The following is a 57,671-nucleotide window of genomic DNA, read 5'->3' as shown; positions in this document are numbered from 1 at the left end:
CGCCACGCCGTTCTTGGCCGGCAGCCACCAGGCGTGCAGTTTCAGGCCATCGGCGGTGGTCAGGGTGATGTCGCGGTATTCAAGCCCGGCTTTTTGCGGGGTAAACGGCAGACCGGGATCGGGATAGAACAGCAAAGAGCTGCAACCGCCGAGGGTCAGGAGAAGGTAAAGGATGCCGAGGATTCTCATCCGTTGAAACCCCGTATAAATGAGTTGAATCACGAACCTGTGGGAGCGGGCTTGCTCGCGAAAGCGCTGTAACAGTCGACATCAATGTTGAATGTCAGATTGCTTTCGCGAGCAAGCCCGCTCCCACACTGGATCTTGCTGCCCTTAGAGGATATTCGAGTAATCCGCCTCGATCCGGTCCAGGCTCAGGTGATTCAGGAAGTTGGAGAAACACATCCAGGCCGACAGCGCGTTCATGTCGCGAAACTGCGCCGGCAAGTACTTTGGCGGTTCCACCAGCCCCTCATCCACCAACTGACGCAAGGTGCGCATGTCTTCCAGGGTGGTCTTGCCACAAAACAGCAACGGGATCTGCTCAAGTTTGCCTTTACGCACGGCCAACTGAATGTAGTTGTAAACCATGATAAAGCCCTTGAGGTAGGACAAGTCTTTGGTAAATGGCAGCCCATTGGGCACCGAACCACGGAAAACCCGGCTGGCATTGCTGTAACTTTCAGCCATCTCGAAGCCTTGCTCGCGGAAGAATTCGAAGATCTGCAAGAAGTCCGCGCCTTCCTCGGCCATGTGAATGGCACGGGTACGGTTGGTCAGCTTGCGCAATCGGCTTGGGTAGGAGGCAAAGGTGATGATTTCCATCAGAATCGCCAGACCTTCCTGGGTCACGGTTGACGACGGCGGCCCCTTGGACAGGAAGGTGCAGATTGGCTGGTTCAGGCCGTTGAGGGTGGTGCCTACGTGCACCAGCCCTTCGTGAACTTCCAGGGCCCGTACATCACGATCATTGAACATCGCGTCCGTGCGGATCTTGATGTAATCGGCACCGGCCGCCGCATCCGCGACGATCCCGTCGGACTCGAACACCCGAATGGTTTCCTCGGCCTCACCGAACACTTTGTTCAAGCGGGTTTGCAGCAGATGTACTGCATCTTTGGCGGTGAGGATCTTCGGTTCGTCCTTGAGATCCCCACGACCATCGATGTTGTTCAGGTAATCGGACATCATCAGGCCAAGGTCGGCCAGGGTCGGGTCGCCGGCGTGGAAGGCGTCGGACGCCGCGCCGTACAACTCCTGGGAAATCAGCCCGAAATCCTCGGTGCCACGCGCTTCAAGCATGCGCACCACCATGCGGTATTCCTTGCACATGCGCCGCATGATCTGCCCGACCGGGTTGAACTGACCGAGCTGGCGGGTGATGTCGCGCTCAATGTTCTGGAACTCCAGCTTCACCTTGCTCGAATCAAAGGACAGTGGCCGGTTCAGGTAATAGTCGCGGTCCACGGCCGGCATTTCCTTGCCCTTGGCCTTCAGGAATCCTTTGCGGACGTTCTCGTCCCACTTGACCGCATCGAGAACGCGGATCGGCGTCTGTGCCAGCACAATGCGATCGGACAAGGTGCGTATCGTCTGCTGGTAATCGTCCACCCGAAACTCCTGTTTAAAGCCTTTAGTAAGACTGGCCCTTGTGGGAGCGACCCTGCTCGCGATGGCGGCATGTCAGGCAACACAGATGTTGAATGCCAGATAGCTATCGCGAGCAAGCTTGCTCCCACAGGGATGCTGCTGATCGTTACACCGACGCGAGGACCAAATGCATGTACCGGTTGAGGATACCGAGCATGTCTTCCTCGCCCAGCGGCTCTGCGTCGTTGAGCAGGCCCTGATATTCCATCCGTCCGATTATAGCCGTCAACACTTTGGCATCCTGCTGTGGCTCCCGTGAACCCAATACCTGGAAAAGCTGGCAGGTGCCCTGCAGGAGAATTTTCTGGTGCGAGCGCACCAACAGCGCCAGGCGCGGGTTGAGCAAGGCTTCCTGGCGGAAGGCCTGTTCGGCCATCAAATGCTCGCGACGGTTGATCAACTGCCGGCTGACGTAGTCCGCCGTCAGCCGCGCAATGTCGTCCGCCAACTGCGAGCGCGACTCCGGGCTGCCATCACCGCTGACCACCAGCTCACGCAGCAGACCTTCATTGTTGGCCCACAGCTTGGCCATGAACGCCGCGCTGCGCTCGACGTATTGGGCGAAGGTATCGGTGAGCAGGTCATCGATGTCCTTGAAGTAATACGTGGTGGCCGACAACGGCACGCAGGCCTCGGCCGCCACGGCACGGTGGCGTACGGCCCGCACGCCATCGCGCACGACAATGCGCATCGCCGCGTCGAGAATTTCCTGTCGGCGCTGCTCGCTGCCCTGTCGGCTGGCCTTGCGGCCTTGGTACTGAACACTTTCAGCGACCGCAGTGGCGATACCCGCTGCACCTTCTTCAGCAATTGCGCGATTCACGACAGGTATTCCTCTCTTACTTCAAAAGTAACCAATTGATACGTTTGTACCAGACAGGCAATAAAAAGCCGCCTGAATTAGGCGGCTTATTTATCGAAACACTTACGCTTGCGGCCGCATGTGCGGGAACAGGATCACGTCGCGGATCGACGGTGAATTGGTCAGCAGCATCACCAGACGGTCGATGCCGATCCCTTCACCCGCCGTTGGCGGCATGCCGTACTCCAACGCGCGAACGAAGTCGGCGTCGTAGTGCATGGCTTCGTCGTCGCCGGCGTCCTTGTCGGCCACCTGCGCCATGAAGCGCTCAGCCTGATCTTCCGCGTCGTTCAACTCGGAGTAAGCGTTGGCGATTTCACGGCCACCGATGAACAGCTCGAAACGGTCGGTGACGTTCGGGTTGTCATCGTTGCGACGGGCCAGCGGCGACACTTCGAACGGATACTGGGTGATGAAGTGCGGCTGTTCCAGCTTGTGCTCGACCAACTCTTCGAAAATCATCACTTGCAGCTTGCCCAGGCCTTCGAAGCCCAGCACCTTGGCGCCGGCTTTCTTGGCGATGGCGCGGGCCTTGTCGATGTCGTTCAGATCATCGGCGGTCAGCTCAGGGTTGTACTTGAGGATCGAGTCGAACACCGACAGGCGCACGAACGGCTCGCCGAAGTGGAACACCTTGTCGCCGTACGGCACGTCGGTGCTGCCCAGAACCAGCTGCGCCAGCTCGCGGAACAGTTCTTCGGTCAGGTCCATGTTGTCTTCGTAGTCGGCGTAGGCCTGGTAGAACTCCAACATGGTGAATTCAGGGTTGTGACGAGTCGAAACACCTTCGTTACGGAAGTTGCGGTTGATCTCGAACACCTTTTCAAACCCACCCACAACAAGCCGCTTGAGGTACAACTCAGGCGCGATACGCAAGAACATTTCCATGTCCAACGCGTTGTGGTGAGTCTCGAACGGCTTGGCCGCCGCACCGCCAGGAATGGTTTGCAGCATCGGCGTTTCGACTTCCAGGAAGTCACGCTGCATCAGGAAGCTGCGGATGTGGGCGATGACTTGCGAACGCACGCGGAAGGTCTGGCGCACGTCTTCGTTGACGATCAGGTCGACGTAGCGCTGGCGATAGCGCTGCTCGGTGTCGGTCAGGCCATGGTGCTTGTCCGGCAGTGGGCGCAACGACTTGGTCAGCAGGCGCACTTCGGTCATTTCAACGTACAGGTCGCCCTTGCCGGAGCGGGCCAGGGTGCCCACAGCGGCAATGATGTCGCCCATGTCCCAGGTTTTCACTGCGGCCAGGGTTTCTTCGGACAGGGTTTTACGGTTGACGTAAACCTGGATGCGACCGGTCATGTCCTGGATCACCATGAACGAGCCACGGTTGAGCATGATGCGACCGGCAACCTTGACCGGGATTGCAGCCTCTGCGAGCTCTTCCTTGGTCTTGTCCGCGTACTGCTTCTGCAAGTCATCGCAGTAGTTTTCGCGACGGAAGTCGTTCGGGAAGGCATTGCCCTTGGCGCGCTCGGCAGCCAGCTTTTCCTTGCGCAGGGCGATCAGGGAGTTTTCTTCCTGTTGCAGGGCTTGCGGGTCGAGTTCTAGGTCGCTCATGTCTTTAAAAATTCCATCACAGGTTCGTTGCCCCCGCCGATGACGGGGGACTTAAGGTCTTGACTGGTGGTTTACAGGCCCTGTTTAAGGCTGGCCACCAGGTATTCGTCGATGTCGCCGTCGAGCACCTTGTCGCAGTCGCTGCGTTCGATGTTAGTGCGCAAATCCTTGATTCGCGACGCATCAAGTACATAGGAGCGGATCTGGTGACCCCAGCCAATGTCGGACTTGGTGTCTTCCAGGGCTTGCGAGGCGGCATTGCGTTTCTGCACTTCCTGCTCGTACAAGCGCGCCCGCAACATTTTCATCGCGGTGTCTTTGTTGGCGTGCTGGGAGCGTTCGTTCTGGCAACTGACCACGGTGTTGGTCGGTACGTGAGTAATACGTACGGCCGAGTCGGTGGTGTTTACGTGCTGACCACCGGCACCGGAGGAACGGTAGGTGTCGATGCGCAGGTCCGACGGGTTGATGTCGATTTCGATGTTGTCATCGATTTCCGGCGACACGAACACAGCCGAGAACGAGGTGTGGCGACGGTTGCCCGAGTCATACGGGCTCTTGCGCACCAGGCGGTGTACGCCGATTTCGGTACGCAACCAGCCAAAGGCGTATTCGCCCTTGATGTGCACCGTCGCGCCCTTGATCCCGGCGACTTCACCGGCGGACAGTTCCATGATCGTGGCATCGAAACCGCGTTTGTCCGCCCAGCGCAGGTACATGCGCAGCAGGATGTTGGCCCAGTCCTGAGCCTCGGTACCGCCAGAGCCGGCCTGGATATCCAGGTAAGCGTTGTTGGCGTCCATCTCACCGCTGAACATGCGACGGAATTCGAGTTTTTCCAAGGCCTCGCGCAGACGCTCGACTTCGGCAGCGACGTCATCGACGGCAGCCTGGTCTTCTTCTTCGGCGGACATCAGCAGCAGGTCTTTGGCGTCGGCCAGGCCGGTGTGCATTTCGTCGAGGGTTTCGACGATCTGAGCCAGCAGGGACCGCTCGCGGCCCAGTTCCTGAGCGTACGACGGGTTGTTCCAGACATTCGGATCTTCAAGCTCGCGATTGACTTCAGTCAGACGCTCATGCTTTTGATCGTAGTCAAAGATACCCCCGAATAGTTTCGGAGCGCTCGGACAGGTCCTTGATACTGTTAAGGATCGGGTTGATTTCCATGGCGGGCAGCACTCGTTGGCGAACTTTTGAAAGCCGGCGAGTATAACGTAATCAGACTGTCACGGCAGCCCGCCTGGCGGCTTTAGCAACGAATGAACCCATTGGCTCATTCGACCCTCACCTGATTGCGCCCATTGTTCTTGGCCAGGTACAGGCCCTTGTCTGCCGCCGAGATCAATTGCCGGCAATCACTGCCCGGCTGCGGGGTCATGGTCGAGAGCCCGATGCTGATGGTCAGGCTCGCGCCCTCGGCCGGGTAGACGTGCGGAATGTTCAGCGCGGCCACGGTCTGACGGAGCTTTTCCGCCACCAGCCGTGCTCCGCCCGGCGAGGTGTTGGGCAGCACCAGGACAAACTCCTCGCCGCCGTAACGCGCGGGCAGGTCCGACGGTCGGCTGCTCGCGTCGCGGATCGTGTCGGCGACCTTGCGCAGGGCTTCATCGCCCGCCAGATGGCCGAAGCTGTCGTTATAGGATTTGAAGTAGTCAACATCGATCATCAGCAACGACAGCTGTATCTGATCGCGCTGCGCCCTTCGCCACTCCAGCTCCAGGTACTCGTCGAAATGCCGGCGGTTCGAAAGCCCGGTCAGGCCGTCGGAGTTCATCAGCCGTTGCAGCACCAGGTTGGTGTCGAGCAACTGCTGCTGGCTGACACGCAGCGCCCGGTAAGCTGCATCGCGCTGCAACAGGGTCATGTAGGAACGGGAGTGATAGCGAATGCGGGCCACCAGCTCGATGTTGTCCGGCAGCTTGACCAGGTAATCGTTGGCACCCGCCGCGAATGCCGCGCTCTTGATCAGCGGGTCTTCCTTGGTCGACAGGACAATAATCGGAATGTCCTTGGTGGCCGGGTGATTGCGGTACTCGCGCACCAGCGTCAGACCGTCCAGCCCCGGCATGACCAGGTCCTGGAGGATCACCGTCGGCTTGATGCGAACAGCCTGGGCAACCGCCTGATGGGGGTCGGCACAGAAATGGAAGTCGATGTTTTCCTCGTTCGACAACCCGCGGCGAACCGCCTCACCGATCATTGCCTGGTCATCGACCAACAGCACCATCGCGGCATTTTCATCGGTTTTGAAATCGTCGAGCTGTAAATCATTCATGTGCGGTCACCTGAATTTCTACCTGAGCCAGGACAGCGGATGATGAGCGTCATTTGGCGAATATCTCCAGCAATCGTGGCGCAATCTTGTCCAGTGGGCGAATTTCCACTGCCGCGTCGATGGCCGCAGCCGCTTTCGGCATGCCGTACACCGCACTGCTGTGCTGATCCTGCGCAATGGTCAAATACCCTTGCTGGCGCATCAGTTTCAATCCCTGTGCACCATCGCGGCCCATGCCCGTCAGCAGTACGCCGACCGCATCGCCATTCCAGTAAGTGGCCACACTTTCGAAAAACACGTCGATCGAGGGCCGATAAATCTCGTTGACCGGCTCGGCGGTATACGCCAGCGTGCCATTTCTCAACAGACGTATATGGTGATTGGTGCCTGCAAGCAACACCGTGCCGCTTTGCGGTGGCTCGCCCTCCTGGGCCAAACGCACCTTGAGGCCACAGGCACTGCTGAGCCATTCGGCCATGCCGGCGGCAAACACCTGATCGACGTGCTGGACCAGCACAATCGCCGCCGAAAAATCGCGGGGCAGGCCCTTGAGCAAAACCTCAAGCGCCGCCGGGCCGCCCGCAGACGAACCGATGGCCACCAGGCTGTGCCGCTGGCCCATGCTGCGCAGGGCCGCAGGCGCCGAGCGCACGCGATTACCGCGCTCACCGATCAGCCAGCCAATATTAAGGATTTTGCGCAGCAACGGCGCCGCCGCGTCCTTCGGGTCCCCTGCGCCAAGTGCCGGGGTGTCGACCACATCGAGTGCGCCGTGGCCCATGGCCTCGAACACCCGGTGGACATTCTGTTCACGGTCGACGGTCACAATGACGATGGCACACGGGGTATCGGCCATGATCCGCCGGGTCGCCTCCACGCCGTCCATCACCGGCATGATCAGGTCCATCAGAATCAGGTCCGGGGTCAGTTCGGCGCAACGCTGCACCGCCTCAAGGCCATTGCTCGCCACCCACACCACCTGATGCGCCGGCTCAAACGCCAAGGCTCGGCGCAGGGCCTCGACGGCCATGGGCATGTCGTTGACGATAGCGATCTTCATGCCCGCGCTCCTCCTATGAGCTCAACCACTGCATCAAGCAGGGCGTCGTCATGAAAACTGGCTTTGGCTAGATAATAGTCGGCTCCGGCGTCCAGTCCACGGCGTCGATCTTCTTCGCGGTCCTTGTAGGAGACCACCATCACCGGCAGCGATTGCAAACGGTTGTCGCGACGCAGCAAGGTCACCAGTTCGATACCGTCCATGCGCGGCATGTCGATGTCGGTGATCAGCAGGTCGAAGTTCTCGGCGCGCAGGGCGTTCCAGCCGTCCATGCCGTCCACGGCCACCGCCACATCGTAGCCGCGATTGAGCAACAGCTTGCGCTGCAATTCGCGCACCGTCAGCGAGTCGTCGACCACCAGAATCCGCTTGCGGGCCACGTGCGCGGCCTGCTGGCTCTGGCGGGAAATACGCTCAAGACGCCCGGTATTGAGCAGTTTATCCACCGAACGCAGCATGTCTTCGACATCGACGATCAGCACCACAGAGCCGTCATCGAGCAAGGCCCCGGCGGAAATGTCCTGCACCTTGCCCAGACGCTCATCCAGCGGCAACACTACCAGCGTGCGCTCGCCGACAAAGCGCTCGACCGCCACGCCATACACCGCATCGCGCTCGCGAATGACCACCACTTTGAGGGTCGCTTGCGGGGCCTGGTTCGCCGGGCGCTGCAACAACTGGCTGGCCGCCACCAGGCCGACATGCCGGCCTTCGTGCCAAAAATGCTGACGGCCCTCGACCTGAACGATGTCGTCAGGCTCCAGGTCGCACATGCGTTCGATGTGAGCCAGCGGAAACGCGTAGGCCTCCTCGCCGACCTCGACCACCAGGCTGCGCACCACCGACAGCGTCAGCGGCACTTCGAGATGGAAACGACTGCCCTCGCCCGCCGTCTGCTCCAGCACCACCGCCCCGCGCAACTGGCGGACCATATGCTGAACCGCGTCCAGGCCGACGCCACGTCCGGACACTTCGGTGACCTTGTCACGCAGGCTGAACCCGGGCAGGAACAGAAAGGTCAGCAACTCTTCTTCGCTCAGTTGCGCCGCCGTCTCGGCGGGCGACAACTGACGCTCGACGATGCTGCGACGCACCTGCTCCAGGTCAACGCCGTTGCCGTCATCGCTGAGCTCCAGCACCAGTAGCCCGGCCTGGTGCGAGGCTCGCAGGCGGATCAGGCCTTCGGCGGGTTTACCGGCCAGCAGGCGCTGTTCGGGCATTTCGATGCCGTGGTCGACTGCGTTGCGCAGCAAGTGAGTCAGCGGTGCTTCGAGCTTTTCCAGCACGTCGCGGTCGACCTGAGTCTTTTCGCCCTCGACCTCCAGCCGTACCTGCTTGCCCAGGCTGCGGCCCAGGTCGCGGACCATGCGCACCTGCCCGGCCAGCACATCGGCAAAGGGCCGCATGCGACAGGCCAGCGCGGTGTCATACAGCACCTGTGCGCGTTGACTGGCATGCCAGCCAAACTCGTCGAGCTCGGCGGTTTTCTCCGCCAGCACCTGCTGGGACTCGGCCAGCAAGCGTCGGGCATCGTTCAGGGATTCCTGGGCCTCAAGGCTCAACGCGTGCTCCTTGAGGTGCACGTTAAGGTTTTCCAGGGCCCGCAGGCTGTTGCTCTGTATACGCTTGAGGCGTTGCAGGGTCGCGAGGTACGGTTTGAGTCGCTGGGTTTCGACCAGCGACTTGCTCGACAGGTCGAGCAGGCTGTTCAAGCGTTCGGCGGTCACCCGCAACACCCGCTCGCCCCCCTCGGTGACCCGCCTGGCTTTACCCGGTGCGTCAATAACGCTGGCCGGTTCGGCATCCGCAGGCAGGGTATCGTGCTCAATCGCTGGTGCGCCGAGTTGCAACTCGGCCATCACCGGGGCAACCGTTTCGATGATCGACGCTGCAACCACCACGGCCGACGGATCGAGCAACTGCGCCATCAACGCGACGTAGGCCTCAATGGCCCCCGCATCGACCTCGGTGCCGGGGGTCGCAATACGCATCAGCAAGTCGGTGCCTTGCAGCAAGGCATCGATGTGTTCGGCTTGCAGGCCCAGGCGACCTTCCTGGGCACTGACCAGGCAGTCTTCCATCACATGAGCGACGCTGACCCCGGCGTCCACGCCGACAATCCGCGCGGCGCCCTTGAGCGAGTGCGCGGCGCGCATGCAGGCCTCAAGGTGATCGGCCTGAGTCGGGTCGCGCTCCAGCGCCAGCAAGCCTGCACTCAGCACTTGGGTCTGGGCCTCGGCCTCCAGGCTGAACAGCTCCAGCAACGATGCGTCGCGCATTTGATCGGGGGTCATGTCAGGCTCCGGGTCACGGCGGACAGCAATTGCTCTTCATCCAGCCAGCGCAGGCTGCGCCCCTTGAACGGCAACACGCCACGGGTGTATTTGGCACTGGCCTGCGTGCCGGAGAGGGATGCAGCGTTAAGGATGCGCTCGTCAATGGCATGAATCCCGTCGACCTCATCCACCGGCACCACCACCGGACCACCGTGGGCGGCGATAATCAGCATGCGCGGCATCACGCGCGAGCCCGTGGCAACGCTGTCGGTCGCCTCAAGCCCAAGCAGTTCGACCAGCGACAGGCACGCCACCAGCGCACCCCGCACGTTCGCAACACCCAGCAACGCGCGCGAACGCTGGTGCGGCAAGGAGTGGACCGGTTGCAACGGCGCGACTTCCACCAGGGTTCGCGTGGCCAGTCCCAGCCATTCCTCGCCCAGGCGAAACATCAGCAGTGAGCGGGTCGCCACATCGGTTTCGACAGCGGCCGACACCTGGACGCGGTCGTCCTGCTGCAAGGCATAGCGGTCGAGCAAACGCGTGGCAGCAGCGGAATACACCGCACAGTTGCGGCAATGAATGTGTTCGATCAGCAGCGGGCACGACTTGTCACCGTGGATGCCGATGCGGTTCCAGCAGTCGTCAATCGCCTGGGCATCGTCATGGGTGACGTTCAACGAAACAGAACCGATCATCGTTTGCCCTCACTGTCAGCGGTGCGTTCACTGCGGGCGGCGCGTTCCTGCAAGCGACGGGCTCCCGCGGCATCGCCCTGGGACGCCAGCAACGCCGCCAGGTGCATCAGGGCTTCCGGGTGCTGGGGCTCCAGATACAGGGCTTTGCGATAAAAACCTTGGGCTTCGAGGGCGCTGCCCGCGACATCGCTGAGCAGGCCCAACCAGTAAAATACCTGGGCCACCGGCTCGTGGCTGCTCAGGTACTGCTCACACGCGATGCGTGCTTCGGCACTTTTACCTTCGTCGGCCAACGCGGCAATGCTCGCGAGCAGGGTCGCCGCATCGCTGGCAGGCACTGGCGCACGGTTCAGCGCGGGCACGGGAGCGAGTGTGGAAAAGGGCCGGTTGCGCACGGGCGGCGTCACGCTGCGCACCGGTTGGCGTACCGGCAGGGGTGGCGCCACGAAACGCTGCAGCGGTTCGGGCTCAGGCTCGCTATGGCGGCTGAAGGCAAACGACTGGGGTATACCGATCGAGCGCATGCCCAAGCGTCCCAGCAAACTGCCCTCGGCCGGGCCGATAAACAGCACGCCGTCGACATGGGTCAGGCGCTTGAGCACTTCGAAGACCTGCTGCTGGGTCGGCTGGTCGAAATAGATCAACAGGTTGCGGCAGAAGACAAAGTCATAGGCGGGCTCGTTGGCCAGCAGTGTTGGGTCCAGCAGATTGCCGACCTGCAAACGCACCTGCTCGCGCACCCGTTCGCTGAGACGCTCGCCGTCTTCTTCAGCGCTGAAGTGACGCTCGCGAAAGTTCGTCACTTGCCCGCGAAAGGAGTTCTTGCCGTACAGCGCACGCTTGGCGCGCGCAACCGACAGCGGGCTGACGTCCAGCCCGTCGACCTTGAACTGATGCGGCGCGAGCCCGGCATCGAACAGGGCCATGGCGATGGAGTACGGCTCTTCGCCGGTGGAACATGGCAGGCTGAGGATTCGCAGGGCGCGCATGCCGTTGATTTCAGCCAGGCGCTTGCTCGCCAGTTTCGCCAGGGTGGCGAACGATTCCGGGTAACGGAAAAACCAGGTTTCCGGGACGATCACCGCTTCGATCAATGCCTGTTGTTCGTCGCGCGAGCCTTGCAGGAGATGCCAGTACTCATCGGTGCTCATCGCACGCTGGGCGGTGCTGCGCTGGCGGACCGCCCGCTCGATGATCGCCGGGCCTACGGACGCCACGTCCAGGCCGATACGCTCCTTGAGAAAATCGAAAAACCGCTGATCGCTGCTCATGACTGCGCCTCCAGCGCCGTCAGGTCCAGCGGCGGCGTCGGGAACAACAGCGCTTGAACCTGGGCGTCGAGCAAGTCCGCCACCCGCACCCATTGCAGCAACCCCTGCGCGTCTTCGCGCACCGGCCCCAGGTACGGCGCCTGACGGTTGTCCAGGCCATAAGGCTGAAAATCCTCCGGGGCGCAGCGCAGGGTATCGGTCGCCTGCTCAAGAATCAGCCCCAGTTGCTGTGCGGTCCGGGCGTCATCCGGTCGGTAATGCACCAGCACCAGCCGGGTACTGGTGCGCGCCTGTGCCGGTTGCCCGAAGGTCAGCGCACTGAGGTCGATCACCGGCACCACCGCGCCGCGATAGGCAAACACCCCTGCCACCCAGGCTGGCGCCCTGGGGATGGGTTTCAATGGCAGGCGCGGCAGCACTTCGACCACCTCGGTGGCTTGCAGTGCATAGCGTTCTTCGCCGATACGGAACACCAGGAACAGTGCCTGTTTCGACGCTGGCTCCACGCCGCGTTTGGCCGACAGTTCACTCATCAGACTTTGAATCGCGAGACGCCGCTACGCAGCCCCACGGCCACCTGGCTCAGTTCATCAATAGCAAAGCTGGCCTGGCGCAGGGACTCGACAGTCTGGCTGCTGGCATCACCCAACTGCACCAGCGCGTGGTTGATCTGCTCGGCACCGGTGGCCTGGGCCTGCATGCCTTCGTTGACCATCAACACCCGCGGCGCCAGCGCCTGAACCTGGTGGATGATCTGCGACAGCTGCTCGCCGACCTGCTGCACTTCGGACATGCCACGGCGCACTTCTTCAGAGAACTTGTCCATGCCCATGACCCCGGCCGATACCGCCGACTGGATCTCGCGGACCATCTGTTCGATGTCGTACGTAGCCACGGCAGTCTGGTCCGCCAGACGCCGCACTTCGGTAGCAACCACGGCAAAACCGCGACCGTACTCACCGGCCTTCTCGGCCTCGATGGCGGCATTCAGCGACAGCAGGTTGGTCTGGTCAGCGACCTTGACGATGGTCACTACCACCTGGTTGATGTTGCCGGCCTTCTCATTGAGGATCGCCAGTTTGGCGTTGACCAGATCGGCCGCGCCCATCACCGAGTGCATGGTGTCTTCCATGCGAGCCAGGCCTTGCTGCCCGGAACCGGCCAGCACCGAGGCCTGGTCGGCGGCGGTGGAGACTTCGGTCATGGTGCGCACCAGATCGCGGGACGTCGCGGCGATTTCCCGCGAGGTCGCGCCGATTTCGGTGGTGGTGGCGGCGGTTTCGGTGGCGGTCGCCTGCTGCTGCTTGGACGTGGCGGCGATTTCAGTCACCGAGGTGGTGACCTGCACCGACGAGCGCTGGGCCTGGGACACCAGCGACGTCAGCTCGGTCATCATGTCGTTGAAGCCGGTTTCCACGGCACCGAACTCGTCCTTGCGCTCAAGGTTCAGGCGACTACTGAGGTCACCCGTGCGCATGACTTCAAGGATCTGCACGATGCGATTCATCGGCGCCATGATGGCGCGCATCAGCAACAACCCACAGAGGCTCGCGACAATGATCGCGACCAGCAGCGAAATGCCCATGCTGATCTTGGCTGCGGTGACCGCATCACCAATGGCCAGCGTGGAGTTTTCTGCCTGAGCGCGGTTACGCTCGATCACTCCATTCAACTGCTTGCGACCATTGACCCAGGCCGGCGCGAGCTTTTGTTCCAGCGCCACACGTGCTTGCTCGTACTCTTTGCGCTGATAGAGGTCGATGACGTTCTTCAGCTCACTATTGAAGGCCTGGTGACGCACCTCGAACTCGTCGAAGGAGGCTTTATCCGCCGGGTCGAAAATAGTGCCTTGATAGTTGGCTATTTCCTGGCCCAAGCGCTCTTCAAAACTCTTGTACAGCTCCAGATCGGCGCTGGTCATCTCGCGATGCCCTGACAGGCCGACGATCTGCTGGGTCATGACATAACTGTCGACCCAGGCACTGCGGATCATCGAGCTGAAATACACTCCCGGAACCGCGTCGGTGCGGACCGTTTCTTCACTGGATTCGATCTTCAACAGCCGGGAAAACGACACCACGACCATCAACAGCATGATCGCGATAATCACCGCAAAGCTCGCCAAAATGCGTTGGCGTAACGTCCAGTTCTTCACAGTCAGTCCTCGGGGCCATTCAAATGGAGGGGAGTATAGCCGAGGGCCGTGTTTCATTTATAAGACGGATGCTCACAGCCCCACCTTGATCGCAAAAAAACATGACGGGCTCTGGAATGGGACTTTCCGCTAGATGGGGTGAGGGTTGCCAGTGTTGATTTGGCAGAAATGGACCGTGGATTGGTCATTGGGGGATAGGGTGCTGCTGAAACGCTTCGCGAGCAGGCTCGCTCCCACATTTTCCCGGCGCAGCACCCAGAGGCCAGGTTCGCAGCAAATCCCTGCTCGCGAAGGCGGCGTGGCAACTTACATCGAAGCCTGACGCACCTGTTTTTCCAGCTCCAGCTTCAATCCCGGTTCCAGCTTGAGCTGGCGCGCCAGTTCGTCGAGGTAGGACTTTTCCATGAAGTTCTCTTCGTCCACCAGCATGACGCTGGCGATGTACATTTCGGCGGCCATTTCCGGGGTGCTGGCGGCGCGGGCGACATCGGCCGGGTCCAGCGGTTTGTTCAGTTCGGCGTGCAGCCAGCGTTGCAGTTCCTGATCGTTGTCGAGCTTGATGAATTCGCCCTCGATCAACGCACGCTCGCGCTCATCAACATGACCGTCCGCCTTGGCCGCCGCCACCAGTGCCTTGAGGATGGCCTGGCTGTGTTGCTCGGCCTGTGCGGGCGGCAAGCGGTCGAGGGTCTGCGGCGCGGTTTGTGGGGCCGTGCCCTGCTGGGCCTGCCAGTTGCCATAAGCCTTGTAAGCCAGAACGCCCAACGCGGCGAGGCCGCCGTAAGTCAGTGCCTTGCCGCCAAACTGCCGGGCTTTCTTGTTGCCCAGCAGCAGGCCCATTGCCCCGGCAGCCAGCGCCCCACCACCGGCGCCGGAGAGTAAATTGCCGAGCCCACCAGAACTGCCGCCCAGCAAACTGCCCAGTGCACTTTTGGGCGAGCCGGAGCCCTTGTGCTGAGCACCGCTCGCCTTGTTTTGCAACAGATCCTGACCGGACTTGAGGAGTTGATCGAGCAAACCACGGGTGTTCATTTTCTGCCTCCAGACAAGGGTTTTAACCAGACTCATAAGGCCATCAGCCTAGTTCGAAAGTGCCCCGCCCTCGCCCGCAAGAGTGCTTCCAGATGTTGCTCACCTGTTGCCAACCGATCAGCACTCAGGCTTTGCCATCGATAAAAACGATATACACTCGGGCAAATCTATAAAAACAGCCCACCGGGTATTTTCACCATGATGACCTTGCGTCAGATCCGGCACTTCATTGCCGTGGCCGAAACCGGCTCGATTTCGGCCGCAGCCCAAGCGGTGTTCATTTCTCAATCCACGTTGACCCTGGCGATCCAGCAACTTGAGCAGGAGATCGGCGTCAACCTGTTCAACCGCCACGCCAAAGGCATGACCCTGACCCACCAGGGGCACCAGTTCCTGCGTCAGGCGCACCTGATTCTGGCCACCGTCGACAACGCCAAGCGCAGCCTGCAACAGAGCACCGACCAAGTCGCCGGCCAACTGATCGTCGGCGTGACCAGCCTGGTGGCCGGTTACTACCTGGCGGATCTGCTCACCCGCTTCCAGCGCGCTTACCCCAACGTCGACATCCGCGTGATGGAAGACGAGCGTCCGTACATCGAGCACTTGCTGGTCAGCGGCGAAATCGATGTCGGGGTGTTGATTCTGTCCAATCTCGAAGACCGCCACGCCTTGCAGACCGAGGTCCTCACCCACTCGCCCCATCGCCTGTGGCTGCCGGCCCAGCATCCGCTGCTGGAACACGACAGCATCAACCTCGCCGATGTCGCCCGCGAGCCGCTGATTCAATTGAATGTCGACGAGATGGACCGCAATGCCCAGCGCATGTGGTCAGCAGCCTCCCTGCAACCGCGCATCACCTTACGCACCGCCTCCACCGAAGCGGTGCGCAGCCTGGTGGCGGCCGGACTTGGGGTGTCGATCCAGCCGGACATGACTTACCGCCCGTGGTCGCTGGAAGGCGACATCATCGAGGCGCGCCCCCTCGCCGATCTGAGCCAGACCCTCGACGTGGGCCTTGCATGGCGCCGTGGTACCGCCCGCCCGGCGCTGGTCGACCCGTTCCTGACGGTTGCCCGGGAACAACCCCACGCCGGGCGCAAGCCATCTATTTAATCGAACGCCGCTTTCAGTATTTGGTATTTGTCGTCCTCAGCCCAGGCCTCTAGTCTCTACTTCAATAAGACAAGGTCGGGCCCCCAGTCACCGGGAGCACCATGGCCATACAAGAAAAGAGACCTCGAAAAATGACTGGCGCGCAGACTCCGTTGTTCACCGCATTACTGATCGATGGTGAATTGGTCGCAGGCCAGGGCTTTGTCGAGCCGATCCTCAACCCCGCCACCGGGGAAGTGCTGACCCACATCGCAGAAGCCAGCACCGAGCAGGTCGAAGCCGCCATTCTCGCCGCCCACCGGGCGTTTACCGGCTGGTCGCGCACCACGCCGCAGCAACGTTCGAACATCCTGTTGGCCATCGCCACTGCGGTGGAGAAACACGCCGACCTCCTTGCCCGCCTCGAATCGCTGAACTGTGGCAAACCCTTGCATCTGGCCCGCCAGGACGACTTGAACGCCACCGTCGATGTGTTCCGTTTCTTCGCCGGTGCCGTACGCTGCCAGACCGGCCAGCTCAGCGGCGAATACCTGCCGGGCTACACCAGCATGGTCCGTCGCGACCCGATTGGCGTGGTCGCCTCGATTGCACCGTGGAACTACCCGATCATGATGGCCGCGTGGAAAATCGCCCCGGCCCTCGCCGCTGGCAACACGCTGGTGTTCAAGCCCTCAGAACACACGCCGCTGTCGATCCTGGCCCTCGCCCCGATGCTGGCCGAGATCCTGCCGCGCGGGGTGATCAACATCATCTGCGGTGGCGGTGAAGGCGTCGGCAGCCATTTGGTCAGCCACCCGAAAGTGCGCATGGTCTCGCTGACCGGCGACATCGTCACCGGGCAGAAAATCCTCCAGGCCGCCGCCAAGACCCTCAAACGCACACACCTGGAACTGGGCGGCAAAGCCCCGGTGATCGTCTGCAACGACGCCGACCTGCAAGCCGTGGTCGAAGGCGTGCGCAGTTACGGCTATTACAACGCCGGGCAAGACTGCACCGCCGCATGCCGCATCTACGCCCAGGCGGGCATTCACGACAAGCTTGTGACTGAATTGGGTGCCGCGGTCAGCAGCCTGCGCTTTGCCGGCAAGCGCGACGCCGACAACGAGATCGGCCCGCTGATCAGCACCCGCCAACGCGACCGCGTGGCCAGTTTTGTCGAGCGCGCCCTCGGCCAGCCACACATCGAACGGGTGACCGGCGCCGCCGTGCATTCCGGTGCCGGTTTCTATTACCAGCCAACCCTGTTGGCCGGTTGCAAGCAGAGCGATGAAATCGTCCAGCGCGAAGTGTTCGGACCAGTGGTCACCGTGACCCGTTTCGAGGAACTGGAACAAGCGGTGGACTGGGCCAACGACTCGGAATACGGCCTGGCCTCCTCGGTCTGGACCCAGAACCTGGACAAGGCCATGCAGGTCGCGGCGCGGTTGCAATACGGCTGCACCTGGATCAACAGCCATTTCATGCTGGTCAGCGAGATGCCCCACGGCGGTTTGAAGCGCTCGGGTTATGGCAAAGACTTATCCAGCGATTCGCTCCAGGACTACAGCGTGGTGCGGCACATCATGGCGCGCCACGGCAATGACCTGAAATAACGGAACTAAGCTAATAAAAAGCCGAAAAGGCTCGCTCAATCACGTTCAAAACTGCCCCGACCATAATTAAAGAAGAGGGAAACCCCATGTTCGTGCACAAGACCGCACTGCTCAGTGCAATCACCACCGCGTTGCTGGCCAGCGCCAGCATTCAGGCCGCCGAACCGCTCAAAGCCGTGGGTGCTGGCGAAGGTCAGTTGGATATTGTTGCGTGGCCGGGCTACATCGAACGTGGCGAGAGCGACAAGAGTTACGACTGGGTGACCGGTTTCGAGAAAGAAACCGGCTGCAAGGTCAGTGTCAAAACGGCCGCCACCTCGGACGAGATGGTCAGCCTGATGGCCAAGGGCGGTTACGACCTGGTCACCGCGTCCGGTGACGCCTCGCTGCGGTTGATCGCTGGCAAGCGTGTGCAGCCGATCAATACGTCACTGATCCCGAACTGGAAAAACATCGACCCTCGCCTCAAGGACGGGCCGTGGTACGTGGTCAACAAACAGGTGTATGGCACGCCTTATCAGTGGGGCCCGAACGTGCTGATGTACAACACCAACGTGTTCAAAGAAGCGCCCACCAGTTGGAGCGTGGTGTTCGACGCACAAAACCTGCCGGACGGTAAAGCCAACAAGGGTCGCGTGCAGGCCTATGACGGCCCGATCTACATCGCCGACGCGGCGCTGTACCTCAAGTCGACCAAACCGGAACTGGGTATCCAGAACCCTTACGAACTGACCGAAACCCAGTACAAGGCCGTGCTCGACCTGTTGCGCGCCCAGCAACCGTTGATCCACCGCTACTGGCATGACGCGACCGTGCAAATGAGCGACTTCAAGAACGAAGGCGTCGTGGCCTCCAGCACCTGGGGCTACATGGTCAACGGCCTGCAAACCGACAAGCAGCCCGTGGCCTCGACCATCCCGAAAGAAGGCGTCACGGGTTGGGCCGACACCACCATGCTGCACGCCGAGGCCAAGCACCCCAACTGCGCCTACAAGTGGATGGACTGGTCGCTGCAACCCAAAGTCCAGGGCGACGTAGCGGCCTGGTTCGGCTCGCTGCCAGCGGTACCGGCAGCCTGTAAGGGCAGCGAACTGCTGGGCGCCGAAGGGTGCAAAACCAACGGGTTCGACCAGTTCGACAAAATCGCCTTCTGGAAAACCCCGCAGGCCGAGGGCGGCAAGTTCGTGCCGTACAGCCGCTGGACCCAGGACTACATCGCGATCATGGGCGGTCGTTAAAAGTCATTCCGGTAGCTACTGCGCGTCGACCAGCCGCGCCCAGGCAGTGCTCGCATCCTCACGTACTGACGTACGCTGCGGGTGCTGCGCGCTGGCCGGACACGGCTGATCACCGCTCGCTACGCTCCCGAAACGACTTTGCCTATTCCACGCTTTGTCAAAAACAAAGCTGATTTTCGAATGACTGATTTTCAGAAGTCCAGGCCGGGCCGCTGCGACGACCCTCGCCTTTTTGGAGCACCGCACCATGACGCTTGCAGTCCAGTTCACCAACGTTTCCCGTCAGTTCGGCGAAGTGAAAGCCGTAGACCGGGTTTCCATCGACATCCAGGACGGCGAGTTCTTTTCCATGCTCGGCCCTTCCGGCTCGGGCAAAACCACTTGCCTGCGGCTGATCGCCGGTTTCGAACAGCCGAGCGCCGGTTCGATCCGTATTCACGGGGCTGAAGCGGCCGGTTTACCGCCCTACCAGCGCGACGTGAACACCGTGTTCCAGGATTACGCGTTGTTCCCGCACATGAACGTTCGCGACAACGTCGCTTACGGTTTGAAGGTCAAGGGTGTCGGCAAAACCGAGCGCCTCAAGCGCGCCATCGATGCCCTCGAGATGGTTGCCCTTGGCGGTTACGGCGACCGTAAACCCGTGCAACTGTCCGGCGGCCAGCGCCAGCGCGTGGCCCTGGCCCGCGCGCTGGTCAATCGTCCGCGCGTGCTGTTGCTCGATGAGCCGTTGGGTGCACTGGACCTGAAGCTGCGCGAGCAAATGCAAGGCGAGCTGAAGAAGCTCCAGCGCCAGCTCGGCATCACGTTCATCTTCGTCACCCACGACCAGACCGAGGCGCTGTCGATGTCCGACCGCGTGGCGGTGTTCAACAAGGGCCGCATCGAACAGGTCGACACCCCGCGCAACCTGTACATGAAACCCGCCACCACCTTCGTTGCCGAGTTCGTCGGCACCTCCAACGTGATTCGCGGTGATCTGGCGCAACAACTGAGCGGCCACTCACAGCCGTTTTCGATCCGCCCGGAACACGTGCGTTTCGCCGAAGGCCCCAAGGCCAGCCATGAAATCGAAGTCAGCGGCCTGCTCCACGATATTCAGTATCAGGGCAGCGCCACGCGTTACGAGATGAAGCTTGAAAACGGCCAGACCCTGAACATCAGCCAGGCCAACAACCAATGGCTGGACATCAGCACCCAGCATCAAACCGGCCAGCGCATCAGCGCACGCTGGGCTCGCGAGGCGATGATCCCGCTGCACGACACCGTTGCGAGCGGGGTGTGAGATGAACACCTTGACCATGACGCACACTCCGTCGGGCGGCTCGCCGCTGCGCCGGTTTTCCAACCTGCTGTATCGCCGGCCCAACCTGTACCTGGCGATGCTGCTGGTGCCGCCGCTGATCTGGTTCGGCGCGATCTACCTGGGCTCGTTGCTGACACTGCTGTGGCAGGGTTTCTACACCTTCGACGATTTCACCATGTCGGTCACGCCCGAGCTGACCCTAGCGAACTTCGCGGCACTGTTCAACCCGTCCAACTTCGACATCATCCTGCGCACCTTGAGCATGGCCATCGTGGTGTCGATTGCCAGCGCCATCGTCGCATTCCCCATCGCCTACTACATGGCGCGCTACACCACCGGCAAGACCAAGGCGTTTTTCTACATCGCGGTGATGATGCCGATGTGGGCCAGTTACATCGTCAAGGCTTATGCCTGGACACTGCTGCTGGCCAAGGGCGGCGTGGCGCAATGGTTCGTCCAGCACCTGGGGCTGGAGCCGGCGTTGCAGTTCGTACTGGGAATTCCGGGCGTGGGCGGCAGCACCTTGTCGACCTCCCATCTGGGGCGTTTCATGGTGTTCGTCTACATCTGGCTGCCGTTCATGATCCTGCCGATCCAGGCCTCGCTGGAACGTCTGCCACCGTCCTTGCTGCAAGCCTCCGCCGACCTGGGCGCCAAGCCACGGCAAACCTTCATGCAGGTGATTCTGCCGCTGACGGTCCCGGGCATTGCGGCCGGCTCGATCTTCACCTTCTCGCTGACCCTGGGTGACTTCATCGTGCCGCAACTGATCGGTCCGCCAGGTTACTTCGTCGGCAGCATGGTGTACGCCCAGCAAGGCGCCATCGGCAACATGCCGATGGCCGCCGCCTTCACGCTGGTGCCCATCGTGCTGATCGCCATTTACCTGTCCATCGTCAAACGCCTGGGGGCCTTCGATGCGCTCTGATTCAAGAAAAAAAGAGTCGGTAAAACAGGGCGACTCAGCGTCCCTGGGCCTGAAAATCGCAGCCTGGGGCGGGTTGGCGTTCCTGCACTTCCCGATCCTGATCATCTTCCTGTACGCCTTCAACACCGAAGACGCGGCGTTCAGCTTTCCGCCCCAGGGTTTCACCCTGAAGTGGTTCAGCGTGGCGTTCTCGCGGCCCGACGTGCTGGAAGCGATCAAGCTATCGGCAGAGATTGCCGCTATTGCCACCGTGATTGCCATGGTCCTGGGCACCCTTGCATCGGCAGCGCTGTACCGACGTGAGTTCTTTGGCAAGCAGGGCATTTCGCTGATGCTGATCCTGCCGATTGCGCTGCCGGGGATCATCACCGGTATCGCGCTGCTGGCGACCTTCAAGACGCTGGGCATCGAGCCCGGAATGTTCACCATCATCGTCGGCCATGCGACCTTCTGTGTGGTGATCGTCTACAACAACGTCATCGCCCGGTTGCGCCGTACTTCGCACAGCTTGATCGAGGCCTCAATGGACCTGGGGGCCGATGGCTGGCAAACCTTCCGCTACATCGTCCTGCCGAACCTGGGCTCGGCGCTGCTGGCCGGCGGCATGCTGGCGTTTGCGCTGTCGTTCGACGAAATCATCGTCACCACCTTCACCGCCGGCCACGAACGCACCTTGCCGCTGTGGTTGCTCAACCAGCTCAGCCGACCGCGCGATGTACCGGTGACCAACGTGGTGGCGATGCTGGTGATGATCGTGACCATGCTGCCGATTCTCGGCGCCTATTACCTGACACGCGGCGGCGAAAGCGTCGCGGGCAGTGGCGGAAAATAACTGACAACGACCACTCCCTGTAGGAACCGGTTCTAATGTGGGAGCGGGCTTGCTCGCGAAAGCGGTGTATCAGCCAACATCAATTTTGAATGTAATGGCCCCTTCGCGAGCAAGCTCGCTCCCACATTAGATCCGGTTCCGACAGAGGAAAAACAACAGTTTCGAAGAGGACAAAACCATGCAAACCAAACTGCTGATCAACGGCCAGCTTGTCGACGGCGAAGGCCCTGCCCAACCGGTGCTCAACCCCGCGCTAGGCAGTGTGCTGGTCGAAATCAACGAAGCCAGCGAAGCCCAGGTCGACACCGCCGTGCGCGCAGCCGATGCGGCGTTCGAAGGCTGGTCCCAGACCCCGCCGAAAGACCGCTCGCTGCTGCTGCTCAAACTCGCCGACGCCATCCAGGCTCATGGCGAAGAACTGGCCAAACTGGAATCGGACAACTGCGGCAAACCCTACAGCGCGGCGTTGCACGATGAGATCCCGGCGATTGCCGATGTGTTCCGTTTCTTCGCCGGCGCCAGCCGTTGCATGAGCGGCATGGCCGGTGGTGAATACCTGCCGGGCCACACGTCGATGATCCGCCGCGACCCGGTGGGCGTGGTCGCCTCCATCGCGCCGTGGAACTACCCGCTGATGATGGTCGCCTGGAAAATCGCCCCGGCCCTCGCTGCCGGTAATACCGTGGTGCTCAAGCCGTCGGAGCAAACCCCGTTGACCGCCCTGCGGCTGGCGGAACTGGCATCGGAGATTTTCCCGGCCGGCGTGCTCAACCTGGTGTTCGGTCGAGGCCCTACGGTCGGTAACCCGCTGGTCACCCACCCGAAAGTACGCATGGTGTCGCTGACCGGTTCCATCGCCACGGGCTCGCACATCATTTCCAGCACCGCCAACAGCGTCAAACGCATGCACATGGAGCTGGGCGGCAAAGCCCCGGTGATCATCTTCGACGACGCCGACATCGACGCTGCCGTGGAAGGCATCCGCACCTTCGGTTTCTACAACGCCGGGCAAGATTGCACGGCCGCCTGCCGCATCTATGCGCAACAAGGCATCTACGAGAAATTCGTCGAAAAACTCGGCGCTGCCGTCAGCACCCTCAAGTACGGCTTGCAGGACGACCCTGCCACCGAACTCGGCCCGTTGATCACCGCCCAGCACCGCGACCGCGTGGCCGGTTTTGTCGAGCGTGCAGTCGCGCAGCCGCACATCCGCTTGATCACGGGCGGTAAAGCTGTGGAAGGCAATGGCTTCTTCTTCGAACCCACCGTGCTGGCAGACGCCCAGCAAGACGACGAAATCGTCCGCCGTGAGGTGTTCGGGCCGGTCGTGTCCGTGACTCAATTCACTGATGAAGCGCAGGTACTGGGTTGGGCCAACGATTCGGACTACGGCCTGGCGTCCTCGGTGTGGACCGCCGATGTCGGCCGCGCCCACCGCCTCGCCGCCCGCTTGCAGTACGGTTGCACCTGGGTGAACACCCACTTCATGCTGGTCAGCGAAATGCCCCACGGCGGTCAGAAACTGTCCGGCTATGGCAAGGACATGTCCATGTATGGACTGGAGGACTACACCACCGTGCGGCATGTGATGTTCAAACACTAAAAAAAGTATCGCAGGATCGCCGTCCGGGGTCTGGCGGTTAACATCGGCGCGCTGGTCGATGGTGTCACCTGGCCACGCACGCCGGATGCGGCGTGGTACATCAACTACGCCATGGTCCTGAGCACCGCCATCGTGATTGGCCTTGGGCTGCTCTACATGTGGCTTGGCAAACCTTATGACCATGGCACCGCCCCTACCGGCGACGCCTGGAAAATCAGCCGGTAACAGCAGCGCCTCTGGCTCATGCCGGGTCAGAGGCGACCTACAACAACAAGCAAGGATTGAACATGGACATCACCCGCCGCGACTTCCTCAACGGCGTCGCCATCAGCATTGCCGCCGGCATGACTCCCCTGCAACTGCTTCAGGCCGCCCCCGACGGCCGTTACTACCCGCCAGCCCTCACCGGATTGCGCGGCAGCCACGTTGGCTCCTTCGAAATCGCCCATCAAATGGGCTGGGAGAAAAAGACCTTCGACACCGATCACCTGCCCATCAGTGAAGAGTACGACCTGGTGGTGGTCGGCGGTGGCTTGAGCGGTCTGTCGGCGGCGTGGTTCTACCGTGAGAAACATCCGCAAGCGCGCATCCTGATTCTGGAAAACCATGACGACTTTGGCGGCCACGCCAAGCGCAATGAATTCTCGGCCGGTGGACGGATGATCCTCGGCTATGGCGGCAGCGAAGCCTTCCAGTCGCCCAACCACCTCTACAGCAAGGAAGTGAACGGTCTGCTGAAAAATCTCGGGGTGAACATCAAACGCTTCGAGACAGCCTTCGACCGTCAGTTCTACCCAGGCCTGGGGCTTTCCCGTGCGGTGTTCTTCGACAAGGAGAACTTCGGCGAAGACAAACTGGTTACCGGCGACCCGACCCCGATGGTCGCCGACGACATCGCCCCGGACCAGTTGCACGCCCGTGCCATCGACGACTTCATCAACGATTTCCCGCTGCCGCCCTCCGACCGTGAAGCCCTGATTGCCCTGCACAAGGCGCCTCGGGATTACCTCGCGGGCAAGACCCTTGAAGAGAAAAGCACCCACCTGGAAAAAACCAGTTACCGGGACTTTCTGCTGAAGGACGTCGGGTTATCGGAAGGCGCAGTGAAGTACTTCCAGAGCCGGACCAACGACTTCATGGCCCTGAGCATTGACGCCGTGGCAGCGGCCGACGCCTACAACGTTGGTTTCCCGGGTTTCAGCGCGATGAATCTGAAACCCCTGAGCGAAGAAGCCAAGGCTGAAATGGATGAGCCCTACATCTATCACTTCCCGGACGGCAACGCGTCGCTGGCACGTTTGCTGGTACGCAGCCTGATCCCGGCCGTGGCACCCGGGCACACCATGGACGACATCGTCCTGGCGCCATTCAACTACGCCAGACTCGACCAGCCGAAAACCCCGATACGCATTCGTCTCAACAGCACGGTGGTCAACGTGCACAACGTCGGCAACGCCGTGAACATCGGCTACAGCCGTGGCGGACAGCTCAGCCAGGTGCGCGGTAAACACTGCATCATGGCTTGCTACAACATGATGATTCCGTACTTGCTGCGTGATTTGTCCGCAGAGCAATCCCACGCCCTGAGCCAGAACGTGAAATTCCCGCTGGTGTACACCAAAGTGGTGATCCGCAACTGGCAGTCGTTCCAGACACTCGGCGTGCATGAGATCTACGCCGCCACCCAGCCCTACAGCCGGATCAAGCTCGACTACCCGGTGAGCATGGGCGGTTACGACCACCCCAAAGACCCGAGCCAACCGATCGGCCTGCACATGGTCTACGTACCCACCAGCCCCAACAGCGGCATGAATGCCCGCGATCAGGCCCGTGCCGGCCGGGGGCGTTTGTACGGGCAGACGTTCGAAGTGCTCGAAGCGCAACTGCGCGACCAGTTGCAGCGCATGCTCGGCCCGGGTGGTTTTAACCATGAGACCGACATCCTGGCGATCACCGTCAACCGCTGGTCCCACGGCTATGCGTATTTCTCCAACAGCCTGTACGACGACTCCGATGAGAGCGAGAAACTCATGAACCTGGCGCGCAAACCCGTAGGACGAGTCAGCATCGCTAACTCGGACGCCGCGTGGAGCGCCTACGCCCATGCGGCGATTGATGAGGCGCACAGAGCCGTCGCAGAAGTGAGCTAAGGCCTGTCTACACCGTGCCCGAACGGAGTCGGGCACGGTGTTGCCTCGGCAGTGATCTGGATATGCGCCGCGAGTTGCGGCACTATCCGCCGCTTGAAAGCTGCCACACCGCAAGGATGCCCCAATGCCCCCGCAACACCCCGCCCCAAAAACGGTGCCTGATGGTTTTCAGGGCAGCGTTTTCCCACCCCCGCCGCTCATGAGCCGCGACACCCAGAACCGATTGTTTTCGGCACTGTTGGTGCACCTGCTGGCGGTGCTGTTGTGGGTGGCGATCCAGTACTTTGGCGTTGGCCTTTACCAGTCATGGTTTGGCGCGATCAAACGCGAGATCAGCCTGGGCATTCTGATGTGGACATTGTTCTGGGTGTTTTGCCTGTTCAACCTGCTGATCGCGCTGATCCCGTACCTGAGTATCAAACTGACCCTGGTGGCCATCGAGTTGCTACTCACCGTGTGGGGCTACTTTCCCCAGAACCCCATCCGTGGGTACATCTACTGTGCGTTGATCATCGTTCTGTCGGCAGGCGCCATTTACGCCGCCCGCGTGCTGCACCGCCATTGCACCGCCAGGGACCTGGCCTGCGGATTGAAAGAAGAGGTCCGCGATGAAACGTAGCGCACTGTGCCTCGGACTGCTGCTGGGCAGTGTCGGCAACTGCCTGGCCATGAGCCTGGAAGAGCAATTCAGTGGCCTGGCCACCTGCAGCATCGAAAATGTCTACCTCGACGCCGTCACCCTGAAACCTCGCGGCGAGTACTTCACCGAGCGCAACCTGGAACCGTGCCGCATGGACGAGGCTGCGCATTATTGCCTCAGCGAACGCTTTCACGGGCTTAAGGTGAGCAGCATCGTCATCCCGTTTCGCGGGCCGTTTTCCGTCCATGGATTGTTCCTGAGCGCCAGCGTCGAGACGGTTCGCAAAACCCTCGGCCCGGACTACGACGGCGATGGCCTCAGCCAACCGATCCTGGCCAAAGACCCGAAAAACCCTGAAGGCGCGATGCTGTACTGCGACCCGCAAAGTCAATAATTCGCCCACTCCTGAGTGATGGATCCCTCGATGAACCCGCTTTTTTCCCTCAACACCCTGCGCCTGAAGCTGTTCGGTCTGATGCTGTGCACGGCCGTGTCCACTCCGGCCCTTGCGGCGGAACCGGGCTGCCCGTCCGAGGATTTGCCGACCTTCGTCAAAGCTTTTTCCGTCAGCCCCGAACTGCAAAAAGCCTACACCGCCACGCCGGTGACCGAGCAACGCGTGGCCTATGACGACAAAGCCTACCCGATCACCCTCCGCCACAAAGTGCCCGCACTGAAACCCGGCGCCCTGGCATTGCTCGACCCCGAGGCGCAGGCCAAGGCCGGTTTGAAAACCTTCTGGGTCGACGAAGGGACGTTGGTGGTCCACGACACGCTGGGGGATGTCTTGCAGGCCTTCGTGTTCAAGAAAAACACCTGCTGGAACCTAGTGCGCTTCGAGGAATGGTCGGTCGAAAGCCTGCTCAACGAACACGTGCCGGCCAACGAAACAGCGCTGCAGCGCGAAATGCGCAAAGCCGATATCTATCAAGGCTATGGCTCGCGGGAAACTTACCTGCTGACCCAGTACTTTTTCGTCCTGGCCCAACTGATCGACTTGCACGCCGCTGAACAAGGCTCCAGCGACGGGGCAACCAACGCGATCCGCCTGGGCTACTCCGGGATGTCACCCGAGATGGAGCCGGCGCTGATCGAAAAGCTGCTGCTGACCCACGCGGACAAGGACGAGACCGCAGCCAGCATGCTCTCGTATTTCTATTGCGATCATGGCGACACCGAGTACCGAGGCCCTTGCCAGGACCCGGGAAAATCCAAAGAAACCCTGATCAGGGCCATCAAAAAATTCGATTCGGGAGAGCTCTACTCCTCCCTGGCTTACAACCTGATGGACGAAAATCGGGGAACACCCGACATGCCTCGAGGGCTGGCCTGTCTTCAGGAAGCCGTAAAACGGGGACACGATGAAAGCCTCGGCACGCTCGCGCGTCTGATCAAAACAGGCGACGTACCACAACCGGGTGCAACCTGCCTCTGATCGACGCGCCCAGGCAATGACGCCAGCGGTGGGCTTGTGCCCACCGACTGGAGACACCGGAACGTCAAAACCGCGAAACGCTGCGCATCGCATCCACCAGATAGCGCATGGCGATCCGGTCACTCTCCGACAACGCGCGGTACTGCTCCACCAACTTCAACTCTTCAGGGCTGAGGCGCCGTGTTCGGCGCGACATGTTCACGCCTGAAAAAAAACCCAGAAAACCGGTAATACCCTGCGCTTTTGCCATGGACGATGTTCCTCTGCTTGAAAACCAATACCTGCGCGACTGCATCGCCCTGCACACCGTTGAGCCACAACCGGAACACACCGAACTGTTGCTCAAGACACCGCTCCCCAAGGGCCAGGCCCGGTCTTGTTGCTAAGAATAGGAAGGTTTGAGCTGCCGGGAGCGATTTTTAGAGTAATTAGTCAAAAATATATAAACGCTTATTTGAATCGCCCCACTTGCCAGGCCGGGCATGCACGGCTTAAGTTGAGTGACCACTCAATTAATAAATAAGACCCCATGCGCCCGATCAACCCTCAGCAACGTGAACTCAAACGCTCCGCCCTGCTGGATGCCGCTTCCCGGTGTTTTGCCCAGGCGGGTTTCGTCGCCACGCGCACGGCTGACATTTGTGCCGCTGCCGGAATGAGCGCGGGCAACCTGTTTCATTACTTCAGCAGCAAGCACGAATTGCTGCTGGCGCTGGTCACGCGTGAAGGTGAGGACATCCGTCAGGCCATGGCCGCGCTGGCCGAGGCAGCCGACCCGATGGCGGCGCTGAAGGTGTTTATCGATGAGGTCTGCCAGTTGGCCTGCGACCATCACTACGCCGGCCTGGCCCTGGAGATTTCCGCGCTGGGGCATCGCGACGAGGCCGTGGCGCGGCTGGTCAAGGCCAATGACCTGGCGCTGCGCGAAGGTCTCACGGCACTGGTGCGTGCCGCCGATGCGGCCGGGCAATTGCACACACCATTGAGCCCCGAACAAGCAGCCACCTGGCTGGCCACCCTGATCGACGGCATGTTCGCCCGGGTTGCCGCCGACCCCGACTTCCACCCCCAAGCCCAGGCCGATGTACTGCAAGGCCTGGTGATTCATCTTCTGCAAGGATGCGCCCGATGACCGCCATTGCACCTGCAATTCCCTCGGTCAACACCGCCAAGGCCAGGCTGGAACACGTCGATGCCCTGCGCGGGTTTGCCCTGTTCGGCATTCTGGCGGTGAACATCTGGGCGTTCGCCGATCCCTTCTACGGCACCGAAGCCACCAGCCGGTTCTACGACCATGGCCTGGATCGCTTCATCCACCTGCTGACGTCGACGTTTTTCGAAACCAAGTTCTACCTGCTGTTTTCCTTTCTGTTCGGCTACAGCTTCACCCTGCAAATGGCCTCGGCCGAACGCGCCGGCGCTGCCTTCGTGCCGCGCATGCTGCGCCGCCAGATGACCTTGCTGGTGATCGGCGTGCTCCACGGTTTGCTGTTGTTCCACGGCGAGATTCTGTCGATCTACGCCCTGCTCGGCCTGGTCCTGCTGCTGGGCCGTCACCTGAAGCCGCGCACGGCAGTGATCATCGCACTGGGCCTGACACTCACCGCATGCAGCCTGTTGATCGCCCTCGGGGGGCTGACCATGGCCAGCGGCGACCTGTTCGACAACCTGATATTGAGCAGCAACCCGGCACTGAACGCCTTCCACGCCGGGCCACTGAGCACGCTGGCCTACCATGTCGAGCAACTGGTCCCCACGCAGTTGTTCCTCTGGCTGATTCAGGGGCCGAGCGCGTTGGCCATGTTCCTGCTCGGCTACGCGGCCGGTCGGCGACTGTGGCTGGTCGAACCCTATGGGTTTGCAGCCTATGAGCCACTGCTGTTGAAGATTGCACTGCCGCTCGGGCTGAGCGGGGCGCTGTTTTATGGACTGGTCGCGGTGCTGGCTCCGGGTGCTGGCCTGGAGTTGCTGGCCTTCGGCATTGGCGAACTGACCGCGCCGTTGCTGGCGGCGGCCTATGCAGTGCTGATGCTGCGCTGGTTTCGCACGCCGGGTGGTCAGCGGCTGTCGGCACAACTGGCGCCCATGGGCCGGATGTCCCTGAGTAACTACATCCTGCAATCACTGATACTCGGCTTGCTGTTCAGCGGTTACGGGTTACGGCTGATGAATGAACTGCCGTCCCTGATGGTGTTGCTGCTGGTAGCGCTGATTTTCATCCTGCAACTGTGGATAAGCGCCCACTGGATGCGCCGCCATCAATACGGGCCGATGGAGTGGCTGCTGCGCTCGGCAACCCTGCTGACCTGGCCCCACTGGCGTCGGGCCTCCTGAGCCGCTTCGTCGGTGTTTTTCACGCAATGCAAGCCAATCATTTTTCGAGTTATTTCGAACGCTTTATCTTATCCGGCATCTGTTTAGAATCCGATGCGTTTGGCCGAGGGCTTGTCCGAACCTCTAATTTTGATTCGTCACGCCGCCAGGAACGCGGCGGGATCATCCACCACAGGTTGTCCCTATGCACCGCAGGAACTTGCTGAAAGCCTCCATGGCCATCGCAGCCTACACCGGCCTTTCGGCCTCCGGACTGTTGGCCGCGCGCGCCTGGGCCGGCACCGGGACCGCCGATGGCGAAACCCAGGCCTTTGACTTCGAAGCCTTGAAGGCCCAGGCCAAACAGCTGGCCGGCAAGCGTTACGTCGATACCAAGCAAGTGTTACCGCCGACCCTGGCAAACATGACGCCGCAGAACTTCAATGCCATCCAGTACGACGCCAGCCATTCCCTGTGGAATGACCTGAACGGTCAACTCGACGTGCATTTTTTCCATGTCGGCATGGGCTTCAAGCAACCGGTGCGCATGCACAGCGTTGACCCCAGGACCCGTCAGGCGCGGGAGGTGCATTTCCGTCCGCCGCTGTTCAATTACCAGAACACCAGCGTCGACACTTCCCAGCTCAAGGGCGACCTGGGGTTTGCCGGGTTCAAGCTGTTCAAGGCCCCGGAGCTGGATAAGCACGACGTGGTGTCGTTCCTCGGCGCCAGCTACTTCCGCGCTGTGGATAACACCGGCCAGTACGGTTTGTCGGCCCGTGGCCTGGCCATCGACACCTACGCCAAAAAGCGCGAAGAGTTTCCGGACTTCACCCAGTTCTGGTTCGAGACGCCGGACAAGGACAGCACTCGATTCGTGGTCTACGCCCTGCTCGACTCGCCGAGCGCCACTGGCGCTTACCGCTTCGATATCGACTGCCAGGCCACTCAGGTGGTGATGGCCATCGACGCCCACGTCAACGCACGCACCGCCATCGAGCAACTGGGCATCGCGCCGATGACCAGCATGTTCAGCTGCGGCACCTACGAGCGGCGCATGTGCGACACCATTCACCCGCAGATCCACGACTCGGATCGGCTGGCCATGTGGCGCGGCAATGGCGAATGGATCTGCCGCCCGCTGAACAACCCGGCGACCTTGCAGTTCAACGCCTTCGCCGACAAGGACCCGAAAGGGTTTGGCCTGGTGCAGACCGACCACGAATTCGACAGTTATCAGGACACCGTCGACTGGTACAGCAAGCGTCCGAGCCTATGGGTCGAACCGACCACCGCATGGGGCGAAGGCTCGATCGACCTGCTGGAAATCCCGACCACGGGCGAAACCCTGGACAACATCGTGGCCTTCTGGACCCCGAAGACACCGGTGGCCGCTGGCGACTCGCTGAACTACGGCTACAAACTCTACTGGAGCGCCCTGCCACCGGTCGGCACACCGCTGGCGCGGGTCAACGCGACCCGTTCAGGCATGGGCGGTTTCACCGAGGGCTGGGCACCGGGCGAGCATTACCCGAAAGTCTGGGCGCGGCGCTTTGCGGTGGACTTCACCGGCGGCGGCCTGGATCGGCTGCCATCGGGTACCGGCATAGAACCGGTGGTCACGGCGTCGAATGGCGAGGTCAAGGACTTCAACGTGCTGGTGCTCGATGACATCAAGGGTTATCGAATCACCTTCGACTGGTTCCCGACCAACGACAGCGTAGAGCCAGTGGAACTGCGGCTGTTCATCCGTACCCATGACCGGACATTGAGCGAGACCTGGCTGTACCAGTACTTCCCGCCTGCGCCGGACAAACGCAAGTACCCGGAGTGGCCGGGGGCATAAGGCCGCGGCGCCAGGGCTGGCCCCTTCGCGAGCAAGCCCGCTCCCACATTGGATCCTCATGAGACACAGATTCTGTGTATGACAAAGATCAACTGTGGGAGCGGGCTTGCTCGCGAAGACGGCCGAACAGCCAACCAATATCCCGACGCAGAAACGCCAAAGCCCCGCCCCACCTGGCCGGGGCATTTTGTTTTACAGCAACCTTCAATCCCGCAAATCCGACTCATGGATTGGCTGATCACGGCTCGTCGCCCGTTGATACTGCGCCGGCCAGATCGCTTTGCGCCCGCCCAGGTCATCGTCGGCATGCAAGGGCCAGTACGGATCACGCAGCAGCTCGCGGGCCAGCAGAATGATGTCGGCCTGACAGGTGCGCAAAATATGCTCGGCCTGCGCCGGTTCAGTGATCAAACCGACAGTGCCGGTGGCAATCCCCGACTCCTTGCGCACGCGCTCGGCAAACCGTGTCTGGTAACCCGGCCCGGTGGGAATCTCGGCGTTTGCCGCCGTGCCACCGGACGACACGTCGATCAGGTCCACCCCCATCGCTTTCAAGCGCCGCGCCAATTCCACGGTTTCGTCCGGGTTCCAGCCATCCTCGACCCAGTCAGTGGCCGATACGCGCACAAACAAGGGTAACTCTTCAGGCCAGACCGCACGCACCGCTTCGGTGACTTCCAATACCAGACGAATACGGTTTTCAAAAGAACCGCCGTACTGATCGCGGCGCTGGTTGCTTAGCGGTGACAGGAACTGGTGCAACAAGTAACCGTGGGCAGCATGCACTTCGACCACTTTGAAACCTGCGGTCAGCGCACGTTTGGCCGACTCGACGAACGCCTGAATCACCTCGGCGATTTGCGCCTCGGTCAATTGCGTGGGCGGCGTGTGCTCCGGGTCAAAAGCAATCGGTGAAGGGCCGACCGGCGTCCAGCCACCCTCCGCGGGTTTGACACTGCCGTGCTTGCCCAGCCAGGGCCGGTGAGTACTGGCCTTGCGCCCGGCATGGGCCAGTTGAATGCCGGCCACGGCGCCCTGGGCAGTGATGAAACGCGTGATGCGTTGCAACGGTTCGATCTGTTCGTCGTTCCACAAGCCCAGGTCCTGGGCGGTGATGCGACCGTCGGCGGTGACGGCCGTGGCTTCGGTAAAAATCAGCCCGGCGCCGCCCACGGCCCGACTGCCGAGGTGTACCAGATGCCAGTCATTGGCCAGCCCATCGACGCTGGAGTATTGGCACATCGGCGACACCGCGATGCGGTTGAGCAGGGTCAATTGGCGAAGGGTATAGGGTTCAAGCAGCAGACTCATGGGGCACCTCTCAAATCAGTGGGCAGGCTCCAGGGTTCTGTTTGAAAAGTCGACGAGTGACAGGAAAGGATGCAGCACCCGCCCCCGCGGGCAAAAATTCGACAAGACGTCACAAGGCCAATCAAGCAGTGCTTAGAGCCTAGTCGACATCGGCAGATGAGGGAGGGATCAAGAATTGAAACCTCCAAAGTTTGGGGTTAGCGCGAACCTGTGGCGAGGGTGCTTGCTCCCGCTCGGCTGCGCAGCAGTCGTAAAACCATTCACCAATTTGCGTCAGACAAAACGCATTTAGGGGCGCTCCGCGCCCCAGCGGGAGCAAGCTCCCTCGCCACAAAAGCATCCTGCCTCTAACGCGGTTCGATGTGGGCGATCATCAACTGCACCGTCTCGTTCCCACGGAACTCGTTGACGTCGAGTTTGTAGGCCAGTTCGACCCAGCGAATGGTCGGGTTCGGCCAGACGTCACGGTCGATGCCGAAGGCGATCCCGTCGAGTTTCACCGAACCGCACTCGCTTTTGAGCACGACCTTGAGGTGACGCTCACCGACCACCCGCTGCTCGACCAACTGGAACACGCCGTGAAACAGTGGCTCGGGGAAGTGCTGGCCCCAGGGACCGGCATGCCGCAGGGCGCGGGCCAGTTCCAGGTGAAACTCTTCAACCGCCAGCGAACCGTCCGACTGCAAGCGCCCGGTCAGGTCGTCTTCGCACAACTGGCGACGCACCTCGGCATCGAACGCCTCGGCGAACGCCGGGAAGTTCTGCTCCGGCAGCGACAACCCGGCCGCCATGGCGTGACCGCCAAACTTGCTGATCAGTGTCGGGTGTTTGGCGGCGACCGCATCCAGTGCATCGCGAACATGAAACCCCGGCACCGAGCGTGCCGAGCCTTTGAGCATGCCGTCACCGGCGTCGGCAAACGCGATGGTCGGGCGGTGGTAACGCTCTTTCAAGCGTGAGGCGAGAATCCCGATTACGCCCTGGTGCCAATCGGCGTCGAACAGGCACAGGCCGAACGGCATCGATTCCACCGGCAAATCCTTGAGCTGGGCCAGGGCTTCGCGCTGCATGCCTTGCTCGATGGATTTGCGGTCCTGGTTCAGTTCGTCCAGCTGCACCGCCATTTCCCGTGCCGAAGCCGGGTCTTCGCTGAGCAGGCATTCGATGCCCAGGCTCATGTCGTCCAGACGCCCGGCAGCGTTCAAGCGGGGGCCGAGGATGAACCCCAGGTCAGTGGAGGTGATGCGCGAAGGGTCCCGCTTGGCCACTTCAAGGATCGCCTTGAGCCCCGGCCGGGCGCGACCGGCACGGATTCGTTCAAGGCCCTGATGCACCAGAATGCGGTTGTTGGCATCCAGCGGCACAACGTCGGCCACGCTGCCGAGTGCCACCAGGTCCAGCAACTCGCCGATGTTCGGTTGTGGCGTGCGCTCATACCGGCCAAGGCTGCGCAACCGCGCGCGCAGGGCCATCAGCACGTAGAAGATCACCCCGACGCCGGCCAATGCCTTGCTCGGAAACTCACAGCCAGGCTGGTTCGGATTGACGATGGCATCGGCCGCCGGCAATTCGTGGCCCGGCAAGTGGTGGTCGGTCACCAACACCGTCAACCCCGCCGCTTTCGCCGCTGCCACGCCTTCGACGCTGGAGATGCCGTTATCCACGGTGATCAGCAACTGCGGCTGACGCTCCAGCGCCACCGCGACGATTTCCGGGGTCAGGCCGTAGCCGTATTCAAACCGGTTGGGCACTAGGTAATCGACGTGGGCCGCCCCAAGCAAACGCAGGCCCAGCAGGCCCACGGTACTGGCCGTGGCGCCGTCGGCGTCGAAGTCGCCGACGATCAGAATCCGCTGGCGCTGATCCAGCGCCACCACCAGCAAATCCACTGCCGCCTCGATCCCCTTGAGCTGCTGATACGGAATCAAGCGCGCCAGGCTCTTGTCCAGTTCAGCCTCCGACTTCACCCCCCGCGCCGCATACAGACGGGTCAGCAATGGCGGCAAATCACCAAGAAACGGCAGGGTGGCGGGCAACAGACGAGGTTCGATACGCATGGGGCGGCAGCTACTTCCTTTAAAGAGGTGGAGCGAAACGGAACGGTGCAGACACGCGGCGAAAAATCAGCCGCGCTCGCCGCTCAGCCATTGCAACTGGACTTCGTGCTGACCACGGTCGTCGGTGACGAAAATCGTCCCTTCGCTGATCATCACGTCCCACTTGATGACGCGGGGCATGTCCTTGGCCAGGGTTTCCAACACTTCCTGAGGCACGGCGGCGATGTGCACGTTTTTCAGGTTTTTGATCGCCGGGATCACTTTGGTTTCCCAGACGCGCAGGCTGCCGTAGGCCAGCAGGCTGGTGCGTTCGGTGCGACGCGAGCACCAGGTCAGGCGATCGGCGTCGGGCTGGCCGACTTCGATCCAGTGCAGGACACGGTCATCCAGGCTTTTTTCCCACAGGGCGGGCTCATCCACGTCCGACAGACCGCGACCGAAAGATAACTGCTCGTTGTACCAGAAGGCGTAGGCCAGCAACCGCACGGTCATGCGCTCTTCGGTTTCCGAAGGGTGACGGGCGATGGTCTGCTTCACGCTCTCGTAGACACTGCGGTCAAGGTCGGTGAGGTTCAGTTCAAACTTGTAGGTGGTGGACGGCTGTGCCATGTGTGGGCTTCTTGGTTATGCGAAAAGGCGGCAAGTCTAACCCGAAACCCGTCGCCCTGCCCGGCCACTGACCGCAGGGCCTGCCTGCCAATACTCGAAAAGTCCGGCCCTTGAGGGTTGCCAGGTTGACCCCGGACCTTTATAAACCCCGCGCGGTTCAGGCGGCGCGCGACGTGTAGGCCAACCCGCGACCAACAGGAAAGGAAACCATGGAAGTATTTGCAGGTAGTGTCATCGTCATCGCCGTGTTGGCGGCCTACTTCTTTTATCGGCACAAAAAGGCCCAGGCCCTGCGCCTGACGCCGATGGAAGTCGCGCAGATCAACCGGGTCATGATGTTTGCCACAACCAGCCCGTTGCTCGCCCTGGAAGTGGCCCAACGCCTGGACGGCCATGCCCGACAACAGGCCCTGCAATACGTCGCCCCGCCATTGGTCAGTGTCGGTCACCGTCAGGAAGGCTTACAGGCCTTGGCTGAACTCAACAAAACCAACGCGCCCGAAGCCCTCAAGGACGTTGTGCAAGTGCTGCTCGACCAGGGTGACCACGTGGCCGCGCAGACCCTGCTGGAGCAAAACGCCGCCAAGTGGCCAATCGACGGGCATATCACCTACATCAAGCTTCAGATCGCCAAAGGCGAGACGGAGACGGCCCGCAAGACCCTGGAGATGGTCTGTAGCCTGCAAGAGTCCTCCGGGGTCGACATGTTGTCGAGCACCGACTGCCTGCGCATCGCGCCTTTACAGCGTCAGTTCGGCATGACCAACGCTGCGGCCCTGAGCATTGCCTGGGCCTGGGCCACCTTGCAGGAGCCGGACGGAAGACGGCGACCGGACACGCTGAAGGCCATGCTGCGCGAGTACTACGAACAGGACGGCACCACGCGGGTTATCGAACTGGCCCAGCAACTCGGTGAAGGCGACAAAGTTATCGCCGCCAGTGTTCTGTTCGAAGTCGGTGACCTGGAGTCGGCCTTCGTCCTGTTTGGCGAAGCCGGCCGGCACATGCTTTACGGCACCTACGACGAACTGCTGAACCTTGCCCTCGACGCCAACCAGTTGGACAAGGCCATGCGCCTGATTGATTTCGTGCCTGAATTCGAGAAGGACGAACTGCTGCTGAGCCTGATGAGCTGGCACGCGCAACGTGGCGAAACCCGTGAAGCCGAAACCTTGCTGAACACGCGGATCCAATCCCCCGAGCAGCGTCTGGAACTGCAACTCAGGCTGGTCATGCTCAGCCACGAGTGCCAACCACAGTGGAGCGCCACGTTGCTGGCCCAGGCACCGCAACGGCTGGAGCCGCTGCGCGGTGGGGAGAACGACGCCTGGTATCGCCTGCTGATCCTGGAAGCCCAGTTGCAAGCCCAGGCTTGCCTGCCCGAGTTGCGCCGAGACAGCGGCTTGATCGGCCGTAACCTTGAGGAAATCGAACGGATCAACCAGGACCTGAACCTGGAAGAAACACTGGATCGCTTCTGCGCCCAGGCCACGCTGCTGCACCGGCTCGGCCAGAGCACCGCCGCCGTCCAGCGCCTGGACAAGTTGGTCGAACAGCTCAAGGGCAGCGAGGACCCCGACCGGGATGAAATCGAGCTGCAATACGACCTGGACCGCGTCGCGCTGGTCTACCTGGACATCGACCACCCTGCCCAAGCCATCGCCCTGCGTGACGAGTTGCGCGAACAAGAGGGATACGACTGCCATGAACTGTCCCAAGGCATTGTGCTCAACCATATCGGGCACCAGCGCTTCGCCGAAGCGATCAGCGCCCTCGACATCAGCGTGCTGTTAGGTGGGAAAAACCTGCTGACGCCACTGCACCAGGCCCTGCAACAGTTGCAGAAGCAGGCACCGGGCCGTGCTCGCGAAGTGCATGAACAACTGCTCGACACCCTGATCAACAGCCCGCTGACCCCACGCGTTTCGGCGTAACGCCGCCCCATCACCGAGAGGGTCGCCCCGCGACCCTGCCAACAGCCGGCGCGCTGCCTCCGTCAGCGCCACCCGGACCTGATACCACTCCGCAGGAAAGCACAATCATGGAAGTTTTTATCGGCTTGATTTTCATTGTTGGCATGGTGGCGCTGTTTTTTGCGTTCTCCTCCAACAAGACCAATGACCTGGGCATCACCATGGACGAAGCGGCGCAAATCAACCGCGCCGCCAATCTCGCCGTCATCGAGCCGCAGGTTGCGCTGCAACTGGCCCAGCGCCTGAACGGCAACGCCCGACAACTGGGGCTGTTCCAGATGCCCGCCGCGCTGTTCAAGAAAGGTGATCAGCAGCGCGCCCTGCAAGTGCTCGGCGAACTCGATGACACCTACAGGCCCATGGCACTGAACCGTCTGCTGGATACTCTGCTGGGCAATAATGACGACGAGGCCGCCCTCGCGCTGCTGAAGAACCTCGGTGAACCACTGCCGTCGGCGCCCTTGCTGCGCATCGCGCTGCTGCACGCCAGCGGTGAGCCGGAACAGGCCCGTGAGTTGCTGGTGACGTTTGGCATCGCCCAGGAAAACCAGCTCGGCGAGAAGCTGTCGTCCAGCGAGACCCTGCGACTGGCCAGTCTGCAACAGCGTTTCGACCTGCGCGATGAAGCCGTTGCCAGTCTCATCCGAGCCTGGAACCTGCTGGTGCAGCAACCTTCGCCCTTCGGTGACAGTGTCGACATGGAGGCCGTGCTGCGCGGACACATCGAACTGGGCATGGCGTCACACCTAGACGATCTGATCCAGCCGTTGTCCGGAGAAAACAGAACGGTCGGCGTGGCCTTGCTGATGGAAATCGGCGCCTTCGACCGGGCCCTGGCCATGCTGGAAAACACCGATGATCCGCAGACAGAGATCAGCTACCCGCGCCTGCTGGATCTGGCCTTGCACGCCCAACAGCCAGAATTTGCTCGACAGCTAGTCGAGCGGGCACCCGACCTTGACACCAGTGACATGCTCCTGACCTTGCTCCGCTGGCACGCCGACCGAGCAGAAACAGCCATCGCCGAGACCACGCTGCATGCTTGCGCGAACTCGCTCTCCGTGCGTATGTGGTGCCTGGTCAGCCTTTGGGGCAGCTACCTCGACACCCAGCCACAGTGGTGCGAGAGCCTGCTGCGCCAGCTCATGCTGGAGCTCGAAGACAAGCGCGGCGACGAGGATTGGTCGTGGATGCGCCTGCTGGTGCTGGAGACGCAGCTACAGGTGCAAAGCAACCTGCCCGACCTGAGCCGCGACAGCTGGATGATCCGCACCACCCTGGAGGAAATTGCCACCCTCACCGCGCAACTTGAACCGAGCGAGCAGTTGATAAGGTCGGGGGTCCGGGCCAACCTGATGTACAGCCTGGGACAGCATCAGGAAGCCACGGCCCTGCTCGACCAGACCCTACAACGACTGGAGGATGAGCCAACACTGGATGCCGAGGAAAAACCCCTCTACCTGACCAGCCTTGCCCTGAGTTACCTGCACATCGGCCAGCCCGACACCGCCACACGCCTGCGTGATCGCGCAGCACAGATGTCCGGCTACGTTGGTCACGTGTCACAGGCACTGCTGGCCAGCCACATCCGGCACGAACGATTCGATGAGGCGATCAGCGAGCTAGGCACGAACACCTTGTTCATCGAGGAAAACCCGCTGCAACAACTGCATCAGGCGTTGGAAACCCTCGGCCAACGCGACCCCGAGCAGGCCAGCGTCCTGCGCTGCAAACTGATTGACCGCGTCGGCGGGGATCAGGCCTGGGGCCATCCCAGCGCGGCGTAAGCCCTCCAGTAAACACGCCTGCGTCCAGGACGCAGGCGTGTCGGCCTCAAGGTTATTCGTCGCTCAGGGTTGGCACCTGGCCGTTGCTCAGCATCTGCCCCAACTCGTTCAACCGGTTGGAGATATCGCTGATGCGATGGTGGGTGTCCAGGTCGATGTCGACCTTACGGTCCATCACCTTGATCAGCGGCAGCACGCTGTGTTCCAGGCTCGCGGCCAGGCTTTCCAGCACCTCGCGCACACCTTCTTGCGCCGGCGCATTGACCTGGACATCAAGGGTCGCCGGGCGCTGACCGAGTTTCTCCAGCCCCGCCAGCAATTCGCGCCACGGCAGTGACGCCTCGGTGGCCTGCGGTTGGCGGGCGAGACCTCGCACCCCTTCGACCAGATCGTTGAGTTGCGCCACCACCCGCGCACCGACATCGCTGTCGCTGCCGCCCATGGACTTGTTGCGCTGGAAGTCGCGCTTGATCTGTGCCCAGCGCTCGCGCTGAGTCGAGGTCTGATTACCGCGCAGTTCGGCCAGTTTGAGCAGGTTTTCTTCCGCGCCGGTGGTCAACAGCTGCGACTCGCCCTGGTAGTGATCGGCGAGCAATTGCAGCAGCTCCGCGTCGTTCATCACCGCAGAAATCTTCTCCGCCATTTTGTTCATGTTGCGGTAACTGCCTTGCAACTTGAACGGCGGCTCCGTGCGGTACTGATCGGCCTGCGCCGCACTGGCGATGTACTGCTGATTGACCTTGAGCACCACGTCGCGCACCTGCATCAAGCGTTGCAGGGTGGTGGTGATCTCATTGATCTCGGCACCGCTGTAGCTGTGGCTCAGCTCGTTACCGGAGAACGGCTTGCCCTCGGCCCTGGCCACGAAGCGATAGACGTCGGCCATGTCGCGGGTGGCCAGTGGCGCCAGCACCGGGTTGGAGGTCAGGCCGTTTTCGATATAGCTGAGGGCGAAAGCGTCCTGCATCCCGCCCAGGGTATCGCCCAGGTTGTAGATGTCGGCCCGGTTGGCGAGCATGTCGGGGATCTTGAAGACTTCGCCGGACTCGGTGTACGGGTTGCCCGACATCACCACGCAGAACTTCTTGCCGCGCATGTCGTAGGTGCGCGTACGGCCCTTCCACACGCCTTCGATGCGCCGGGTGCCGTCGCACAACGAGATGAACTTCTGCAAAAACTCTGGGTGAGTGTGCTGGATGTCGTCGACATAGAGCATCACGTTGTTGCCCATTTCCAGCGCCAGGTTGAGTTTCTCCAACTCCTGACGCGAGGTCGCGTCCGGTGCCTGCGCCGGGTCCAGGGAACGTACGTCGTGGCCCAGCGCCGGGCCGTTGATCTTCATGAAGATCAACCCCAGACGGTGCGCCACGTACTCCATGAGGGTGGTCTTGCCGTAACCGGGCGGCGAAATCAGCATCAACAGGCCCATGAGGTCAGTGCGCTTGTTCTCGCCCACGGTGCCCATCTGCTTGGCCAGGTTGTCGCCGATCACCCCGAGGTAAACGTCGTTGATCAGTTTGTTGCGCACAAAGGAGCTCAACGGGCGCGGCTTGAACTCGGCCAGGCGCAAGGCCTCGCGCTCACGGCCGATGATGCGCTGACGCAGCGCCTGGTAACGCTGCAAACCCGGCAGGAAGTATTCGCGGTGCATGCGCAGCCGGGCGAAGAAATCGTCCACGGCCAGCGACAGGCTGCGGTCCTTGATGCGCGGGTGTTCGCCCATCAGGTTGTCCACGGTGAACCGCACATCGACCTCGGTGATGCGCTTGGGGAAATCCTCGGCCAGCAACGACAACGCCACGGCTTCCGGCACGTAGTCGGCCAGCGCGACGAATTCGTCCTGCGAGCACAAGCCTTGCAGCCAATGACCGGCCAGCGCCCATTGCGCCGCCGGACGTTGCGCCAAACGTGCCAACGCCTGTTGATAGTCGTCCCACATGCGGGCGCCTTGCAGGCGCAGCTTGAGCGCTTCCTGCAACTGCCGGGCGTATTTGCCGAAGGTGAATTCGATACGCTCGGCGGCGAGTTCCTGAACCAGGTACTCGGCAGCCTCACTCACCACCGCCGAATCCAGCCCCAACGGTTGTTCGATCAGGAAATCCTGCATCGCCAACACGATTTCCGCCTGCAACTGCGCCAGCCCTTCACGGCGACCGAACAGTTGTTGGATGTGCCGGCTGGTGCGTGCGCGCTCGGGCCATTGGCCGGGAGCGTCCGCGCTGCGGGCCTGGTTCCAGAACAGGCTGGCAAAGCCTCGCGATGCGGGACCGTAACGCAGCAGCCCGGCGCTTTCGCGCAGAGGCAACAGTTGCACCAGAATCGCTGCAGCGTCGTGGTCGTGAATGCCTTTCTCGTAACCTTCCTTGTAGCGCGGCGTGGCGAAGTCGCGGATCAACCGCGCCAATTCCACGGGCTGCGCGAGATGCTGCTTGAGGCCGTCCAGGCTCAGGCCTTCCAGCCCTGCATCGGCGGCATCGAGCACCTGGCCAGCGAGGTATTCGGCGCGGTACAGGTTGGTCGATTCCGACTCCAGCGCCACTTGCCAGAACGAGCGCAGGGCTTCCAGTTCAGGGTCGCGCAGGGGCTCAAGAAAATCCGTGCCGGTGAGGTGCAGATGCAACTCATCACCGCGCGGCATCAGGGTCAGGTCGAGTTCCTGGGTGTTGACGCTGAAACGATGACGCGGGCCGAGCTTGATGACGTTGCCGCCCTCCTCGAACAGCTCGCTCTTGTCGCGCAGTGCACGCACGGCCTGATCACGAGCCCCCTTGAGGCGCGCCTCGACGTCGTCGGCCTTGACGTTGTCCTTGAGCTCACGCAAGCGCTGAGCCAGTTCGCGCAGTTTGAGAATCAGCGGATCGGCGGCGAAGAACGCGTTGAGCTCTTGCGCCAGACTGAATTTGGCCGTACGCCGACCGAGGCTGTCGAGGATTCGCCGGGCGGCATCAAGCAAACCCTGAGCCTTGCGCTGGCGCTCGTCGAGCAGCGATTGCTTGTGCGCTTCGAAGGTTTCCAGCAACTCCTCGCGCTTGCTCAGGACGTCGCCGAGGAACTGTTCGTGATCGCCGAAGCGGCTTTCCAGTTCTTCGAGTTGCACCAGCAGGCGCGACAGTTGTTCGTCGCAGCTCTCCGGGTCCTGGGCCTGCGCCAGCGCGTTAGTGATGCCCTGGCTGAAGAGTTTGAACTGGGCACCGAACTGCGCCACGGTTTCGGTCGAGCCCAACGCCTTGCGTTGTTGTTCGCCGCGAGCCTTGGCCTGATTCAGCCGGGCATAAATTTCGGAGATCGACTCGATGATGCGCGTGCGCTGGGTCGCATCGTCAATCTGCAACGAGGCCATCAGGCCGGAGAGCATGTCGAGATCCGACGCCATGGCGTGCAGGGCGCCCAGCGGTTCAGCCAGTTGCGCCACGGTTTGAGATTTTTGCGCCTCGCCGTCGAGGGTCTCCAGGCGCGTCACGAACGGCTGCAATGCCTGCTCGCTGGCCAGGAAGGTCGCGGTGCCGGCGGCGGTGCGTTCCTGGGCCTTGAGCAACTCGGCTTCCATGGCATCGATGCGCGCCACGTCGATGTAACGGTAGTCGCGAATGGTCAGCAACAGACCGCGCTGGGCGGTGATGCCGTTGAGCGCATCAACGAAGCTTTGTACCTGGTCCCAACTGTCCACCAACAGGCTGTCGAGCAACGCTTTGTGCTTCTGCTCGGCCGCGCCCATGGCCTGCTCGGACTGGCGACGGATGCTTTCGACTTTCTCGTACTCGTCCAGCACCCGCTCAGACGTCGCGGCCACCTCGCGCAGCAGCGGCGTCAGCCCTTCGAGCTGCTCGCTGCCAAGCCAGTGGTAGACGTCGAACAAGCGCCGAGTGTTCTGGCACAGCAGGGAATAACGCTGCATCGAGACCGAAGGCGTGTCGATTTCACGGCACAAGTCGTACAGGTCGGACACGCTGCGCACCAGTTCAGCGTTGCCGATGCGTCCCAGGAAGCCGCTGCGGGCCGGTTGGCGGGCAGCGTATTCGTCGGTGAAGAACGGCGTTTGCCAGACCTGCATCGGGTGAATGCGCGTCGGCTCATCGCCTTCGGCGGCAAAAATCACCATGCGCCCATCTTCCAGGCGCGCGTAGCCATGGCCGAACAACGGGTTCTGCAACTGGCGGTTGATCATGTTGTAGGTGAGCAGCACCGACCGCCCCTGCTCGGGGTGGTAAAAAATGTACTGCACGTCTTCGCCGTTGGGCGAGCGCACGGAGCGCTTGAAGCGCATGCCATCCATCGACTGCTCGAACGACTTGTGCTCGCCGCTTTGCAGGTAGTAACCGCCGGGGAAAATGATGCCGTGGTCTTCAGGCAACTGGACGCAGGCCAGGCCGATGGCATCAATGCGCTCGACCTTGCGGGTCAACCCGTTAAACACCAGGTAGCGCCACTGCTCTTCGCGGTACGGCAACACTTTGAGCAGGATCAGGCTGCCCAGGCGGGCAAACTCGAACTGTGCATCGTCCAGCGACTGGGTCTTGTCGAGCACGTCTTCGCGGTAGATGCCCTGACCGTCCTCGGTGTTGTTCTCGACCTTGATGGTGAGGTCACCGCCAACGGTTTCGACGAACACCGTGTCGAGGATATTCAGGTGCGGGTAGCGGCCTTCAACGGCCATCTCGCGGGTGGCTTTTTTCCATTCGAAGTCGAACGGCGCCGGCAGCGCAATGTCGCGCTCGCCACGGTTGTCGATGTAGCGCACGTCGCGCCCATCGAGGGAGATCGACCAACGGAACACGCGGATGTCGGTGATGCGTTCGCCGATCTGAAAGCTTGCCAGCAACTTGCCGTCACGGATGGCCAGTTGCAGCAGTCGGGTGTTCTTGTAGTAGGTGTAGAGCTCGTTGAAATCGTTGAGGAACCCTTGGGCGGACAGAAATGTGCCTTCCAGCGGTACGGGTTCGGCCTCGCTGCCGTCCCCCTCCTCGACCAGCCGATACAGGGAGAACACGTCGGCGACGCGGGTCTCCTTTTTCAGGCCGATAAATACGTTGTAGCCAAACAACAAACAGTCGCCGACCTGAACGATGTCACGGGCGATGCAGTTGTTCTCGGTACGGATGCGCACACGCCCGATGACTTCCATACGGCTGTTGCCGAACTCTTCCAGGCGCCGCTGGTTCAAGACTTCAGTGGTTTGCCGCAGGCGATGCCCCTGGTCCTGGAGGCGCCGGTGCAGCACCTCATAAGCGCCGCCCTCGGCGACGGCCTTGTCCAATACATCCTGTGGGGGAGTTGCGGCTTGAGCATCCGACATCGTGGCCTTCCTGGATCTACAGCGGTGTACAGAAAAAACGCAGATAACAGCACCCGCGAAGCCGGGTGCGACTGGCAAAGGTCAATGCATGCACCTTCGCCGGTCGCGCTCGTGGCTGCGCGGTATTACACGGGGATCACGCCTGGGTGACAGGCGTTTCGACCTCAGCCTTGCGCTCCGGCACGGCAACACCGGCAGGCGCCTTGCCGTTGAGCAGACGTGCCAGCACGTCCTGCACGACCGGGCTCTTGCCGACCACGCCTTCGATGGCCTTGCCGACCGACAGCGATTTGGCGAACGAATTGAAGAAGTCGCCTTCGCCGCCGACGATCTCGATCTTCGCCTTGCTCATGGCGGCGGCCAGCACCACCGACTGCTCCCTGGCGATCTCTTTGTTGGCCGCGATGGAGGCCATGGTTTCGTCGAAGTTTTTTTCCAGCTGCATGCGGAACTCTTCGTGCTGGCGCGCGCTGTCGCTGAGGGCGTCCAGGGCGGCAAACTTCTTGCCCAGGCCTTCGGCTTCGGCGTTCAGGCGTTCCAGCAGAATCTGCGCTTGGGCCATGCCCAGGTCCTTGGTGGACTTGGCCTTGGCGGCACCGATCAATTCTTCGCCGCGTGCCTGTGCACCGAGTTTTTCTTCCATGACCTTGGCTTCGGCCATGCCATCTTTTTCCTTGGCGATGGCTTGCGCTTCCAGCACGCGAGCATCGGCCAGGCCTTTTTCCTGCTCGCCACGGGCTTCGGCAATCATCTGCTCGGCACGCACGCGTGCCTCAGCCATGCCTTCTTTTTCCCGGGCGGCAGTGGTCACTTCCAGCACCCGCGCATCCGCCAGCCCCGGCGCTGCGCGCTCGGCTTCAAGGCCTTCGGCCCGACGTTTCTGCGCGTCGGCCTGCTTGGCGGCGGCTTCCAGTTCTGCCTGGGCGATGTTGTTGATCTCCACAGCCTTGTGCTTGGAACAGGTTTCGTCGGCTTCAGCCTGTTTGACCTGACGCACCAATTCCTGCTCGGCTTCGGCTTGCGCCTGAATGATGATGACCTGCTTCACGCGGTCAGCCTCGCTGACTTCACGCACTTCCTTGATGCGTTCCTCTTCCTGAGCCACGGTTTTCTCGACCGCCACACGCTCGCGAACCACCGTCGCGATGTTCTTGCGCTGCTCTTCCAGCGCCTTTTCCTTCTCGATGCGTTGCAGTTCGACTTCACGCTCGCGCGAGACGATTTCCAGGTCCTTGGCGCGGGTGACTTTCTCGACTTCGATCACTACCGCACGCTGGCGGTTCTGCTGCGCCACTTCGACTTCGCGCTGATGGTTCTCGGTGCGAACGTCGATTTCCTGCTGGGTCTGAATACGCGCCTGCTCGGACTTGAGGCGCTCTTCTTCCTTGACCTTGGACGTCTCGGCCTCTTCGCGGGCGCGGATGGTTTCGATCTCACGCTTCTGCCGGGCTTCGGCGTCAGCCTGCTGGCGTTCCAGCGACAGCGCGGCCTCACGGGTTTCGACGTTTTTCTTCTGGATCGCCAGTTCCTGGTTGCGCTCCAGCTCGTTGGTGATCACGTTCTGCATCGCGGTCAGTTCGGTGATCTTGCGAATACCTTGGGCGTCGAGAATGTTGCTCGGGTCCAGCGAACTCTTGGCGGTTTGCTCAAGGTAGTCGATGGCAACGTCTTCGAGCACATAGCCGTTAAGGTCGTTGCCGATCATTTCGATGATGCGGTCACGGAACTCCTGGCGGTTCTCGAACAGTTGCACAAAGTCGAACTGCTTGCCGACGGTCTTCAGCGCTTCGGAGAACTTGGCGTTGAACAATTCGTTCACGGCGGCGCGATCCGAAGCCCGGTCGACACCGATGGCCTTGGCCACCTTGAGGACGTCTTCCTGGGTTTCATTGACGCGCAGGTAGAACGCCACGGTGATGTCGGCGCGCATGTTGTCGCGGCAGATCAAACCGTCCTTGGCACGGCGGTCGACTTCCAGGGTGATCAGGGAGATTCGCATGAACTCCTTGAGGTGGATCACCGGGTACACCAGGGCTCCGGTGAAATGCACCTTGGGCGTCGAGGACATGTCGTTGACGATCAGCGCAGTGCCCTGCGGGACCTTGATGTAGAAGGCCTTGAACAGGGCCAGTAACCCGGCGACCACGAGAACGACGAGGCCCAGGCCGAGCAGGATGGGCAACAGCGACGGTAAATCCATTGAAATCTATCTCCTGTGATTCAGAGGGAGTCGGGGGTCAGATGCCCCGCAACTCGTCCTCGGTAATGACCCGGTAGGCGTGTTGTGCCTCCAGGTATTCCAGTAACACGACGCGATCGCCGCGCTTGAAACCTCGTGCCTCATCGGCACGCACGCGCAAAATCAGGCCGGCACCGCCGTCATCCAGCAGGGCTTCGCCAAACGTCAGGGTCACCCGGCCACTGCGCACCACAGCGGTCTGGCCGAGTACGGAGCGGCTGCTGGTGGCTTCCAGCTTGTGAAACAGTGGACGCAACGGCTTGCAGATAATGGCGCTGAGTGGCGCCGCCAGCATCAGCGCGCCAACCAGCACCACCAGCCCCAGCGGGTACAACCACAGCCCCAGTGAAAAGTGACTGAGCACCCACAGTTGCGCGAAATAGGTGAAGAACCAGCCGAAGAATGCCAACAGCGTCAGCACCACCGTGATCGGTACGCCGTCGAGCTTGAACTTGATCAGCAAGCCGGCCAGGCCCTCGGCGTTGCCGGAGCCTTCAAGCAACGAGTCTGCCTCAAGGTCCAGCACGTCTACTTCGACCAGGCCGAAGGCGACAATGGCCCAGTAAATAATCGCCAGGCACAGCACAAAGCTGAACACCACAGTGGGGAACGACAGTACGGTCTGCAGGAAGATTTCCATCGCTTTCCTATCCCTGAAAATTCGGGCGAGGCTCAAGGCCTCACCGTAAAAACAACGGAAAATCCGCACATGCGCCGGGTGGCGCATTCAACTGCGAGCACAGCCCGATGCGGTTTTCAAACGCGCACGATCAAGCCGCAAGACAAGTCTCAGGCCATGGAAATATTCAATAGGGAGGGCGTTGCGATAAGACCTTTCCCTGGTTTTTCTGAGGTGAGCATTCCGTTGACAGCGCGTAATTAAACCCGTTGCCAGCCAGAATGAGAAGCACCGATTGCCCGGCGCCCCCGGAGACGCTGCGAAAAAGGTCTCGGATAAAGGCTGCCTTCCCGTCTGCCAATCGTCTAGGCTAGGCGAGTTTTCCTGCCCTGCGGATGCGCCATGAACAGTCTCAGCAAGCCCCTCGCCGGATTGAAAGTCATCGAACTCGGCACCTTGATCGCCGGGCCGTTTGCCTCGCGCATTTGTGCCGAGTTCGGTGCCAACGTAATCAAGATCGAGTCGCCGGATGGCGGTGATCCGCTGCGCAAATGGCGCAAGCTGTATGAGGGCACCTCCTTGTGGTGGTTCGTTCAGGCGCGCAACAAAAAATCCCTGACGCTGAACCTCAAGCACCCCGATGGCCTGGCGATTCTCAAACAGTTGCTGGCGGACGCCGACATCCTGATCGAAAACTTCCGCCCCGGCGTGCTCGAAAAACTCGGCCTGGGCTGGGACGTGCTGCATGCGTTGAACCCGAAACTGGTGATGGTGCGGCTCTCGGGGTTCGGCCAGACCGGACCGATGAAGGATCAACCGGGCTTCGGCGCCGTTGGCGAATCCATGGGGGGCTTGCGCTATATCACCGGTTTTGAGGACCGCCCGCCAGTGCGTACCGGGATTTCCATCGGCGATTCGATTGCCGCGCTATGGGGCGTGATCGGCGCCTTGATGGCCCTGCGGCACCGCGAAGTGAACGGCGGCCAGGGGCAAGTGGTAGACGTGGCATTGTATGAGGCGATCTTCGCCATGATGGAAAGCATGGTCCCGGAGTTTGATGTGTTCGGCTTCATTCGCGAGCGCACCGGCAACATCATGCCCGGCATCACGCCCTCCTCCATCCACACCAGTGCCGACGGCAAACATGTGCAGATCGGCGCCAATGGCGATGCGATCTTCAAGCGCTTCATGCAGACCATTGGCCGCGATGACCTGGCCGATGATCCGCAACTGGCCAGCAACGATGGGCGCGACACCCGCCGCGATGAACTCTACGGAGTGATCGATCGCTGGGTCAGTTCACTGCCGCTGGAGTCGGTGATCGAGCAGTTGAATCAGGCCGAAGTGCCAGCCAGCCGGATCTTCAGTGCCGAGGATATGTTCAGCGATCCGCAGTACCTGGCGCGGGAGATGTTCCTGCACGCCAAGCTGCCCGACGGCAAGGACTTCAAGATGCCGGGGATCGTGCCGAAACTCTCAGAGACACCTGGCAGCTCCGAATGGGTCGGGCCGACACTCGGTGAACACACAACGCAGGTACTGAACGATCTTGGCTATGACGCGGGGCAGATCGCGCAACTGCGTGAAGGCGGGGCTATCTAAACTGAAAGGTCTGCCAGCGCTCGACCTACTTCTGGCCATTTTCGGTCATTCGACACGCCATCCTCGACGCGGGCGAATGCAGCGCGCGCTGGGGTTTTGCATGCTGCTGGCCGCGCTGGCGGCACCGTCCATGGCGCAGGCCAAAGAGACGTTGATCTGGTTGCTGCGCGACTTGCCTCCGCTGACGATTTTCGAAGGTCCGCAGCAGAATCAGGGCGCCATCGATCAACTACTGCCGCTGTTGATCGCCAGCATGCCCGAGTACGAACACAGCATCGTGAGGGTCAACCGCGCACGCGGCCTGCAAATGCTCCGGGAACCCAGCTTCACCTGCGACCCGGCACTGCTCTGGAGCCCGGAACGGGCAAAACAGATCGTGTATTCAATTCCGGCCTTTCGCATTATCAGCAACGGCCTGGCGGTCAGGAATCAGGACCAGCCGGCGCTGAAGCCCTTCATCGCCGACGGTCAGGTCGACCTGACCGCACTGCTGACCAGTAGCAGCAAGAAGTTGGGTATCGTGGCCGAGCGCAGCTATGGGAAAACGATCGATGAGATGCTGACAGCGGCGCCGGGCAACGCCATAACGGCACATTACGGCAACGAGGCGCTCAGCAGCCTCATGCAAATGCAACAGCTGGGGCGAATATCGGCCCTGCTGGGTTACTGGCCGGAAATCCGCTATCAGGCCCAGTTGCAAGGCATACCCGCCAACGAGCTGATCTTCTACCCGATCAAAGGTATCGAGCGCTATCAATCGGGGTATATCGGTTGTTCCGACACCGCGCAAGGCCGGCAGGCCATCACCCAAATCAACCAGGCATTGCGCCCGCTGCGCGATAGCCGCTTGATGACGCTCTACAGTCATTGGCTCGACCCTGCGAGCCGCGACGACTACCTGATGGACGCCAGGGCGTTTTTCCAAAGCCCTGCCGCGCAATGACAAACGCCGGGCAAAAGAAACCCCGAGCAGTGGGGAGACAACTCGGGGTTAAACGTGGCCTACAAAGACCAGTACAACAAGCTACAAGCACCGGAGCACAATGCTTGATCTTGTTGTACAAAGTCTGACTTGCGTAAGGACAGGAAGGTTCCCGAAAAACCTGATCAATTTCGGCTGACGAGACGTTTGTCTTGTGCGACGTTGCGCAACGCCGCAATCACGCAAGGCTCCAGCCGTCCCTCGGCAATCAAGACATCGCGGTGCAAACCATCCACCACGTCCGTCAACAGACGCTTGTCGGTCAACTGGGCCTGATTGATCTCCCGCTCGACCACAATCGCGCCACTCGTACTTTGCAGGGTTACCAGGCACTCGCCATGGTCACCCGAGGGGGTCAGCAAGACCCGATAAGGGCTCAACGCTTCACCCAGCAACAGGCTGATACTTTCCATCTCGCTCACCACTCAATAGTCCGCAACAAAGTGCCTAAAGGGCGTGTCCACTGCACATGACCACCGGCCCGAGAGAAAAGTTCTGAGGGTGCCCCTACGGCCACCGTCGTCAACCTGAGCATGCACGCAAAAGATGACAGTAAAAAAACAGGCTGCGCCGCGGTGTTTACGGACAGGCCTGACGCTTGGTCGTGACTAAACGTCCTGCGCCCTGCGCGGCATCAGCATTTTGCCCAACTGATAGTTATCCAGCAGGCCGCGCATCAGTACCGCTGAAATGGGTTTGCGCAGATGCCCCAGCAGCCTCACCGGACTGCGGGAGGTCATGGCGGTCACGTCCCGTAGCACGCTGGCAGCCACGTCGCCGATCAGAATCAACGCCTGCGCCTCGACGTGCTCTGTCAGGTGCGTCAATAACGCCAGGCCATCACCGCCCTTGAGCTGGGGGTCGAAAATGGCGATATCGACCGCTCCTCTCCTGCCCAGCGAACGCCGTGCAGCACTGAGCGAATGGGTAGCCAGAACATCGTAGATGCCGACCGCGTTGAGCATCTGGTGCAATGCCATCAACTGGAAGGGATTGGGTTCAAGAATCAGTACTTTCAGCGAGCGCATGGGCAGTCTCCGTAACGACGGCCGCGGTCTCTCGCCGCAATGAAACTGCACTCTAGGGGAGCGTCCTTCAGCATCACATCGGAAAAGTAGCCGCTCCCTATAGGACTATTCTTAAAACTGCGCCGCCCCCGTCTCACCAGACGGATCCCGTTGCGCACCGTCGCGTTGGCGGGCGTCAATATCGATCCAGCCACCCAGCACGCCGCGCAACTGACCATTGGCGGCATAAAACGGCACGGTCCATTGATAGACCCGCAAAGTCCCGGTGTTGAACGTGAGTCGCCGGTCAAGGAACCTGTTTCTGCGAGTACTGAGCTGCTCCATGAGTTCTGCCTGCAACAGCTCGGCCGTTGCTGGGGGGAAAATCCCGGCCTCGGTCAGCAGGGTGCCCTGGATCTGGTCGAATCGGGTTGAAAACAACTCTTCGTAGCGTTTGTTGCACAGCATCAACCGGCCACTCCTGTCACGAACAAACATCGGGTCAGGCAAGGCATCTATCAAGGTTCGCTGAAAGCTCAGCTCATCGTCGAGGCGCCGTTGGAGGTCGATACGCTGCGTGATCTGTGCCTTCAACCGGCGGTTCCAGAGCAAGGAAATCGTTGCGAAAACACTGGCAATAAACACGCCCCAACACGCCCACTCGGAAAACCGCTGCCAGGGTGACGGCGCTTGATTGACCGTCAGGCCCGCGAGCCATTTCGAACGGATGGCCCGCATCTCGGCCGGTGGGAAGGCCTCAAGTGCCTTGTTCAGAATGCTCAGTAACCGCGGGTTGTGTTTACCCAGCGCCAGATGATCGGGCTCCCACATGCCGTCAATACTCGGCCCGACCTTGAGCTGGCCTGCAGGATAGATGCGTGCACCACTCTCGTTTTCGACCGTGGCGTCGGCCTCGCCGCTTTCGACCAATGCCCTGGCCTCGGCGTACGTCTGCACGGTACGCAACTCAATAGCCGGGTGATCGCGACGAATGCCGACCTCCAGGGCATGCCTGGCTGGCAACGCCAACACCTTGCCGGCCAGTTGATCCAGCGAGTGCAGCGTCGGGGCGGACTCGCGCACCACAAACACCCAACCGGATCCACCAAAGGCATGGCTGAAATCCAGAAACGCCTTGCGCTCCTCGCTGGCGGCCAGGGTTGTGCTCATATCTGCCTTGCCACTTTCGAGCAACCCCAGCAACTGGGCAGTGGAAAAGGACTCTTCGTGCACGAACTGCAACCCGGTCATGCGCGATAGGCGCTCAAGAATGTCCTGGTTCAAACCGCTCCAACGGCCTTGCTCGTCCTTGAACAGGTACAACGGAAACTGCTGGGAGGCGACGACGATCTGCGGATGCTCCACGACCCATTGCCGCTCCCCGGCATCGAGTTTAAGTGGTTCCACCGACATTGGCGTACCGGCGCCATGAGACGCCAACTGAGCCGCCTGCCCCCACTGACCGACGCTCATGGCACTCGCCAGCACCATCGCGCTCAAGGCCGTTTTTATCCTTCTGAAATACCGCATTGCCACTTCCTTCACGAACACTCGCCCGTCCTTTGGGGGCGAAACTGTCGCAAGTGTCGCATGCAAAAATGAGAAAGCCCGTCAGGAGACGGGCTTCAAAATGTGACAGGTTTAGCCGGTCAGAGTGGCTTGCCGCGGTTGCCATGCTGACTGACAAAGGCCTGCACGGCTTTCAGGTCATTCGGCAAAACGGTGCAGCGCTCATCTCGCTCAAACAAATCAGAAAGATGAGCAGGCAGTTCCAGTGCTTTTCCTACACCTGCTTTTTCCACGGCTTCAGGGAACTTGACCGGGTGGGCCGTCCCCAGAATCACCATTGGAATGTCCAGGCTGCGACGGCACTCACGCGCAGCCTTGACGCCGATGGCGGTGTGCGGATCGAGCAGTTCGCCGGTTTGTGCGAAGACTTCAGCAATGGTCTCGCACGTCTGCGCGTCGTCTACGGCCAGCGAATCGAAGAGTTTGCGCGCCTCAGTCCAGCGTTCTTCTTCAACGCTGAAGCCACCGCCCTGCTTGAAGGTGTCCATCAAACCGGCAATCGCCGCGCCATTGCGACCATGCAGGTCGAACAGCAGGCGCTCGAAGTTCGACGAAACCATAATGTCCATCGACGGCGACAGGGTCGCGTGCAGGGTTTCCTTGACGTACTGATTGCCGCTCATGAAGCGGTGCAGGATGTCATTGCGGTTGGTGGCGACGATCAACTGGTTGATCGGCAGGCCCATGTTACGTGCCAGGTAACCGGCGAAGATGTCGCCGAAGTTGCCGGTTGGCACCGAGAACGATACCGAGCGGGCCGGGCCGCCCAATTGCAGGGACGCGTGGAAGTAGTAAACGATCTGGGCCATGATCCGCGCCCAGTTGATCGAGTTCACTGCCACCAGGCGCGTGCCCTTGAGGAAGCTCTGGTCGGCGAAGCTCGCCTTGACCATTTCCTGGCAATCATCGAAGTTGCCTTCGATGGCGATGTTGTGGATGTTCTCACCGAAAATGGTGGTCATCTGCCGGCGCTGAACCTCGGACACACGGTTGTGCGGGTGCAGGATGAAGATGTCGACGTTGTCGCAGTGCTTGCAACCTTCAATCGCCGCCGAACCGGTATCACCGGACGTTGCGCCGACAATGACCACGCGCTCGCCGCGTTTTGCCAGCACGTAGTCGAGCAGACGACCGAGCAGTTGCAGGGCAAAATCCTTGAACGCCAGCGTCGGGCCGTGGAACAGCTCCAGCACCCACTCGTTGCCGTTGAGCTGACGCAACGGTGCTACGGCGTTGTGAGAAAACACGCCATACGTTTCTTCAAGAATCTTTTTGAAATCGGCATCGGGAATGCTGCCGGTGACGAACGGGCGCATCACCCGGAAGGCCAGCTCGTGATACGGCAGACCGGCCCAGGAAGCGATCTCTTCCTGGGTGAAACGTGGCAGGTTTTCCGGTACGTACAGGCCGCCGTCGCTGGCCAGACCGGCCAGCAGGACGTCTTCGAAATTCAGGGCCGGTGCCTGGCCACGGGTACTGATATAGCGCATAAGATCAAACCTTCGGTTTGGGCTTCAAGCTTCAAGCCTCAAGCTACAAGTCAAAAGCGCCGTGGCTTTAGCTTGCAGCTTGCAGCTTGCAACTTGCAGCTGAATTAGTTCAAGTGCTCTACGCGAATCCGCACGACCGGACCGTCCACGCCTTGCAACGCTTCGAGGGCCGCAATCGCATCGTTCATGTGCTGCTCCAGCACACGGTGAGTCAGCAGGATCATCGGCACCAGGCCGTCGTGCTCTTCAACTTCCTTCTGCATGATCGACTCGATGTTGATGCCGCGCTCCGACAGAATCGTCGCCACCTGGGCCAGTACGCCTGGATGGTCCTTGGCCTGGATGCGCAGGTAGTAGGCACTTTCGCAGGCTTCGATCGGCAGGATCGGGTGAGCCGACAGCGAGTCCGGCTGGAAGGCCAGGTGCGGCACCCGGTTCTCCGGGTCGGAGGTCATGGCGCGAACCACATCCACCAGATCCGCGATCACCGAGGACGCCGTTGGCTCCATGCCCGCGCCAGCACCGTAGAACAGGGTCGAACCGGCAGCATCGCCGTTGACCATGACGGCGTTCATCACGCCGTTGACGTTGGCAATCAGGCGATCAGCCGGAATCAGCGTCGGGTGTACCCGCAACTCGATACCGCTGGCCGTGCTGCGCGCCACGCCCAGGTGCTTGATGCGATAGCCCAGTGCTTCAGCGTAGTTCACGTCAGCCGTGGTCAGCTTGGTGATACCTTCGGTGTAGGCCTTGTCGAATTGCAGCGGCACACCAAACGCAATGGACGCCAGGATGGTCAGTTTGTGCGCGGCATCGATGCCTTCGACGTCGAAGGTCGGATCGGCTTCGGCGTAACCCAGTGCTTGCGCCTCGGCGAGCACGTCTTCGAAGGTGCGACCCTTCTCACGCATTTCGGTGAGAATAAAGTTGCCGGTGCCGTTGATGATCCCGGCAACCCAGTTGATGCGGTTGGCTGACAGGCCTTCACGAATCGCCTTGATCACCGGAATGCCACCGGCCACCGCTGCTTCGAAAGCAACAATCACGCCCTTCTCACGGGCCTTGGCGAAGATTTCGTTACCATGAACGGCGATCAGCGCTTTGTTCGCGGTGACCACGTGTTTGCCGTTCTCGATCGCTTTGAGTACCAGCTCGCGGGCAACGGTGTAGCCGCCCATCAGCTCTATGACGATGTCGATCTCAGGGTTCGTGGCCACTTCGAAGACATCGTTGGTAATCGCAATACCGGTCGTCTGGAACTGAGGCTTTGGCGTGCGCATGGCAATTTGTGCCACTTCGATTCCACGCCCGGCACGACGAGCAATTTCCTCGGCGTTACGCTGAAGTACGTTAAAGGTACCGCCACCGACGGTACCTAACCCACAGATGCCTACTTTGACCGGATTCACTCTGAACTCCCCATAAAACGGCCGACTCAAGGTCGGCCGTGGAAAACAGCCGCACGCAAGCGGCTCTCTATTAATGGCCCGGTGAACGCTGTCACCGAACCATGATCGTCAAAGGCTTACCGTGACGACACAGGATTATTTCGCACCCAGCGCCAGTTTGGCGACTTGTGGCGCAGGCTGGTAGCCCGGGATGACCTGACCGTCAGCCAAAACGATGGCTGGCGTACCGTTCACACCAATCGACTGGCCCAGCGCGAACTGCCTGGAAACCGGGTTATCGCACTTGGCAGCCTTGATTTGCGTGCCGTCGACCATTTTATCCATGGCCGCTTTTTTGTCCTTGGAGCACCAGACCGCTTGCAACTGCTCGTCACCCGGCGAGCCGAGGCCCTGGCGCGGGAACGCAACATAACGCACTTCAATGCCCATTTTGTTCAGCGCAGGCACTTCGGCGTGCAGCTTGTGGCAGTACGGGCAGGTGGTATCGGTGAACACGGTGATGTGGGTCTTGGTTTCGCCAATCGCCGGGTAAACCACGGTTTCAGCCACCGGAATCCCGTTGATCAACTTGGAGATACCCAGGCGCTCGGTCTTCTCGGTCAAATTGACCGGTTTGCCGTCCTTGAGCTGAAACAGGTAGCCCTGAACAATGTACTGGCCATCGGCGCTGGCGTACAGGACGCGGCTGCCCTTGAGCTTGACTTCATAGAGGCCGGTCAGCGGGCTGGCGGTGATGGTTTCGATCGGCGTATCGAGCTGGAGGTTCTCCAGGCTTTTACGGATAGCTTTGTCGGCCGCGTCATCGGCGACAGCAAAGGTGCTGAGCAACGCAATGGCGGCGGCGGCGAAAATCTGGGTCAGACGCATGAGAACTCCTGAAGGCGGACAAATGGGTCGGCTAGAACGCCCGTACTGAAACACCGGGTCATAACCGCCCATCGTGCAAACCGGGAAAGCCTACCACATAAGGTCCGCGTGGCCGACTCCCGGTGATACAAGGCGTTGTGAGTGTTTTTTTGTGGGAGCGGGCTTGCTCGCGAAGGGGGCATCACATTCAACAATTATGTTTCCTGATGCACCGCTTTCGCGAGCAAGCCCGCTCCCACACAAAGCCAATATCACATCGACTAGCCGCGTGGGTGGTGCTTGGCGTGCAGGTCCTGCAAACGGGCCCGCGCCACATGGGTATAGATCTGCGTGGTCGACAGGTCGCTGTGCCCCAGTAGCATTTGCACCACCCGCAAGTCCGCGCCGTGGTTAAGCAAGTGCGTGGCAAAGGCATGACGCAACGTGTGGGGCGACAGCGATTTACCGATGCCGGCCACCAGGGCCTGATGCTTGATGCGATGCCAGAAGGTCTGGCGGGTCATTTGCTCGCCACGCAGGCTGGGAAACAGCACATCGCTGGGCCGCCCGCCCAGCAACTCGCCGCGCGCATCACGCATGTAGCGCTCGACCCAGACAATGGCTTCCTCCCCCATCGGTACGAGTCGCTCCTTGCTGCCCTTGCCCATCACCCGCAGCACGCCCTGGCGCAGATTGACTTGTTCGAGGGTCAGGCTGATCAGCTCGGTCACCCGCAAACCGCACGCATACAACACCTCCAGCATGGCCCGATCCCGTTGCCCTATTGCCTCGCTCAGATCCGGCGCAGCGAGCAAGGCTTCGACGTCCGCTTCCGACAACGACTTGGGCAATGGCCTGCCGAGTTGCGGCATATCGACCCGTAAGGTCGGGTCGACGGCGATCAGTTTTTCACGCAGTAAATAGCGATAAAACCCACGCACCCCCGAGAGAAAACGCGCAGTGGAGCGAGGTTTGTAAGACTGCTCAAGGCGCCAGGCCAGGTGGTCGAGAATCAGTTCACGACCCGCATTGGGCAA

At 61.1% G+C, this 57,671-nt stretch carries 46 protein-coding genes and 1 pseudogene (2 of these 47 cut by a window edge); 20 read left to right on the top strand and 27 right to left on the bottom strand.

What is annotated here, in order from left to right; genetic code table 11:
• From AC1Z1G_RS05670 to AC1Z1G_RS05610, 13 genes are all read right to left on the bottom strand, one after another.
• Nucleotides 1-189, bottom strand: partial view of an alpha/beta hydrolase gene (locus AC1Z1G_RS05670; protein ID WP_483625567.1) — the beginning only. Its footprint begins 726 nt before the window's first position; only the first 189 of its 915 coding nucleotides appear in the window; the start codon lies at nucleotides 187-189; its stop codon lies off the left edge, out of view.
• A gap of 144 nt (nucleotides 190-333) precedes the next feature.
• On the bottom strand, nucleotides 334-1,611 hold the full coding sequence (locus AC1Z1G_RS05665; protein ID WP_483625565.1) for a flavohemoglobin expression-modulating QEGLA motif protein: 1,278 nt from the start codon (nucleotides 1,609-1,611) through the stop codon (nucleotides 334-336).
• Between the two features lie 145 nt (nucleotides 1,612-1,756).
• Nucleotides 1,757-2,473 carry a TetR/AcrR family transcriptional regulator gene (locus AC1Z1G_RS05660; protein ID WP_483625564.1) on the bottom strand — a complete coding sequence of 239 codons (717 nt, stop codon included), beginning with the start codon at nucleotides 2,471-2,473 and terminating at the stop codon, nucleotides 1,757-1,759.
• Between the two features lie 102 nt (nucleotides 2,474-2,575).
• Nucleotides 2,576-4,078: a lysine--tRNA ligase gene (gene lysS, locus AC1Z1G_RS05655; RefSeq protein WP_483625562.1), complete on the bottom strand. Its 1,503-nt coding sequence runs from the start codon at nucleotides 4,076-4,078 to the stop codon at nucleotides 2,576-2,578.
• Nucleotides 4,079-4,149: 71 nt separating this feature from the next.
• Nucleotides 4,150-5,245, bottom strand: a protein-coding gene (gene prfB / locus AC1Z1G_RS05650) for a peptide chain release factor 2 (protein ID WP_347904371.1) whose coding sequence is annotated in 2 segments (ribosomal slippage) — nucleotides 4,150-5,172 and nucleotides 5,174-5,245 — 1,095 coding nt in all. Because the reading frame shifts where the segments join, the coding sequence is not laid out codon by codon here.
• A gap of 106 nt (nucleotides 5,246-5,351) precedes the next feature.
• Nucleotides 5,352-6,353 (bottom strand): diguanylate cyclase, encoded by a 1,002-nt coding sequence (locus AC1Z1G_RS05645; RefSeq protein WP_483625560.1) that lies wholly within the window; start codon nucleotides 6,351-6,353, stop codon nucleotides 5,352-5,354.
• A gap of 49 nt (nucleotides 6,354-6,402) precedes the next feature.
• The gene (gene cheB, locus AC1Z1G_RS05640) at nucleotides 6,403-7,413 is read right to left on the bottom strand and encodes a chemotaxis-specific protein-glutamate methyltransferase CheB (protein WP_483625558.1); all 1,011 of its coding nucleotides are present in this window, start codon (nucleotides 7,411-7,413) and stop codon (nucleotides 6,403-6,405) included.
• Nucleotides 7,410-9,707 carry a response regulator gene (locus AC1Z1G_RS05635; protein ID WP_483625556.1) on the bottom strand — a complete coding sequence of 766 codons (2,298 nt, stop codon included), beginning with the start codon at nucleotides 9,705-9,707 and terminating at the stop codon, nucleotides 7,410-7,412. The genes cheB and AC1Z1G_RS05635 overlap by 4 nt, the downstream gene beginning before the upstream one ends.
• Complete coding sequence (locus AC1Z1G_RS05630; protein ID WP_483625555.1) at nucleotides 9,704-10,387, bottom strand: chemotaxis protein CheW; 684 nt, start codon at nucleotides 10,385-10,387, stop codon at nucleotides 9,704-9,706. Before AC1Z1G_RS05630 ends, AC1Z1G_RS05635 begins: the two co-directional genes overlap by 4 nt.
• Nucleotides 10,384-11,658 (bottom strand): CheR family methyltransferase, encoded by a 1,275-nt coding sequence (locus AC1Z1G_RS05625; protein ID WP_483625553.1) that lies wholly within the window; start codon nucleotides 11,656-11,658, stop codon nucleotides 10,384-10,386. Before AC1Z1G_RS05625 ends, AC1Z1G_RS05630 begins: the two co-directional genes overlap by 4 nt.
• Nucleotides 11,655-12,191, bottom strand: coding sequence for a chemotaxis protein CheW (locus tag AC1Z1G_RS05620; protein WP_483625552.1), 537 nt, complete (start codon nucleotides 12,189-12,191; stop codon nucleotides 11,655-11,657). The genes AC1Z1G_RS05625 and AC1Z1G_RS05620 overlap by 4 nt, the downstream gene beginning before the upstream one ends.
• Nucleotides 12,191-13,813, bottom strand: coding sequence for a methyl-accepting chemotaxis protein (locus tag AC1Z1G_RS05615; RefSeq protein ID WP_483625550.1), 1,623 nt, complete (start codon nucleotides 13,811-13,813; stop codon nucleotides 12,191-12,193). The genes AC1Z1G_RS05620 and AC1Z1G_RS05615 overlap by 1 nt, the downstream gene beginning before the upstream one ends.
• A gap of 306 nt (nucleotides 13,814-14,119) precedes the next feature.
• Entirely contained in the window at nucleotides 14,120-14,845 is a 726-nt protein-coding gene (locus AC1Z1G_RS05610) for a tellurite resistance TerB family protein (RefSeq protein WP_483625549.1), read from the bottom strand.
• A gap of 198 nt (nucleotides 14,846-15,043) precedes the next feature.
• Between AC1Z1G_RS05610 and AC1Z1G_RS05605 the strand changes: the two genes are divergently transcribed.
• The 12 genes and pseudogenes from AC1Z1G_RS05605 to AC1Z1G_RS05550 all read left to right on the top strand — a co-directional run bounded on the left by AC1Z1G_RS05605 (nucleotide 15,044) and on the right by AC1Z1G_RS05550 (nucleotide 27,682).
• Nucleotides 15,044-15,958 carry a LysR family transcriptional regulator gene (locus tag AC1Z1G_RS05605; RefSeq protein ID WP_347904363.1) on the top strand — a complete coding sequence of 305 codons (915 nt, stop codon included), beginning with the start codon at nucleotides 15,044-15,046 and terminating at the stop codon, nucleotides 15,956-15,958.
• 101 nt (nucleotides 15,959-16,059) lie between these two features.
• Nucleotides 16,060-17,550 carry a gamma-aminobutyraldehyde dehydrogenase gene (locus AC1Z1G_RS05600; protein WP_483625547.1) on the top strand — a complete coding sequence of 497 codons (1,491 nt, stop codon included), beginning with the start codon at nucleotides 16,060-16,062 and terminating at the stop codon, nucleotides 17,548-17,550.
• A gap of 86 nt (nucleotides 17,551-17,636) precedes the next feature.
• On the top strand, nucleotides 17,637-18,788 hold the full coding sequence (gene ydcS, locus AC1Z1G_RS05595; RefSeq protein WP_483625546.1) for a putative ABC transporter substrate-binding protein YdcS: 1,152 nt from the start codon (nucleotides 17,637-17,639) through the stop codon (nucleotides 18,786-18,788).
• Nucleotides 18,789-19,035: 247 nt separating this feature from the next.
• Nucleotides 19,036-20,073 (top strand): ABC transporter ATP-binding protein, encoded by a 1,038-nt coding sequence (locus AC1Z1G_RS05590; RefSeq protein ID WP_483625545.1) that lies wholly within the window; start codon nucleotides 19,036-19,038, stop codon nucleotides 20,071-20,073.
• Nucleotide 20,074: 1 nt separating this feature from the next.
• Entirely contained in the window at nucleotides 20,075-21,022 is a 948-nt protein-coding gene (locus tag AC1Z1G_RS05585; protein WP_483625543.1) for an ABC transporter permease, read from the top strand.
• The gene (locus AC1Z1G_RS05580; protein ID WP_483625542.1) at nucleotides 21,012-21,854 is read left to right on the top strand and encodes an ABC transporter permease; all 843 of its coding nucleotides are present in this window, start codon (nucleotides 21,012-21,014) and stop codon (nucleotides 21,852-21,854) included. Before AC1Z1G_RS05585 ends, AC1Z1G_RS05580 begins: the two co-directional genes overlap by 11 nt.
• 178 nt (nucleotides 21,855-22,032) lie before the next feature.
• Nucleotides 22,033-23,457 (top strand): gamma-aminobutyraldehyde dehydrogenase, encoded by a 1,425-nt coding sequence (locus AC1Z1G_RS05575; protein WP_483625540.1) that lies wholly within the window; start codon nucleotides 22,033-22,035, stop codon nucleotides 23,455-23,457.
• A 27-nt stretch (nucleotides 23,458-23,484) separates the two neighbouring features.
• Nucleotides 23,485-23,682, top strand: a pseudogene (locus AC1Z1G_RS05570) (amino acid permease); the annotation flags it as partial.
• 62 nt (nucleotides 23,683-23,744) lie between these two features.
• On the top strand, nucleotides 23,745-25,607 hold the full coding sequence (locus tag AC1Z1G_RS05565) for an NAD(P)/FAD-dependent oxidoreductase (RefSeq protein WP_483625539.1): 1,863 nt from the start codon (nucleotides 23,745-23,747) through the stop codon (nucleotides 25,605-25,607).
• Between the two features lie 124 nt (nucleotides 25,608-25,731).
• Entirely contained in the window at nucleotides 25,732-26,226 is a 495-nt protein-coding gene (locus AC1Z1G_RS05560; protein ID WP_483625538.1) for a hypothetical protein, read from the top strand.
• A complete protein-coding gene (locus AC1Z1G_RS05555; RefSeq protein WP_483625537.1) occupies nucleotides 26,216-26,641 on the top strand; it encodes a hypothetical protein in 426 nt (141 codons plus the stop codon). The genes AC1Z1G_RS05560 and AC1Z1G_RS05555 overlap by 11 nt, the downstream gene beginning before the upstream one ends.
• 30 nt (nucleotides 26,642-26,671) lie before the next feature.
• The gene (locus AC1Z1G_RS05550; RefSeq protein WP_483625535.1) at nucleotides 26,672-27,682 is read left to right on the top strand and encodes a hypothetical protein; all 1,011 of its coding nucleotides are present in this window, start codon (nucleotides 26,672-26,674) and stop codon (nucleotides 27,680-27,682) included.
• Nucleotides 27,683-27,746: 64 nt separating this feature from the next.
• Here AC1Z1G_RS05550 and AC1Z1G_RS05545 read toward each other — a convergent pair whose 3' ends face one another.
• Nucleotides 27,747-27,932: a hypothetical protein gene (locus AC1Z1G_RS05545; RefSeq protein ID WP_483625534.1), complete on the bottom strand. Its 186-nt coding sequence runs from the start codon at nucleotides 27,930-27,932 to the stop codon at nucleotides 27,747-27,749.
• Here AC1Z1G_RS05545 and AC1Z1G_RS05540 point away from each other — a divergent pair.
• From AC1Z1G_RS05540 to AC1Z1G_RS05525, 4 genes are all read left to right on the top strand, one after another.
• Nucleotides 27,931-28,068: a hypothetical protein gene (locus AC1Z1G_RS05540; RefSeq protein ID WP_483625533.1), complete on the top strand. Its 138-nt coding sequence runs from the start codon at nucleotides 27,931-27,933 to the stop codon at nucleotides 28,066-28,068. The genes AC1Z1G_RS05545 and AC1Z1G_RS05540 overlap by 2 nt on opposite strands.
• 143 nt (nucleotides 28,069-28,211) lie before the next feature.
• A complete protein-coding gene (locus tag AC1Z1G_RS05535) occupies nucleotides 28,212-28,814 on the top strand; it encodes a TetR/AcrR family transcriptional regulator (protein WP_483625531.1) in 603 nt (200 codons plus the stop codon).
• Entirely contained in the window at nucleotides 28,811-30,016 is a 1,206-nt protein-coding gene (locus tag AC1Z1G_RS05530; RefSeq protein WP_483625529.1) for a DUF418 domain-containing protein, read from the top strand. The genes AC1Z1G_RS05535 and AC1Z1G_RS05530 overlap by 4 nt, the downstream gene beginning before the upstream one ends.
• A 184-nt stretch (nucleotides 30,017-30,200) precedes the next feature.
• The gene (locus AC1Z1G_RS05525; RefSeq protein WP_483625527.1) at nucleotides 30,201-31,841 is read left to right on the top strand and encodes a glucan biosynthesis protein D; all 1,641 of its coding nucleotides are present in this window, start codon (nucleotides 30,201-30,203) and stop codon (nucleotides 31,839-31,841) included.
• Nucleotides 31,842-32,045: 204 nt separating this feature from the next.
• On the opposite strand, the gene AC1Z1G_RS05520 is transcribed toward AC1Z1G_RS05525, so the two are convergent.
• The 3 genes from AC1Z1G_RS05520 to AC1Z1G_RS05510 form a co-directional block, all read right to left on the bottom strand.
• The gene (locus AC1Z1G_RS05520; RefSeq protein ID WP_483625525.1) at nucleotides 32,046-33,152 is read right to left on the bottom strand and encodes an NADH:flavin oxidoreductase/NADH oxidase; all 1,107 of its coding nucleotides are present in this window, start codon (nucleotides 33,150-33,152) and stop codon (nucleotides 32,046-32,048) included.
• A gap of 347 nt (nucleotides 33,153-33,499) precedes the next feature.
• A complete protein-coding gene (gene recJ / locus AC1Z1G_RS05515) occupies nucleotides 33,500-35,209 on the bottom strand; it encodes a single-stranded-DNA-specific exonuclease RecJ (RefSeq protein ID WP_483625523.1) in 1,710 nt (569 codons plus the stop codon).
• Nucleotides 35,210-35,275: 66 nt separating this feature from the next.
• Entirely contained in the window at nucleotides 35,276-35,818 is a 543-nt protein-coding gene (locus AC1Z1G_RS05510; RefSeq protein WP_007897614.1) for a YaeQ family protein, read from the bottom strand.
• Nucleotides 35,819-36,027: 209 nt separating this feature from the next.
• On the opposite strand from AC1Z1G_RS05510, the gene AC1Z1G_RS05505 reads away from it, so the two are divergent.
• Nucleotides 36,028-37,752, top strand: a complete 1,725-nt coding sequence (locus AC1Z1G_RS05505; RefSeq protein WP_483625521.1) for a hypothetical protein — start codon at nucleotides 36,028-36,030, stop codon at nucleotides 37,750-37,752.
• Nucleotides 37,753-37,859: 107 nt separating this feature from the next.
• Nucleotides 37,860-39,578, top strand: a complete 1,719-nt coding sequence (locus AC1Z1G_RS05500; protein WP_483625520.1) for a tetratricopeptide repeat protein — start codon at nucleotides 37,860-37,862, stop codon at nucleotides 39,576-39,578.
• Between the two features lie 52 nt (nucleotides 39,579-39,630).
• Here the strand turns inward: AC1Z1G_RS05500 and AC1Z1G_RS05495 are convergent, their stop codons facing one another.
• The 3 genes from AC1Z1G_RS05495 to AC1Z1G_RS05485 all read right to left on the bottom strand — a co-directional run bounded on the left by AC1Z1G_RS05495 (nucleotide 39,631) and on the right by AC1Z1G_RS05485 (nucleotide 47,750).
• Nucleotides 39,631-44,871 carry a DNA repair ATPase gene (locus tag AC1Z1G_RS05495; protein WP_483625518.1) on the bottom strand — a complete coding sequence of 1,747 codons (5,241 nt, stop codon included), beginning with the start codon at nucleotides 44,869-44,871 and terminating at the stop codon, nucleotides 39,631-39,633.
• A 136-nt stretch (nucleotides 44,872-45,007) separates the two neighbouring features.
• A complete protein-coding gene (locus AC1Z1G_RS05490) occupies nucleotides 45,008-47,071 on the bottom strand; it encodes a hypothetical protein (RefSeq protein ID WP_483625516.1) in 2,064 nt (687 codons plus the stop codon).
• Nucleotides 47,072-47,108: 37 nt separating this feature from the next.
• A complete protein-coding gene (locus tag AC1Z1G_RS05485; protein WP_483625514.1) occupies nucleotides 47,109-47,750 on the bottom strand; it encodes a hypothetical protein in 642 nt (213 codons plus the stop codon).
• Between the two features lie 381 nt (nucleotides 47,751-48,131).
• On the opposite strand from AC1Z1G_RS05485, the gene AC1Z1G_RS05480 reads away from it, so the two are divergent.
• Together AC1Z1G_RS05480 and AC1Z1G_RS05475 are read left to right on the top strand one after the other, a co-directional pair.
• Nucleotides 48,132-49,331 carry a CaiB/BaiF CoA transferase family protein gene (locus tag AC1Z1G_RS05480; RefSeq protein ID WP_483625512.1) on the top strand — a complete coding sequence of 400 codons (1,200 nt, stop codon included), beginning with the start codon at nucleotides 48,132-48,134 and terminating at the stop codon, nucleotides 49,329-49,331.
• On the top strand, nucleotides 49,285-50,274 hold the full coding sequence (locus AC1Z1G_RS05475; protein ID WP_483625510.1) for a TIGR02285 family protein: 990 nt from the start codon (nucleotides 49,285-49,287) through the stop codon (nucleotides 50,272-50,274). Before AC1Z1G_RS05480 ends, AC1Z1G_RS05475 begins: the two co-directional genes overlap by 47 nt.
• Before the next feature lie 164 nt (nucleotides 50,275-50,438).
• Here AC1Z1G_RS05475 and AC1Z1G_RS05470 read toward each other — a convergent pair whose 3' ends face one another.
• From AC1Z1G_RS05470 to xerD, 7 genes are all read right to left on the bottom strand, one after another.
• Nucleotides 50,439-50,726 carry a DUF3509 domain-containing protein gene (locus tag AC1Z1G_RS05470; RefSeq protein ID WP_483625508.1) on the bottom strand — a complete coding sequence of 96 codons (288 nt, stop codon included), beginning with the start codon at nucleotides 50,724-50,726 and terminating at the stop codon, nucleotides 50,439-50,441.
• Between the two features lie 195 nt (nucleotides 50,727-50,921).
• On the bottom strand, nucleotides 50,922-51,341 hold the full coding sequence (locus AC1Z1G_RS05465; protein WP_483625506.1) for a response regulator: 420 nt from the start codon (nucleotides 51,339-51,341) through the stop codon (nucleotides 50,922-50,924).
• Nucleotides 51,342-51,452: 111 nt separating this feature from the next.
• Entirely contained in the window at nucleotides 51,453-52,850 is a 1,398-nt protein-coding gene (locus tag AC1Z1G_RS05460) for a transporter substrate-binding domain-containing protein (RefSeq protein ID WP_483625504.1), read from the bottom strand.
• 119 nt (nucleotides 52,851-52,969) lie between these two features.
• Nucleotides 52,970-54,379, bottom strand: a complete 1,410-nt coding sequence (gene thrC / locus AC1Z1G_RS05455; RefSeq protein ID WP_347904337.1) for a threonine synthase — start codon at nucleotides 54,377-54,379, stop codon at nucleotides 52,970-52,972.
• Nucleotides 54,380-54,483: 104 nt separating this feature from the next.
• Nucleotides 54,484-55,788 carry a homoserine dehydrogenase gene (locus AC1Z1G_RS05450; protein ID WP_483625503.1) on the bottom strand — a complete coding sequence of 435 codons (1,305 nt, stop codon included), beginning with the start codon at nucleotides 55,786-55,788 and terminating at the stop codon, nucleotides 54,484-54,486.
• Between the two features lie 135 nt (nucleotides 55,789-55,923).
• Nucleotides 55,924-56,655: a DsbC family protein gene (locus AC1Z1G_RS05445; RefSeq protein ID WP_483625501.1), complete on the bottom strand. Its 732-nt coding sequence runs from the start codon at nucleotides 56,653-56,655 to the stop codon at nucleotides 55,924-55,926.
• A 260-nt stretch (nucleotides 56,656-56,915) separates the two neighbouring features.
• Nucleotides 56,916-57,671, bottom strand: partial view of a site-specific tyrosine recombinase XerD gene (gene xerD / locus AC1Z1G_RS05440; protein WP_483625499.1) — the 3' portion only. 141 nt of this gene lie beyond the right edge of the window; only the last 756 of its 897 coding nucleotides appear in the window; its start codon lies beyond the right edge, outside the window — the gene reads right to left on this strand; the stop codon is at nucleotides 56,916-56,918.

The organism is Pseudomonas sp. JL27(2026), from assembly GCF_056933555.1.
The sequence above is the reverse complement of the archived record's forward strand: the minus strand, read 5'-3'. Positions and strand labels throughout refer to the sequence as shown.

Coding starts and splice junctions, on each gene's coding strand:
- lysS (WP_483625562.1), bottom strand. CDS start 4,078: ATGAGCGACCTAGAACTCGACCCGCAAGCCCTGCAACAGGAAGAAAAC.
- AC1Z1G_RS05645 (WP_483625560.1), bottom strand. CDS start 6,353: ATGAATGATTTACAGCTCGACGATTTCAAAACCGATGAAAATGCCGCG.
- cheB (WP_483625558.1), bottom strand. CDS start 7,413: ATGAAGATCGCTATCGTCAACGACATGCCCATGGCCGTCGAGGCCCTG.
- AC1Z1G_RS05635 (WP_483625556.1), bottom strand. CDS start 9,707: ATGACCCCCGATCAAATGCGCGACGCATCGTTGCTGGAGCTGTTCAGC.
- AC1Z1G_RS05630 (WP_483625555.1), bottom strand. CDS start 10,387: ATGATCGGTTCTGTTTCGTTGAACGTCACCCATGACGATGCCCAGGCG.
- AC1Z1G_RS05625 (WP_483625553.1), bottom strand. CDS start 11,658: ATGAGCAGCGATCAGCGGTTTTTCGATTTTCTCAAGGAGCGTATCGGC.
- AC1Z1G_RS05620 (WP_483625552.1), bottom strand. CDS start 12,191: ATGAGTGAACTGTCGGCCAAACGCGGCGTGGAGCCAGCGTCGAAACAG.
- AC1Z1G_RS05610 (WP_483625549.1), bottom strand. CDS start 14,845: ATGAACACCCGTGGTTTGCTCGATCAACTCCTCAAGTCCGGTCAGGAT.
- AC1Z1G_RS05605 (WP_347904363.1), top strand. CDS start 15,044: ATGATGACCTTGCGTCAGATCCGGCACTTCATTGCCGTGGCCGAAACC.
- AC1Z1G_RS05600 (WP_483625547.1), top strand. CDS start 16,060: ATGGCCATACAAGAAAAGAGACCTCGAAAAATGACTGGCGCGCAGACT.
- ydcS (WP_483625546.1), top strand. CDS start 17,637: ATGTTCGTGCACAAGACCGCACTGCTCAGTGCAATCACCACCGCGTTG.
- AC1Z1G_RS05590 (WP_483625545.1), top strand. CDS start 19,036: ATGACGCTTGCAGTCCAGTTCACCAACGTTTCCCGTCAGTTCGGCGAA.
- AC1Z1G_RS05585 (WP_483625543.1), top strand. CDS start 20,075: ATGAACACCTTGACCATGACGCACACTCCGTCGGGCGGCTCGCCGCTG.
- AC1Z1G_RS05580 (WP_483625542.1), top strand. CDS start 21,012: ATGCGCTCTGATTCAAGAAAAAAAGAGTCGGTAAAACAGGGCGACTCA.
- AC1Z1G_RS05575 (WP_483625540.1), top strand. CDS start 22,033: ATGCAAACCAAACTGCTGATCAACGGCCAGCTTGTCGACGGCGAAGGC.
- AC1Z1G_RS05565 (WP_483625539.1), top strand. CDS start 23,745: ATGGACATCACCCGCCGCGACTTCCTCAACGGCGTCGCCATCAGCATT.
- AC1Z1G_RS05560 (WP_483625538.1), top strand. CDS start 25,732: ATGCCCCCGCAACACCCCGCCCCAAAAACGGTGCCTGATGGTTTTCAG.
- AC1Z1G_RS05555 (WP_483625537.1), top strand. CDS start 26,216: ATGAAACGTAGCGCACTGTGCCTCGGACTGCTGCTGGGCAGTGTCGGC.
- AC1Z1G_RS05550 (WP_483625535.1), top strand. CDS start 26,672: ATGAACCCGCTTTTTTCCCTCAACACCCTGCGCCTGAAGCTGTTCGGT.
- AC1Z1G_RS05540 (WP_483625533.1), top strand. CDS start 27,931: ATGGACGATGTTCCTCTGCTTGAAAACCAATACCTGCGCGACTGCATC.
- AC1Z1G_RS05545 (WP_483625534.1), bottom strand. CDS start 27,932: ATGGCAAAAGCGCAGGGTATTACCGGTTTTCTGGGTTTTTTTTCAGGC.
- AC1Z1G_RS05535 (WP_483625531.1), top strand. CDS start 28,212: ATGCGCCCGATCAACCCTCAGCAACGTGAACTCAAACGCTCCGCCCTG.
- AC1Z1G_RS05530 (WP_483625529.1), top strand. CDS start 28,811: ATGACCGCCATTGCACCTGCAATTCCCTCGGTCAACACCGCCAAGGCC.
- AC1Z1G_RS05525 (WP_483625527.1), top strand. CDS start 30,201: ATGCACCGCAGGAACTTGCTGAAAGCCTCCATGGCCATCGCAGCCTAC.
- AC1Z1G_RS05520 (WP_483625525.1), bottom strand. CDS start 33,152: ATGAGTCTGCTGCTTGAACCCTATACCCTTCGCCAATTGACCCTGCTC.
- recJ (WP_483625523.1), bottom strand. CDS start 35,209: ATGCGTATCGAACCTCGTCTGTTGCCCGCCACCCTGCCGTTTCTTGGT.
- AC1Z1G_RS05510 (WP_007897614.1), bottom strand. CDS start 35,818: ATGGCACAGCCGTCCACCACCTACAAGTTTGAACTGAACCTCACCGAC.
- AC1Z1G_RS05505 (WP_483625521.1), top strand. CDS start 36,028: ATGGAAGTATTTGCAGGTAGTGTCATCGTCATCGCCGTGTTGGCGGCC.
- AC1Z1G_RS05500 (WP_483625520.1), top strand. CDS start 37,860: ATGGAAGTTTTTATCGGCTTGATTTTCATTGTTGGCATGGTGGCGCTG.
- AC1Z1G_RS05495 (WP_483625518.1), bottom strand. CDS start 44,871: ATGTCGGATGCTCAAGCCGCAACTCCCCCACAGGATGTATTGGACAAG.
- AC1Z1G_RS05490 (WP_483625516.1), bottom strand. CDS start 47,071: ATGGATTTACCGTCGCTGTTGCCCATCCTGCTCGGCCTGGGCCTCGTC.
- AC1Z1G_RS05485 (WP_483625514.1), bottom strand. CDS start 47,750: ATGGAAATCTTCCTGCAGACCGTACTGTCGTTCCCCACTGTGGTGTTC.
- AC1Z1G_RS05480 (WP_483625512.1), top strand. CDS start 48,132: ATGAACAGTCTCAGCAAGCCCCTCGCCGGATTGAAAGTCATCGAACTC.
- AC1Z1G_RS05475 (WP_483625510.1), top strand. CDS start 49,285: ATGACGCGGGGCAGATCGCGCAACTGCGTGAAGGCGGGGCTATCTAAA.
- AC1Z1G_RS05470 (WP_483625508.1), bottom strand. CDS start 50,726: ATGGAAAGTATCAGCCTGTTGCTGGGTGAAGCGTTGAGCCCTTATCGG.
- AC1Z1G_RS05465 (WP_483625506.1), bottom strand. CDS start 51,341: ATGCGCTCGCTGAAAGTACTGATTCTTGAACCCAATCCCTTCCAGTTG.
- AC1Z1G_RS05460 (WP_483625504.1), bottom strand. CDS start 52,850: ATGCGGTATTTCAGAAGGATAAAAACGGCCTTGAGCGCGATGGTGCTG.
- thrC (WP_347904337.1), bottom strand. CDS start 54,379: ATGCGCTATATCAGTACCCGTGGCCAGGCACCGGCCCTGAATTTCGAA.
- AC1Z1G_RS05445 (WP_483625501.1), bottom strand. CDS start 56,655: ATGCGTCTGACCCAGATTTTCGCCGCCGCCGCCATTGCGTTGCTCAGC.